This window comes from Mesorhizobium sp. M0174, from assembly GCF_040322275.1.
In the GTDB taxonomy this organism is placed as follows: Bacteria; Pseudomonadota; Alphaproteobacteria; order Rhizobiales; family Rhizobiaceae; genus Mesorhizobium.
Window position 1 is genome coordinate 273082 of sequence record NZ_JAMYTB010000005.1, and the last position, 54319, is coordinate 327400.

The window sequence follows — 54319 nt, forward strand, 5'->3', positions numbered from 1 at the left end:
TACCAGCCGTTGCGCAGGATGACGGCGGGTAGGCCGGAGGCCGCGATGACCTCCTCCGTCTGCCGATGTTCGACCGCGAGCCTCGCGGGAGACGTGTCCGCATGCAGCATGCTCGTGTAAGCGATCAGCGAAACCCCCACCCGTTGGGCGGCCTTGATCACTGACCGATGCTGCGGCAAGCGGCCGCTGACTTCGGTCGAGGAAATCAGCAGCAGTCTATCGACGCCGGCCAGCGCCATCGGGAGCGTGTCGGGACGATCATAGTCCGCCTCCCGCACGACTACGCCGCGTTGGACAAGATCGCGGGCCTTTGCCGGATCACGAACCGCCGCAACGATCCGGCTGGCCGGAACTGTCTTCAGCAGTGCGTCGATCACGAGACGGCCAAGCTGTCCTGTTGCTCCAGTTATTGCGTACATCGTTCTGTCCATTTCGTGGTTGGATGGATTGAGAGCCTCAGATAACGGCTCTCGTTACCCGCGGAAACCACGTATCTTGTAGTTACCATCATTTTCCGGTAACCAACTGGAAACTCTCATGGAAGATGCGCGATGGTCCTCAGGATGCGAACGAAGGTGAAGGCGCTTCCCGGCTGCCCCATGTCGAGGTGCATGGCGCTGCTTGGCGGGTGCTGGACACCCGAGGTGCTCTGGTCCTTGAGCGACGGCCCGCGCCGGTTCTCCGAATTGCGCCGCGATATCCCAGCCATTTCGGCGAAGGTGCTGACCGGCAGGTTGCGCGATCTCGAGGAGCGTGGCGTCCTCGCACGCCACGTGATGCCGACATCGCCGCCGACCGTGGAGTATGAGCTGACGTCATTGGGGCAGGAGCTGCTCCCAGCGATCAGGTCTATCGTGGAGGTCGGATCGCGCCTGCTGCTGCGTGATTCTCCCCGCCTGATGATCGCGAGCCCGTCCCTTCGCGGTTAGTCTAGATGGCCGCCGGAGTAGAATTATGAAACGGTCTCTCAGCCGCGGGCGAAAGCCGTGTTGAGCAGCGTGATCTGGTCGGAGACCGGATTGAGGCGACGGCTCGACGGCGGCACCTCGGCAAGGCCGCCATAGATCTCCTCGTCCATCCGGCGCACCAACGCCTGCAGCCGCAGCGAACGGTTGACGAGGTCGATGAAATCCTTCGGCAGCTCGGCCCAGCCGGGCGCCTCGTCATGCGCCGAGGCAGTGTCGAGACGCACCTTGGATTTTTCTGAGGCCACCTGATCGCGGGTCATCTCGCCGGAATTCGCCGCCCGCTGCAAAAGCAGCCACGAGGCGACCTGCATCAGCCTGGTGGTCAGCCGCATCGATTCGGCCGCATAAAGCGTCGCCGCCAGCCTCGACAGCTTCTTGGCCTCGGCGCGGCCCTTGCCGTCGAGATATTCGGCCGCCTGCTCGACCAGGCCCATGCCTTCCTGATAGAGCGGCTTGAAGGATTGGGAGAAAACCCGGCGCTCCGCCAGCTTGATGGTTTTCGCGCTCGCCTTCGAAGGCTCGTTCATCGCTACGCCCCTGCACTTGCCTGACAGCCGGCCGATTCGGCTCTTGGCCGCCATATCCGGCAGCCTAAACGACTGAAGCTTGAAAATGCGCTTCGCTGCCAGCGAAGGCAAGCACATGTTTAACAAACGGTTAACGGCCGCATTTAGCCGGAAGGACGCCCATGCCGGCGGACAAAAAAAGAGCCGCGGATAAGGCGGCTCTCAGGAGTTTAACAGGGAGGCGTCAAACAAAGTGGCTCCAACCACTCGGTAAGAATCCAGATCACTGGATGGACATAGTAAACGCCTGTAAAGCTTAACGAAGCCTTAACGCAGGGCATATTTTTCGATCAAGCGCCCAGCATCTGTGCCGTAACAGCACAGCTGACTGGCCACGGCACCCGTTCCCACTACCGGCTGGAAAGTCGGGGCGACGCGCTTGCGCCATGTTTCCTCCAGATCGTGACCGACATATCGAAACAGATCCGCTCGCCGCGCGACATCGTTCCGAAACAGGCGCCGCGGTAAACGCCCGCTCCTCGCAACGAGGCGGAGCAAACCTTGCGCTCCGGCAAATCATCAAATCTCTCAAGGAGCGAATAATGGACTGGTACTCGGCCGTTAAATTTCTGCATATCGTCTCGGCGATCCTCTGGGTCGGCGGCGGCTTCACGCTGATGCTGCTCGCGGTACGCGCCGACCGCGCCGGGAACGTCGAAGGCATGCTGCAGGCGATGCGCGCCACCGGCGAGCTCGGCAACCGGTTCTTCGCGCCGATGTCGATGCTGACATTGCTTTTCGGCCTCATCATGTGCGGCTTCTGGGTCGGCTTTTCCGATCTGTGGGTGCTGATCGGCCTTGCCGGTTATGCGACGACCTTCTGCATCGGCATGTTCATCTTCAAGCCGACTGCCGACCGCATGGCAGGCATGATCGCCAAGGATGGCGTGACGCCGGCAGTGCTTGCCCAGGGCCAGCGCGTCCTCAGCGCCGCGCGCTTCGACTATTCGGTGATGCTGGTGATCATCGCGGACATGGTGCTGAAGCCGACGCTGCACGACATCACCATTCTGGGCTGCATGGCGCTCGTACTCGCAACCGGCATTGCCCTGGCGCTTGGCAGGACGCGGCAGCTGCTGCCGAGTGCCGCCTGAGGTGTAAGGATATCCGGCGGCGGCCGAATGGGGCCGCCGTCTTACAGGAGGCCGGCGATGCCGTCCCACAGAAGCTTGACCGCGACGACCGCCACGGTCGCATAGGTGAAGGGATAGAACAGCTCCGGCCGCATCCGCCGCACCAGCCAGGCGCCGGCGATGGTCGACAGCGGCGCCAGCGGCATCAGCACCGCCGACGCGGTCAAATTGGTGGTGTCGAACTGGCCGAGCGCGAAATAGGGGATGAGCTTCAGCGCATTGGTGACGGCGAAAAAGATCGCCGCGGTGCCCGACAGCACCTTCGGATCGAGCCTGATCGGCAGCGCATAGACCTGAAAAGGCGGGCCGCCGACATGGGCGACGAAGCTGGTGAACCCGGCAACAGTACCCCAGAAGCCGGCGGCGACGCGGTTGGGCTCCGCCGCGTGGCCGGCACCGTGGCGGAGTTGCAAATAGAGCCAGCGCAGCACGAAGATCAGGGCAACCGCGCCGACGATCAGCCGCACCATCTCTTCGGTTACAAGTGCCGCCGTCAGCCAGCCAAGGGCGATGCCGATCACGGCGCCCGGCATCATGTCGGCCAGCATCTTGCGGTCGAAGATGCCCCACCACGTCCATACCGAGACAATGTCCATCAGGCACAGAATTGGCAGAAGAATTGCGGCAGCCTGAACCGGCGGCATGGTCAGCGCCATCAACGGCACGCCGACAAAGCCGACGGCGCCGCCGAAGCCGCCTTTCGACAGGCCGACGAGGATGACGGCCGGAATGGCCGCGGCATAGAACCAGGGATCGACGAGCAGGCCTGACATGGGGAAGGGACGCTGGAGGGAAAGTTGAACTCTGGAATAGACCAGAAATGGCCAGACCGCGACCGCAAATATGTGGGCCACGCCACCGAAACCCGTCACATGTTTGGCATGTCGAGCGGCGGCGGGCGTCTCCGGATCGGCTGCGCCTTGATGATGGCGGTGCTGGTTTCGGCCTTGTCGGCAATGCGGTCGAGAATCCCGTCCAGCTCGCCGATCGAGCGGACGAACAGCCGGGCAACGAAGCAGTCATCGCCCGTCACCTTGTCGCATTCGCCGAATTCCGGGATTTCCTCGATCAGCTTCTGGACGATGTGCAGCTTGCCCGGCAATGGCCGGATGCGAACGATCGCCTGCAAGGCGTAGCCGAGCGCCTGCGGATCGATGTCAATGGTGAACGCGCGGATGACGCCGCGATCCTCAAGCCGCCGAAGCCGCTCCGAAACGCTTGGCGACGACAACCCGACCTGCAGCGCCAGTTCCTTCAGCGAGGTCCGTGAATCCTTGACCAGGATATCGAGGAGCTTTCTGTCGAGTTCGTCCAGCATTTTACAATTCCAAGAAAAAGCCGATGTCTACCTAATTAAATGAGGTTCGTCCTGCATATCACCAGCTGCAAGTCATGGAAATACCCGATCCGCCGTGGGATTATAAAATCTCAACGGGTTTCAGGAGCATCCATGGACAACACGGTACGCGGCACGATCGAAATGACGGCGGCGATGGCGATCCTCGGCACGATCGGCTGGTTCGTCGTGCTTTCCGGCCAGCCCATCATGGACGTGGTGTTCTGGCGCTGTGCTTTCGGGGCGGTAACGCTGCTGATCATCTGCGCGGCGCTGGGACTGCTGCGTGGCAGGCTGTCGCTTCGCATCGTCGCGATCGCGGCTCTCGGCGGTGCTGCCATCGTTATCAACTGGCTGTTGCTGTTCAGCGCGTTTTCCCGCGCGTCGATCTCGATCGCCACGGCCGTTTACAACACGCAGCCCTTCATGCTGGTAGGTTTTGGCGCGCTCTTCTTCTCCGAACGGCTGACGGTGACCAAGCTGACCTGGCTCGGCATCGCCTTTGCCGGCATGCTGCTGATCGTGCAGGCCGCGCCCGATGCAGGCGATCATGGTACGGATTACTTTACCGGCATTGCGATGGCGCTGGCCGCGGCTTTCTTCTGGGCCGTTGCGGCTATCGTCACCAAGAAGCTCAAAGGCACGCCGCCGCACCTGATCGCCCTGATCCAGGTCTGCGTCGGCGTTCTCATGCTGGCACCTTTCGCCAATCTCACCCACCTTCCCGCCGATGCGCGGAGCTGGGTCATGCTGGCGACGCTCGGCATCGTCCATACCGGCCTGATGTACATCCTCATGTACGGCGCCATCCAGAAGCTGCCGACGCATCTGCAGGGATCGCTGTCCTTCATCTATCCCGTCGTCGCCATCCTCGTCGATGTCGTCGCCTTCGGCCATCGGCTGCATCCGGCGCAGATCGTCGGCGCCGCCGCCATCCTGGTCGCCGCGGCCGGCATGAATCTCGGCTGGTCGCTGTGGAAATCGAAGGTGCCTGCGTAGGGCCGCAGGCGACCAGGCGAGGAGAATTTCGGCCAACGGCAGTCATGCGCCGAGCCCTATGGAATCGTTGACGGCAATCGTGATCCCCCTGCCGCCTGTTCAATCCCCGCACTTTGCTCTATGCCGCAATGCAACCATCTTCGCCCGGCATAGGCGATAACCGGGATCGAACACCAATGAATGACGCAACGCCGCCCAACCGCTGCCGTATCGTGCTGATCGCGCCGCCGAACGTGCCGGCCGAGCGCATCGCCGCGGCCTTCGAGGGCGGTGACGTCGCCTCGCTTATCCTGCCGGAAAACGGTATGGACGAGGCCTCTTTCCAAGCCTTTGCCGAGCAGATCGTGCCGGTGGCGCAAGCGGCCGGCATTGCCGTCATCATTGCCGGCGACACCCGCATCGCCGGCCGCGTCCAGGCCGACGGCATTCATGTCGAGGTCGGCAAGGACGAGCTCGCCGAAACGATCCAACACTTCCAGGCCAGGATGATGGTCGGCACCGGCGGCGCCAAGACCCGCGACGATGCGCTGGAACTCGGCGAAGTCAGGCCTGATTACATTTTCTTCGGCCGTTTCGGCTACGACAACAAGCCTGAGCCGCACCCGCGCAACCTGTCGCTCGGGCAATGGTGGGCGGACGTCATCCAGATCCCCTGCATCGTCATGGCCGGATCCGATCTTGCCTCGGTGGAAGCGGTCGCCGCCACCGGCGCTGAATTCGTGGCGCTGTCCAGCGCCGTCTTCGCCGACGACGTCGATCCGAAGATGGCGGTCGCCGCCGCTAACGCGCTGCTCGACGAAACCGCGCCGCGCTTCGAGGACTGACGTGCTCTCGCGGAAAATCCTTTTCAGCGCCTTTCTTGCAACGGCCGTGACGCAGGCGATAGCGGCGGAACCCGTTCCGCTGCCGCAGCCCAGGCCGGATTCCAGCGAACCTGCCGACAAGCCGATCGCCGCACAATTGCCGCAGCCCGCCACCACCACCCCGTTGCCGTCGGCCGACACCATCAACCCCGACCGCTTCGGCGCAAAGCCGTCCGATGCTGCCTACGGCGCCTTTCAGCGCGGGCTCTACAAGACGGCCTACAACCTTGCGCTTTCGCGCGCTCAAAACGGCGATCCGGCGGCACAGACGCTGGTGGCCGAGATATTGTCGCGCGGCCTCGGCGTGCCGGTCGACGCGGCAGGGGCGGCGAAGTGGTATGCGCTTGCCGCCGAGCAGGGCGTCCCGGAATCGCAATTCCAGTATGCACTGATGCTGCTCGACGGCCGCTACGTCAAAAAGGACGAGAAGGAGGCCTATGCGCTGATGCAGGCCGCCGCCGAGGCCGGCAACCGCCTGGCGCAGTTCAATTTTGCGCAGCTGATGGTCGAACAAGAGCCCGGCGATGCCGGTATTGCCAAAGCCGTATCCTATTACGAGCGCGCTGCCGCGACCGGGCTTGCCGACGCACAATATGCGATGGCACAGGTCTACGCCAATGGCGCCGGCGGCAAGCCGCGCGACGATGTCCGCGCCCGCAGCCTGCTGGCACAGGCCGCGCGGCAGAACTACGACACGGCACAGATCGATCTCGCAACCTGGATGATCGAGGGGCGCGGCGGCGCCCGCGACCTGAAATCCGGCTTCAACTGGATGAAGCAGGCCGCCGAGGGCGGCAATGTCGCCGCCCAGAACCGTCTCGCCAAGCTCTACATGAACGGCATCGGCACCGACCCGGATCTGATCCTCGCCGGCGCCTGGTATGTTGTCGCCCGCCGCGCCGGGCTCATCGACCAAGAGATGGACGATTTCCTGCAGGGCCTGACCGACGACCAGACGCAGCAGGCGCTGCAACGGGCCAACCGCCTGCCCTGACCGCGGTCTCGAGACTCATCGCACCGGGCTCGTCAGGCGGGCTCATTGGGTATGATCGAGCACGACCTTGCCGAAGGGCGAGCCGTGTTCAAGGTACCGAAAGGCTTCGGCGGCCCGGCTCCATGGCACGACCCGGTCGATCACCGGTCTCAACCGGTTGACGACAATGGCTCGGTTCATCGCCTCGAAGGATTCGCGTGAGCCCACCGGTATGCCTCGCGCCCGGACCTGCCGGCGGAAGATGTCGAGCGGGTTGATGGCGCCGTCACTGCCGCCGAGATAGCCGATGACGTTGATCTGGGCGCCGCGCGCCGTTGCCCTCAGCGATTGTGCAAAACTCTGCGGTCCGCCAACCTCGATGATATGGTCGGCGCCGCGGCCATCCGTCAATCCCAGCACGGCCGATGCCCAATCGGGGACGCTGCGATAGTTCACGCCATCCTGCGCGCCAAGTTGCTTTGCCCGCGCAAGCTTCTCATCGCTGCTCGACGTCACGATGACGCGCGCCCCGGCAGCGGCGGCGAACTGCACCGCAAACAGCGAAACGCCGCCGGTGCCGAGGCAAAGCACGGTGTCGCCGGGTTTGACGCTGCCTTCCGTAAACAGCGCGTGCCATGCCGTCACGCCGGCGCATGGCAGCGTCGCCGCCTCGAGGTCGCTCAGATTGGCCGGCGCCAGCACCGCCGCCTGTTCGTCGAGCCGGGCAAATTCGCTGAGCAGCCCGTCGATCGGGCCGCCACGTTGATAGGAGGGCTCGGCCATCGCGAAACTGCCGCCGACCCAGCGTTGCCAGAACGTGCCGCAGACCCGGTCGCCGATCTTGAACCGGCTGACCTCGGCGCCGATGGCAACGACTTCGCCGACGCCGTCCGACAGCGGCACCAGCGGCAATGCAAACTTCGTGTGATAGCCGCCGCGGACGATCTCGGCATCGCGGTAGTTCAGCGCCGTCGCCTTGACCTTCACAATCATCTCCTGGCGCCCCGGTTCAGGCATCGGCCGCTCGACCATTCTGAGGCTCTTGAGGCCGCCCGGGCTCTGCAATTCGATCGCTTTCATCGTCGTTCCTTTTCAGCTGGGTCCTGCCAGAGGAAAATCGCTTGCCATCCATCGGATTTCAAATTCATAATGTTCAGGATAATTATGCTTATCTGACATGTTCGGGTGTGTCGTGCTTGAAGAACTGAAAACACTGGCGCTCTTTGCCGAGGAGGGTTCGATTCAGAAGGTGGCGCAACGCCTGCCATTGACGCAGCCGGCCGTCACCCGCCAGATCCAGCGGCTGGAGGAGATGCTCGGCACGGAATTGCTCGACCGCCGGCTAAAGCCGTCGCGACTGACCCCGGCCGGCGTAGAGGTGCTGGCACGCGGCAAGGACATTCTCGCCGCCGTCGACGCGCTGAGATCATTCGCCAAGGGCGACGAGCCGGGGGGCCTGCTGCGGCTCGGCCTCGCGCATGGACTTTGCGACAAAGCCGTGGCCGCCGCCATTGGTGATGCCGTGGCGCGGTTTCCGAAGGTCTCGCTGCGTCTGAAGAGCGGCTGGAGCCTTGAGCTGGCCGACCAGCACAAGCGCGGACAGCTCGACCTCGCCTTCATCCTGGACGGCAGCAATTCCAAAACTGGAGACGGCGTTGTCGGAACCGAGCCCCTCGGCATCATCGCTGCCGAAAACACCAGCCGGCAAGCCGACGTCAAGACCACGCCCTGGGTCCTCAGCCCTGAACCCTGCGACGCGCGCCGGCGGCTGGCGGCTGCCCTGGCCGAGGACGGCCACAGGTTGATGGTCGGCGCCGAGATTCAGGACAGCGCGCTGCAGATCGACTGGGTTCGTCGAGGCCAAGGCCTTGGCCTGCTGCCCAGGCGGCTGCTGCGGGAAAAGCTGCCGCAGGGCATTGCCCTGGTCGACGCTCCCGGCCTCGAGCTGTCGCTGCGAATTGTCGTCCTGCGTTCGCCGCACCTGCATCTTTTGAGAGAGGTCGCCGACGCAGTGACCGAGGCCGTCACCGCGACTGTCAGGACGGACTGAGGCCGCCACGCCGCGCTGCCGGGCCAGCTTCGTTCCCGCTTCATCGGAAGGCGCTCCTTGCCTCTGCTGGCGATTTGTGGTCTTGGAGGCGCCAAATTGCCCTTTGCGGCGATCATCTCATTTCCGGATCACCTCACCATGGCCAAGATCAATGGCAACGAAATCCGTCCCGGCAACGTCATCGAGCACGATGGCGGCCTTTGGGTGGCGGTCAGGACCAACACCGTCAAGCCCGGCAAGGGCGGCGCCTACAACCAGGTCGAACTCAAGAACCTGATCAACGGCACCAAGCTCAACGAGCGCTTCCGTTCGGCCGAGACGGTCGAGCAGATCCGGCTCGATCTGAAGGATTTTTCTTTCCTCTACGAGCAGGGCGACGCGCTGGTGTTCATGGACACCGAAAGCTACGAGCAGCTCGAATTGCAAAAGGAGTTCGTCGGCGATCGCGCCGCCTTCCTGCAGGACGGCATGATGGTGACGGTCCAGCTCTATGACGAAAGGCCGATCGGTATTTCGCTGCCCGACCAGGTGACGCTGACCATCACCGAGGCCGACCCGGTGGTGAGGGGCCAGACGGCAGCCTCGTCCTACAAGCCGGCGATACTCGAAAACGGCATCCGCGTGCTGGTGCCGCCGTTCATCGGCTCGGGCGAGCGCATCATCGTCGATACCAACGAAATCACTTACGTGCGCCGCGCCGACTAAAGCGCGGGCAGCAGGAAGAAACACAATGGCGCGTTCCGCGATCCTCAATGTCATGGTCCAGGCCGCAATGAAGGCCGGCCGCTCCCTGTCGCGTGACTTCGGCGAAGTGCAGAACCTGCAGGTCTCGATGAAGGGGCCAGGCGACTATGTCAGCCAGGCCGACCGCAAGGCCGAAGACATCGTCTTTGCCGAACTGTCGAAGGCGCGGCCCGGCTACGCCTTCCTGATGGAGGAACGCGGCGTGATCGAGGGCGACGACGGCCAGCACCGCTGGATCGTCGACCCGCTCGACGGCACCACCAATTTCCTGCACGGCATTCCGCTCTTTGCCGTTTCGATCGCGCTGGAGCGCCAGGGCCAGATCGTCGCCGGGGTCGTCTACAATCCGGCCATGGATGAACTCTATACCGCCGAGCGCGGCGGCGGCGCTTTCATGAACGACCGCCGGCTGCGCGTCGCCGGCCGCACCAAGCTGGTCGATGCGGTGATCGGCTGCGGCATGCCACATCTCGGGCGTGGCCAGCACGGCAATTTCCTCATCGAGCTCCGCAATGTCATGGCCGAGGTTTCTGGCGTCCGCCGTCTCGGCTCCGCCTCGCTCGATCTCGCCTACGTCGCCGCCGGCCGCATGGACGGGTTCTGGGAAACCGGCCTGTCGGCCTGGGATGTCGCCGCCGGCATCTTGCTGATCCGCGAGGCGGGCGGTTTCGTCTCCGATTTCGCCGGGGGACAGGACGTGCTGAACGCCGGTTCGCTGGTTGCCGGCAACGAACTCATCCAGCGCGCGCTGTTGAAGACCATCAAAAGGCCACTCTCAGCCAACTGATAGAGGCGCGCCGCGCTGAAGCGCCGCAGTCGCAAAACCGCAACCAAAGCTTGAAATACTCGCCCGCGGCCGCCCAGATAAGGCGACGCAGGATCATCGATGACGAACAGCCGGCCCAAATCCCAGAGCGAATTCTCCCAGCTCGACATTCCTTTTATGGGGCGCTGGCATTACTCGCGCGCCGAGATCATCGCCGACGGCGTTGTCCACGCCGTGGGCATCGTGCTGGCGATCGCTGCCGGCTCGACGCTGCTGGCACTGGCCGCCTATCGAACCGGCCCCGGCGAATATGTCGCCGCCGCATTCTATGTGGTCTCGCTGCTCACCGTGCTGTCGATTTCGCTGGCCTATAATGTCTGGCCGGTGTCGTCGCCGGCAAAATGGATATTGCGGCGCTTCGACCATGCCGCGATCTACCTGCTGATCGCTGCCACCTACACGCCTTTCCTGGCCCAGCTCGGCGGCTCGCCGCTGGCCGTTTCGATGATCGTCCTGGTCTGGACCGCCGCGGCGGTCGGCATCGCCATCAAGGTCTTTCTTCCCGGCCGTTTCGACCGGCTGGCGATCGTCTTCTATCTAGCCATCGGCTGGAGCGGTCTCGTTCTGGTGGAGCCGCTCGTGCGGACGCTGCCGGCGACATCGATCGCGCTCATCGTTGCCGGCGGCATCGTCTACTCCTGCGGCGTGATCTTCTTCGCCTGGAGGGGCCTGCGCTTCCACAATGCGCTGTGGCATGGCTTTGTCGTCACCGGCGCCGGCCTGCATCTGGCCGCCATGGTCGACTGCCTGGTCATCAACCGGCTTTGACCTCCGGTCGCGGACAGTGGCAATATTGCCAAGCGCCATTCAATTTCGTCACAATTCCGTTTAGAGTCGCAAACACAAATTGATCGGCGGCGACGGCATCGGAAACGGGGCACGGATGACTCTTCTCAGATCCTTCGGCATGGGCAGGCGCTCCGACGTTCTGATCTACGATCCGCACAAATTGTCGAGCCCGCAGGTGTTTCTGCTGACCATGGTGATCTTTCTGTTCATCGTGGCCTTTATCGCCGCCATCCTGACGCGCCAGATCTCGACCGCCTTCGTCACCAATCCCGGTCTCAACGGCCTGATCATCGGCGTGCTTGCGGTCGGCATCCTGCTAGCCTTCGTCCAGGTCGGCCGGCTGTTCCGCGAGGTGCGCTGGGTCAACTCGTTCCGCGCCGGTTCCGAGACCACCGAACCGGTGCTGCTGGCGCCGATGAAGGCGATGATCGGCCGCTCCTCGACGATTGCCTTCTCGACCAGTTCGATGCGCACCATGCTGGATTCGATCGCCACCCGCCTCGACGAAAGCCGCGACACGTCGCGCTACCTTGTCGGACTGCTGGTGTTCCTCGGCCTGCTCGGCACCTTCTGGGGCCTGCTCAACACGATCGGCTCGATCCGCGAAACCATCGAGTCGCTCGATCCCGGCACCGGCGATGCCGCCGCCGTGCTCGAATCCCTGAAGCAGGGGCTTTCCGCGCCGTTGGCCGGCATGGGCACCGCCTTCTCGTCCTCGCTGTTTGGCCTCTCCGGCTCGCTGGTGCTCGGCTTCCTCGACCTGCAGGCCGGCCGCGCCCAGACGCGCTTCTATACCGAACTCGAAAACTGGCTGTCCTCGGTCACCGACCTGTCCTCCGACATCGTCGTTGCCGACGCGGCGAGGACCGAACCCTCCGAGGAAATCCGGCTGTTGTCGGAAAAACTGCGCACTCTGCAGGAAAATGGCGGCGGCTCCAATCCGCGCGTGGCCACTGCCATGGCCAATCTCGCCGACGGCATTTCCGGCCTGGTCAAGAACATGCGCTCGGAACAGCAGATCATGCGCGACTGGGTCGAGGCCCAGTCCGACGAGCAGAAGGCGATGCGCAACACCCTGGAGAAGATCGCCGACGCCTTGAAGAAGCCCGGAGTGCATTGACGTGGCGTTGGCGCGAGGCCGGCGCTCCGACCGCCGCATCGATTACTGGCCGGGCTTCGTCGATGCGCTGTCGACGCTGCTGTTGGCGATCATGTTCCTGCTCACGGTTTTCGTTTTGGCGCAATTCCTGCTCGGCCGCGAGATCTCCGGCAAGGACACGGTGCTCAACCGCCTCAACTCGCAGATCAATGAGTTGACCCAGCTTCTGGCGCTGGAGCGCTCGACGACACAGGACAAGGAAGACACCCTTGCCAATTTGCAGGCATCGCTATCCGCATCGGAGGCCGAAAAAAGCCGGCTCGAGCAATTGCTGGCGCAAGGCGCCGGTGCCGGCGATGCCGCCAACCAGCGCGCAACGGCCCTTTCCGGCGAACTCGACAGCCAGCGCCAGATCAGCCAGCAGGCGCTAAGCCAGGTCGAGATCCTCAACCAGCAGATTTCGGCGCTGCGCAAGCAGATCGCAGCGCTCGAACAAGCGCTCGACGTGTCCGAAACGCGCGACCGCGAATCCAACACCAAGATCGCCGATCTCGGCCGCCGCCTCAACGTCGCACTGGCGCAACGCGTGCAGGAGCTGAACCGCTACCGGTCCGATTTCTTCGGCCGCTTGCGTGAAATTCTCGCCGATCGCGAGAACATCCGTATCGTCGGCGACCGCTTCGTCTTCCAGTCGGAAGTGCTTTTCCCGACCGGCTCTGAAGTGATCAACGATGCTGGCAAGGTCGAGATGAAGAAGCTTGCCGATGCCATCATCGAATTGCAAAAGGAAATCCCGCCGGAGATCAACTGGGTGCTGCGCGTCGATGGCCACACCGACAACAAGCCGCTCTCCGGCACCGGCCGCTACCGCGACAATTGGGAATTGTCGACGGCGCGCTCGACCTCGGTGGTCAAGTTCCTGATCGAGAACGGCGTGCCGGCCAACCGGCTGGTCGCGGCCGGCTTCGGCGAATTCCAGCCGCTCGACCCCGCCGATACCGAAGAGGCGCGCAACAAGAACCGCCGTATCGAGTTGAAGCTGACCGAGCGGTGATCTGCAAGCCTTTGGCTTATATCATGCGCCAGGGCGAGCCGGCTCAAGTCGGCGGCATTTAGGGCACTGGTGCGGCAGCGGCAAGAGCTGAAAAAATTACCTTTTTTTAATTACATTTTGCCGCCGTGACCTTTTTGGCCTTGGTCATGGGCCTAGAGCCGCCGGCGTGGAACCGCTGATCGCGACGCGACGGAACCTGACGGCCCGCGGCCGGAAGGCAGCGCCCCCTCCCAACCACCGCCTTCCCCAGTAAAGGAGATGCAACCATGCGCTTCTTCGCTCCCAGGAATCTTAGGACCGCTGCGCTCGCCACACTTCTCCTCGTTCCGTTTGCCGGCGCTTACGCCGGCCCACGCGAGACGGCCTTGATCAATCAGATCCAGAGCGTGGAGACAGCTATCCAGGGCGCCATCCAGGCGAACAAGCTCGAGCCGGGCGAGGCGCGTGACTTGCGCACGCAGGTCGCTCAACTCGACCAGGCCGCCGAGAGGGCCGCACGCGAGGGAACGATGCCGAGCACGCAAGATCAGCAGTTGCTGGCGCAGCTCGACGATGTCAGCCAAAAGCTGCGCGCTGATACCGGCAGTGCCTTCCTCATCGGCAACGGCGCCGATGGCGGATACTATCCGAACGGCTATGGCCCAATCTATCCAGGCGGCTGAAACCGGCCGCAATGCCCGGCGCTGTGGCAATTGATTTTGCGCATGATCCTTGTCCAGCTTTCGGTTCAGGGATCATGCGCTAGCCCAACGCCTGCGCAATCAGCGCCAGCACTGCCGGCACTGTTCGGATGAACAGGATTTTACGGCCCGCCGTTGCCGCGCCGTAAAGGCCGGCGACGGCGACGCAGACCAGGACGAAGGCTTTGAACTGAAAACCGGCCGTTGCGGCCGGCATTCAATGCGTCGGTCGCGGGCGGCTTTCGGGGTTGCCAACAGTTTTGCATTGATATCTTTTCTCGCCGTCAAATCAGCGGAACCCACAATGTCCTTTCAAAAACTCGACGACCTCGGCCACAAACTCGAAGCACTGGAACACGCCCTCGCCATCCTCGGCGCCGATGAAGCGACCCATATGGCGGTCGGCGGCGGCGAGAAGCGCGCGGAGGCAATGTCGGCGCTTGCCGGCATGCACCATGCCCGGGCGACTGCGCCGGAGATTGCCGACTGGATCGCGGCGGCCGAGCAGGAAGCGCTGAACGAAGAGCAGCAGGCCGCGGTCAGGGAATTTCGCCGGCAATACACCAACCTGACCTGCCTGCCGGTCGAATTCGTCGAGCGCCAGACGACAGCGCGCATGCGCTCCGAGCAGCTCTGGCGCGACCTGCGCGCCAAGAACGACTGGGCCGGCTTCCTGCCGGCGCTGGAAGGCGTCGTGGCGCTGGTCCGCGAGGAGGCGGCACTTCGCGCCGCGGTGCTCGGGCTCGAGCCTTACGACGCGCTGATGGAGCAATATGACCCGGGCAATCGCACCGCCGACATCACGCCTGTGTTTGCCGAGTTGAAGGCCTTCCTGAAAGGCTTCGTACCGGAGGCACTGGCCGTGCAGGAAGAGCGGCTGGCGAAACATCCGCTGAAGCCACTTTCCGGCAGCTACCCCTTGGACAAGCAGCGCGAGCTCGGCCTCGCCATGATGACGGCAGTCGGCTTCGACCTCACCCACGGCTCGCTGTCGGTTTCGCACCATCCGTTTTGCGGCGGCGTGCCGAGCGACGTGCGCATCACCACCCGCTACAAGACCTCGGATTTCCTGTCGGCGCTGATGGGCGTGCTGCACGAGACCGGCCATGCGCTGTACGAGCAGAACCTGCCGAAGGCATGGGCGCACTGGCCGCTCGGCAAAGCGCGCGGCATGGCGGTGCATGAAAGCCAGAGCCTGTTCGTCGAAAAGCAGATCGGCCGCAATCCAGAATTCTGGCGCTGGGCGCTGCCGGTGGTCGAAAGACACCTTGGCGAGAGCTGGACGATCGACGACATCCTGCCGCATGTGCACCGGGTCGAGCGCGGCCTGATCCGTGTCGATGCCGACGAGGTCACCTATCCGCTGCACGTCATCCTGCGCTACGAGCTGGAGCAGGAGCTTGTCTCGGGACGGCTGGAAGCAGCCGACCTGCCCGAGGCCTGGGATGCCAAGATGCGCGATTATCTCGGGCTGTCGACATCAGACAATCCGGCTGATGGTCCGATGCAGGACGTCCACTGGCCGGGTGCCGCCTTTGGCTATTTCCCCTCCTACACGCTCGGCGCCATGATGGCGGCGCAGCAATGGGCGGCGCTGACAAGGGATCATCCTTCAGCCGACGAAGACCTCGCCAAGGGAGATTTCGCCGCGATCAACGACTGGCGCCGCAAAAGGATCTGGTCGCAAGGCTCGCGCTGGTCGACGCCGGAACTGCTCGAACGCGCCACCGGCGAAAAGCTCAATGCCGTACATTTCACCGATCACTTGAAGAAGCGGTACGGGAAGTGAGCCGTTCCGTCTATTCCCGGCTCTTGCCGCGGTGACCGCAGAAATCCGCGAAACTGGCCTTTACTTTGGTGGGAAAGCCTCTGAAAAAGGAGTTCTTCCAAGTTGGGCGAGCGTAGATGTCTGCCTGTTACAGTTTTCATAGGATGAAGTCTTTCTGGCCCTGCTTGGTAATTTTCATCTTATTGGTCGGTCTGAGTTCTCCGGCCATGTCCGACGACATGGTTTTCAAGGGTCCGGCAGAAAGCTGGGTAGAGCAGCTTGAAATTCCGGCTGCCGATCCCGCCCGATCGGATCAAATCAAGAATGGCGTTTCATGGCTGCTCTCGGACGACCAGATCAAGCATTGCGCCGGCGGCTATGTCGAGTACTCGCGCACCGTCTATAAGATCGTCGACCGTCCCGGCCTGGATCGTGGCGCGAGTATCGATCTGCAGTTCGATCCGTCCCGGCACAAGGTCACGCTCAACCATCTTCACATCATCCGCGATGGCGCCGTTCTGGACCGGCTGGAAGGCGTCGAATTCGACATCTTCCGCAGGGAAAGAGACGCCGAGAAAGGCGTCTTCGACGGCTGGCTGACTGCACATGTCAACATCGATGACGTGCGTGCCGGCGACATCGTCGATTACGGGTCGACCTACGAAGTAACACCGCTGGTCGGCAAGGACCTTTTCTTCAAGAATTTCGCCACCGAATGGGAAGAGCCGGTAGCGCTTATCCGCACAAGCATCATTTGGCCTTCGGGCCAGCTGCTCCAGATCAAGACAAGGGGAACCCGACTTAAGCCCTCAATCTCCCCGACTGGGCCGGACACCACTTATCTATGGGAAATTCCAAACCCGAAACCGGTCAATGTCGAGGATAACCTGCCCGTAACCTATCCAGGCTGGGGCTCCATCGATGTCGCGTCTACCGCGATTTGGCAAAGTGTGGTCGATGCCGTTGCGCCCTATTACAAGCCAGCGACCGTTTTCCCCCCGGCTTTTGCCGCAAAGCTCGACGACATCGCTCTGCGACATCCGGTGCCGGAGGACCGAATGGTCGAGGCAATGCGGTTGGTGCAGGACCAGATCCGCTATGTAAGCCTGTCGATGGGTGCCGGTTCCTACGTTCCGCGTGATCCCGCGACGGTCATCTTGAGCGGGTTCGGTGACTGCAAGGACAAGGCCCTGCTGCTGGTCTCGTCGCTTGTGCGGCTTGGCATTGCTGCCGAGGTCGCCTTGGCCGATCTCGACGAGGGACGAGCCCTGGACCAGCATCTGCCGGCGCTCCGCGATTTCGACCATGCCATAGTCAAGGCAAGGATCGGAGCAAAGACATATTGGCTGGACGCCACGAACTATCTTCAGGGCGGCACGGCGCACAATCTCGCACAGCCGGACTACGGCTTCGCGCTGCCGCTTTCCAGCACCGGCGGGTTGGAGAAGATGCCGAGCCCTGTGCTCACCAGCCCATCGATCCAGATCGCCGAGGAATTCGACTTTCCGCGCAAACCGGGCGATCCTCTGGTACTGACGGTCTTCTCGACATATGAGGACGCCGATGCCGATTGGATGCGCGGCAATTTCGCCAGCCGGTCGCTGAGCGAGGTGTCGGACGCCTACCTGAAATACTACAACAAGCAATATCCAGGCATCCAAACTATCGCCAAGCCGGAAATCGTGGATCGCCGCGACGGCAACATAGTGAGCGTGAAGGAAAGTTATCGCTTGCCGGCGGAGGCGCTGGCGGCCAACGATCTGGCAAAGAATTTCCCGATCCGCGCGGCCGATCTCGGCAACAACTCTCTTCCAACCCCGACAATCGTCGACCGAACCGGGCCCGTCTCCCTCGGCTCCCAGTTCTACCGCCGCCACAAGGTGACCGTGCGCAACCTCAAGGCGAGATTTTCCGGCGAATCGATGAAAAACGTCGTGACGCCCTATCTGTCTCTCAAGGCGTCCTGGTCCAACACGCCCACCGAATTTCAAGTTGAATGGAACTTTCAGACGCTGGCAAGCGAAGTGCCGGCCAAGGCGATTGCCGACTATCTGAAAACCGTCGATGACGTCGCAGACCAAATTCGCTGGCAGTACGATTTTACCTATGAAGAGCCGCCCGCCGATGTGCAGCTCAGCGATCCGGCAAAGGAGCAGCGACAGACCGTCGCCAGCATGCTTTTGTTGTCGTTGCTTGTCGGCGTTCCCCTGTTCATCGCCTATCGACGCGGCAAACGCCGAGCTTTCGGTAGCTGAAGAATCCCGGCCGTCGCGGGCAGACCTACTCGGCCGCGCCCCTGAAAGCATTCGCACCGGTATCGAACTGCAGCTTGGCCAGCCGCGCATAGATGCCGCCCTTGGCGACCAGGCTCTGATGCGTGCCTTCCTCGACGATGCGGCCGCCGTCCATGACCAGGATGCGATCGGCCTTCAGCACGGTTGCCAGCCGATGGGCGATGACGATCGTGGTGCGGCCCTGCATCAGCCGGTCCAGCGCCGTCTGCACCAGCGTCTCGCTTTCGGCATCGAGTGCCGAGGTCGCCTCGTCGAGCAGAAGGATCGGCGCATCGCGCAGAATGGCGCGGGCGATCGCCACGCGCTGGCGCTGGCCGCCCGACAGCGTCACGCCGCGCTCGCCGACCTGGCTGTCATAGCCTTTTTCGAGCTTCAGGATGAACTCGTCGGCAAGCGCGTCCTTCGCCGCCGCCTCGATCTCGGCCTGGCTAGCACCGGGCCGGCCAAAGCCGATATTGTCGCGCGCGCTCGCCGCAAAAATGGTGACGTCCTGCGGCACGATGGCGATGCGCGCGCGGATCGCGGCCGGATCGGCCTCGCGCAGATCGACCCCGTCGATGACGATCCTGCCGGCCTCCGGATCGTAGAAGCGCAGAAGCAGCGAAAACACCGTGCTCTTGCCGGCGCCGGATGGCCCGACGATCGCCACCGTCTCACCGGGTTTGACCTGAAAGCTCAGGCCATGGACGGCGGCGCGGTCGGGCCGGGCCGGATAGGAGAAGGAGACATCGTCGAAGCTGACCGCGCCTCTCGCCTTTGCCGGCAGCGGCTTCGGATCGGCGGGCGCCTGGATCGCGGGTTTCTCGGCCAGGATCTCGGTCAGCCGTTCGGCGGCGCCCGCTGCCTGGGACAGTTCGCCCCAGACTTCCGACAGGGCGCCGAGCGCGCCGGCGGCGAACACCGAATAGAGCAGGAATTGGCCAAGCGTGCCCGGCGACAGCGTGCCGTCGAGCACGTCGCGCGAACCGAACCACAGCACCGCCACGACCGACGAAAAGATCATGAAGATGGCGAAGAAGGTGAGAAAGGAGCGGGCAAAGATCGAGGCCCGCGCCGCTTCGAACGCTGCTTCCACGGCGGATGAAAAATACCCGGTTACAAGCTTCTCGTTGGTGAAGGCCTGCAGGGTGCGCACCGCGCCGATCTGCTCGCTGGCGTAGGCGGTGGCATTGGCCAGAGTATCCTGCGCCAGCCGTGACTTGCGCCGCACCGAGCGGCCGAAGGCGACCAGCGGCAGCACGATTAGCGGAATGGCCGCGATAACCAGGCCGGACAGTTTTGGGCTGGTGAAGACCATCATCGCCACGGCGCCGAGGCCAAGGATGACGTTGCGCAAAGCCACCGAGGCGGTGGCACCGACGGCCGATTTGACCTGCGTCGTGTCGGCGGCGAGCCGCGAGACGATCTCGCCCGACTGGGCCGTATCGAAGAAGGAGGGCGACAACGTGGTGACATGGGCAAAGACATCGCGGCGGATATCGGCAACGACGCGCTCGCCGAGCGTGATGACGAAATAGTAGCGGCTGGCAGACGCCGCCGCCAGCACGGCGGCCATCACCACCAGCATGGCGAAATATTCGGCAATGAAGCTGGAATCGGAAGCGGAAAAGCCGTGATCTATCATCCGCCGCACGGCCAGCGGCAGCGCCAGTGTCGTCGCCGCCGCGACGGCCAGCGAGGCGATCGCGCCGATGACCATTTTGCGGTAATGCATGATATAGGGAAACAGGCGCTGCAGCGGCCTCAGCGAGCGCCTGCGCTCGTCTGCATCGCCACTGATGTTCGCCATGACCCGTTTCCTTTGGCCCTTTGAGGTTTGCGCCATCAATATGCGCTTGCCGCGGCCTTGTGATTCAATTCCGGCTGATGTATAGGCTCGCCGACCGTTTTAGAAGCCGTGGCTCCTCAATAGCTGCGGCTTCGAGTTTTAAAAAGGGGCGCATCGACGCAGGCTTCAGCCCGTCGGCAGCACCCGGCAGCCAGGAACAGAACCATGAAGACCGACATCCATCCCGACTATCACACCATCAAGGTCGTCATGACCGACGGTACCGAATACATGACCCGTTCGACCTGGGGCAAGGAAGGCGATACGATGAACCTCGATATCGACCCGACCACTCATCCGGCCTGGACCGGCGGCCAGCAGACCCTGCTCGACCGCGGTGGCCGCCTGTCGAAGTTCAAGAAGCGTTTCGAAGGTTTCGGCCTCTAAGCACTGGCGTTTCGCTGATCGAGAAACCCGCCCTCGTGGCGGGTTTTTTATTGATTGGGCCTCAGCGGCAATCATCTCAGGTTTGGCGCTGCCCCTCACCCTTACCCTCTCCTCGTGAAGAACGGGGCGAGGGGTCGCCGGCGCTGGAGTTCCCCCTTCTTCCCGTCTCTAACGAGGAGAAGGTGCCGGCAGGCAGATGAGGGCCAGCGCCCCGCTTCCGCAGTTGATCGCCACCACCTAACGGCCTGTCCCTACGAGCACGGCGGCCTACCCGTCCACCAGCTCGCGCAGCGCCATTCGCTTGTAAGCGGCAACCAGCCTGTCGCCTTCTTCTCGCCCGACCGAGATCGCCAGCCGCATGGCGGCTTCGCCCAGCTGCCAGATGAGAAATGCCGTCGCTTCCAGCGCCGCCGGATCGGCAGACGGCCGCAGCCTTTTCAGCACCGCAGTGAGGAATTCGGCGTTGGCCCGGCTGTCGGCAAGCTCAAGCTCGCGCAGCGCCTTGTCGGCCTGCGTGCCCGACCAGATATCGCGCATCACCGGCTCCGCCAGGAACATTCCGTAGTAGGTATCCACCAGTTCCGAAAACGCCTTCCACAGGCCTTCGGCGTCACTGACCTCCGCCAATGCCGTGGCAATGCAGGCCTGGCTTTCCGCGGTGTAGCGCTCGGCCAGCGCCCAGATGATTGCCCGCTTGTCCGGGAAGAACTGGTAGAGCGAGCCGATCGACACGCCAGCCCTCTCGGCCACCACTCCCATGCGCATGGCGTCGCTGCCTTGCTCGGCGATCAGCGCCGAGGCGGCGGCCAGCATGCGCTCGACCCGCTCGCGGCTGCGCTGCTGGCTCGGTGCCCGGCGCGGCGATGCGATCTGGCCGTCCTGTGAATCCGATACGGCAGAGCCTTCCATCACTGTCTCCCGACGAACAATCAACAAATTGGCTTGACTCGCAAAATACGAGGGTTTATCACGTTTTGCAAATGTGAGGATTACTCACATTTCAAACTGAGGAAAATCGACATGAACCCTACTGTAACGAGACCAACTTTGATCCTCGGCGGCACCGGCAAGACCGGCCGTCGCCTCGCCGAGCGGCTGACGGCGCGGGGCCTACCGGTACGGATAGGCTCGCGCTCGGGCACGCCACCCTTCGACTGGGAAAACAAAGCCACTTGGGAACCCGCCCTTGATGGTGTCGGCGCCGTCTACATCAGCTACTATCCTGATCTTGCGGTGCCCGGCGCGGCCGACACGGTCGGCGTCTTCTCTCGCCTTGCCGTGCAGTGTGGTGTGCGCCGGCTGGTGCTGCTGTCGGGGCGCGGCGAAACGGAAGCGCAACGTGCCGAAGAGATGCTGAAAGCCTCAGGCGCCGATTGGACGATCCTGCGCTGCGCCTGGTTTTCCCAGAACTTCAGTGAGGGGTTTCTCGTGGATGCCCTGCGCGAGGGCGAGGTGGCGTTGCCGGTCGGCAATGTCGGTGAGCCATTCGTCGATGCCGACGATATCGCGGACGCCGCCTTTGCCGTACTAACCCGGCAGGGCCATATCGGCCAGCTCTACGAGTTGGCCGGGCCGCGGCTGCTGAGCTTCGCCGACGCGGTCGCCGAAATCGGCAGGGCCGTCGGCCGCGACATTCGTTTCAAGCGGATTTCACACGCCGAGTTCACCGCCGCCATCGCCGAGCATGAGTTGCCGGCCGAGTTCGCGTGGCTGCTCAACGAGCTGTTCACCGAAGTCCTCGACGGCCGCAACGAGTCGCTGACAGACGGCGTCGAGCGCGTGCTCGGCCGCGCCCCAAAGGACTTTTCCGCCTACGCAACCGAAACCGCCTCAACCGGCATCTGGAGCAACTGACATGATCATGAAACTGCTTCCCACCCTCACTTTCGTCGCTGCCATTGGCTCAGGCGTTGTCGGCGGCGTTTTCTTCGCCTTCTCCAACTTTATCATGCCGGCGCTCGGCCGCTTGCCTGCCGGAGGCGGCATCGCCGCCATGAATTCGATCAACATCACCGTGATTACGCCGGCATTCATGACCGCGCTTTTCGGCACCGGGCTGGTCTGTCTTGTCCTTGCCGCCGGCGCTCTTATCGGCTGGAGCCAACCGGGTGCATTCTGGCTCCTCGCCGGCGCCCTGATCTACCTCGTCGGCAACCCGATCGTGACGATGATGTTCAACGTGCCGCTCAACAACGCCCTGGCCGCCGTCGATCCGACAAGCGCCAACGGCGCTGCAGTATGGGCCACTTATCTCAGGGACTGGGTGATGTGGAACCATGTCCGCACCATCACCGCCATCGTGGCGCTGGGCTGCTTCATCTTCGCCTGGCGGTGAATGCAGGACGGAAGTGTAAAAGGCCTCAGGCAGGGTCTTTTGACTTATCGCCCTTGCGGTCGGCATGGCCCAGATCGCGATCCGGATCGATGACGTCGCGAACCAGTTGCTTGAGCTTTGCGGCGTCGGGGAAACCGCCGTCCCGCTTGCGGTCCCAGACCAGCGTGTCATTGCAGGAAATGGTGAAGATGCCGCCGGTGCCGGGCACCAGCGTCACTTCGCCCAGATCGGTGCCGAAGGTCGACAGCAGCTCCTGCGCCATCCAGCTGGCCCTGAGCAGCCACAGGCACTGGGTGCAATAGGTGATGCGGACGCGGGCTTTGTCTGACACGTTCATGTCTCGGTCTCATCTGCGCGAACTGTGGTTACGGCAAATCGATCGTGTATCGGGTCGTTGCCAAGAGCTATGGATATTGCGATCCAGATCGGCCAGACCATAACCAAGACCAACGCGGCGTATGCACCGACAATCTCCAGCCGGGAGAAGTCCTGCGCGACCCCAGGAGCGCTGCCCCAAGCCTGAACAGTGTACCACCCTCCCATGAACATTATGGGCAAAGCGCCGAGAAATTTCATTCCCTGCCGCCGAACAGCCTTTCGTACGGGTAGTCCGATTCTATTTTTGTCATCCTGGTCATGCACTATGAGCGCCGCGAACCGCTTGCCGATTGGCTGGCCAGAGGTCAACTCCATGACAAGGAGATAAGACGCGAGAACGACCAGTTCGAGGAAACCCAGATCCAATGCTGCCGGTCGGATATTGCCCTGCGAATCCAAATCAAATGAGATGGAGGGATTTCCTTCAGACTGTGAGCCCGAAGCCGTTCCCAGGGCCCATTCGGCGACCGTCAAACCGAACAGCGACGTTCTGCATATCTGCCAATCGTAACGGGCAAATGATGGATCACTTGCTCCGTTTAACGTAGCCGCCTGACATAGTCTCCAGTTCAACCAAAAGCTGCCTTTGACTCCGCCGTCAGTTAGCAGAAACAAACCCGCTACAAGTCCGTAAAGAGGTATCAGGACGATAAGATAGTCGATGATCGAAGCGAACAGCCGGCGCCATATGCCACCCCGGCGAGGCCAGGACATCGCGTCAGAAAAACGAGCCTCGTCAGTGTCAGTCATCCGTCCCCCATCAGTAACTGACAGCTCTAGAAGAAAGATACGTGGTCGATGCGCGGCGTTCTCAACTTACGCCGCGCTGAGCTTCGCCAAGGTCTCCTCGTCGACCTCGAAATTGGCGTAGACGCTCTGCACGTCGTCGTCGTCTTCGAGCGTCGCGACCAGCTTCATCAGCGATTGTGCCCGCTCCTCGTCGACCGCGATATTGGTCTGCGGCCTCCAGATCGGCTTCACTGATTCAGCCTCGCCGAGTGCGCCTTCCAGCGCCTTCGACACTTCGCCGAGATTCTCGAAGGCGCAATAGATCGTGTGGCCTTCCTCGTCCGACTGGACATCGTCGGCGCCGGCCTCGATCGCTGCGTCCATCACCTTCTCGGCGCTGCCGGCCGATGCCGGATAGTAGATCTCGCCGACGCGGTCCCACATGAACGAAACCGAGCCGGTCTCGCCCATCGCCCCGCCGGCTTTGGTGAAGGCAGCGCGCACATTCGACGCCGAGCGGTTGCGGTTGTCGGTCAGCACCTCGACGATCAGCGCGACGCCGCCTGGCCCGTAACCCTCGTAGCGAACGGCTTCGTAGGTCTCGGCATCGCCCATCGACGCCTTGTTGATGGCGCGCTGGATGTTGTCCTTCGGCATCGACACCGCCTTGGCGTTCTGCACCGCAAGGCGCAGGCGCGGGTTCATCGATGGATCAGGCGTGCCGCTCTTGGCGGCGACGGTGATTTCGCGCGCCAGCTTGGAAAACATTTTCGATCGCACCGCATCCTGGCGGCCCTTTCGATGCATGATGTTCTTGAACTGTGAATGGCCAGCCATGGCACCCCTGTCGTTTTCTCGGCTAGAGCATCTGCGGCCTGGTGAACCACCCGGCGCCTTGCAAAATGCTCGAATTCAAAACTTCAGAACGTCCTGCTGCGTCCGGACGGACGTACGGCGCTCTCTGTCGGAATGGCCGGCTTATAGATAAATCGGCTCAATTCGTCCAGCCGCGCCATTGCGTCGGACACGCAAGGGTCTCAAGGCCCGAAAGTGGCAGGCTTCGGCAACCTTTCATCCCTCAAGATCGGATTTCAGCCGGTCGAGGATGCTGATCGCGTGCGTGGCATATTGACTGATCCAGCGGTCGTGGATGTGCTTGATCGGCAGCGCGTTGAGATGGTTCCAGCGTTCGCGCCCCTCGCGGCGCACCACGACCAGGTCGGCCTCCTCCAGCACCTTCAGATGCAGCATGACCGTGCAGCGGTCCATGTCTGGGAAGGCATCGCACAGCATGCCGGTGGTCTGCGGCGCATCCTTCAGCCGGTCCAGCAACGCACGCCGGCGCGGATGCGCCAGCGCCTTGAAAACATCGTCGTCCTGCGCCGTGCTTGACATGTTATGTTTTTATAACATAATGCCGTTGCATTTCAAGGAAGGAGCTGTGGATATGTCTCTTGGATTCAGGGTTTCTGGCCGCATCGGCAAACCCGTCGCCGAAGTCTTCGATGCGGTCGTCAATCCGAAGAAGCTCAGCGGCTACTTCACCACGATCGGCGGCGCCAGCGCACCGCTGCTGGCGGGCGCCACCGTCATCTGGTGGGGCAAGGTTCCCGTGGAGGTCGACCAGGTGGAGAAAGACAGCCGCATCGTGCTGCGCTGGGATGCGACCGACGCCGACGGCGAGCCCGCCTACAAGACCCGCATCGAGATGAATTTCGAGCCGCTCGACGACGGCGGCACCTTCGTCACCATCGCCGAAACCGGCTGGCAAGAGGACGCGGTCGGCCTGAAGAAATCTTACCTCAATTGCGAGGGCTGGTCGCAGATGCTGGCCTGCATGAAGGCCTATGTCGAATACGGCATCAATCTGCGCGACGGCTATTACCGCAGCGAGATGAAGGGCGAGCCGGCCAACGAGAACAACATCTGAGAGCAAATGGAGTAAGAATGACCGCGAAGATCACCGGCGGCATCAACATCGCGATGAAAGTCCCGCCGCATCAATACCAGGCAACGATCGCCTTCTATCGCGACGTCATCGGCCTGAAGCCATTCACGGCCAAACCGCCGGCCGTCGGCTTCGAACTCGGTCCCAATCGACTGTGGATCGACGAGGCGCCGATGATGAACCAGGCCGAGATATGGCTGGAACTGTTCACCGATGATTTTCCGGCCGCAGCGGAGCATCTCGCCAAGGCCGGTGTCGTGCGCTGCGACGCCATCGAGGCACTGGGTGAAGGCTTTCGCGGCGGCTGGATCACCAACCCGGCCGACATCATTCACCTGGTGCGCGAACCCGATGCCTGGTGAACAGGCGGCACCGTGGAAAGGAGGACGATATGGAAATCCGCGAAACACCGACCGCCGAAGCCGGCATGCTGATAAGGCGGCCGGTCGCCGACGTATTCGAGGCCTTCGTCGATCCGGCGATCACGACGAAGTTCTGGTTCACCCATGGCAGCGACAGGTTGGACAGCGGCAAGGAAATCCATTGGGAATGGCGCATGTATGGCGTCTCGACGACGGTCAATATCCGTGAGATCGTCGAAAACAAGAAGATCGTCATGCAATGGAGCGATCCGCCGACCACGGTGGTGTGGACCTTTACCGCGATGCCGGGCGCCACGACCTTTGTCGAGGTCCGCAATTTTGGCTTTGTCGGCAGCCGCGATGAGCAGGTCACGCAGGCGATCGACTCGACCGGCGGTTTTGCGCTGGTGCTCGCCGGCGCCAAGGCGTGGCTGGAGCAAGGCGTGACGCTCAACCTGATCGGCGACCGCCATCCGAAAGGCGTGCCGGGGCATTAGGTCAGCCGCGGTGGGTCATCTTCAGTGCCCGCCGCCCTTTGCCTTCTTCCGCCGCCGCGCCAGCATGTTGAGCCCTTCGACCAGGGCCGAAAAACCCATGGCGGCGTAGATATAGCCTTTCGGCACATGGTAACCCATGCCGTCGGCGATCAGGGTCATGCCGATCATCAGCAGGAAACCCAGCGCCAGCATGACGATGCTGGGGTTCTTGGCGATGAAATCGGCCAGCGGCCCGGCCGCCAGCATCATCACGCTCACCGCCACGATCACCGCGATGTACATGATCGCGATTTCGTCGGTCATGCCGACGGCGGTGATGATCGAGTCGATCGAGAAGACGAGGTCGAGCAGCAATATCTGGAAAATCGCGCCGGCCAGCGAAAGCTGCAGCGTCTCGCCCATCATGGTGTCCTGGTGATCATCGAGATCGACCGTGTGGTGGATCTCCTTGGTCGCCTTCCAGACGAGAAACAGGCCGCCGGCGATCAGGATCAGGTCGCGCCATGAAAACCCGTGGCCGAAGGCGGTGAATATAGGCGTCGTCAGTTGGACGATGATCGAGATGGTGGCCAGCAGGATCAGCCGCATCACCAGCGCGGCGGAGATGCCGAGCCGCCGGGCGCGGGCCCGCTGCGCTACCGGCAATTTGTTGGTCAGGATCGAGATGAAGATCAGATTGTCGATGCCGAGCACGACCTCCAGCACGATCAGTGTCAGCAGCGCGACCCACGCAGTCGGGTCGGAGACAAAAGCGAAATGCGGCGCCAGGAATTCGACTAGCTGCATGGAGGTCGTCCCCTCTACGATCTAGAGCAGTTTCGCCGGCAATTGGGTATTGCAAGCGTCTATATCAATGTCACGACCAGAAGGATGGAGCCGTTTCCTCGAGCCGCGGGCCGCGGCGAAACGGCGCGATCCGTTCTGTCAGGCCGCTACGGTCGGAAATGTCGACGCCGACGCCGCACAATGTCGCCGGTCCGGTCGACGCCTCGAAGCGGCCTTTCGGCACCTTGGACAAGAACCGGTTGAGCGGCTCCTCCTTGTCCATGCCGAGCGAGGAATCGTAATCGCCGCACATGCCGGCATCGGAAATATAACCGGTGCCGCCATTGAGAATCTGGTGATCGCCGGTCGGCTGATGGGTGTGGGTGCCGACAACAAGACTGGCACGGCCGTCGACGAAATGAGCGAAGCACATTTTTTCCGAGGTCGCCTCGGCATGGAAATCGATGACGATTGCATCGGCCTGCTCGCCAAGCGGACAAGCGGCAAGTTCGCGCTCGCCGGCCTGGAACGGATCGTCTAGCTCCGGATGCATGAACACCCGACCCATGATGTTGGCGACCAGCACGCGCGCGCCGTTCCTGGCGATATAGACGCCTGAGCCGCGCCCCGGCGTACCCTTGGGGAAATTGGACGGACGCAGGAAGCGTTCTTCGCGCGGCGCGAAAATCAGCGCATCGCGCTGGTCCCAGACATGGTTGCCGGTGGTGACGACATCGGCGCCGGCCGAGATCGTCTCGCGAAAAATCTCCTCGGTGATGCCGAAGCCTCCGGCGGCGTTCTCGCCATTGACGATGACGAAGTCGAGTTTGAAATCCGAGATCAGGCCGGGCAGTTGTTCCCACACCGCCGTACGTCCTGTCTTGCCGACCATGTCGCCGAGGAAGAGAAGTCTCATATAAGCGCGATCCCGAACCGAAGGTCAGCGAAGCAAAAGCTGCATGACTTTCGGAAAAGACCATGCGTCCAGGAACTTATCTACAATTTCGGCGCGAACCGGCGCAACCCGCTCTCGGTGAGTATTTCGGGAATGATCACGTCATGCGGCTCGTCCGGCACCAGGGCCACCTCCTGGCAGTCGAAGGCAATGCCGATCAGCCGCGGCTGCTGGCCCTTGTCGGCCAGCCGCCCGATCGCCCGATCGTAATAGCCTGCGCCGTACCCGATTCGGTGCCCGCGCGCATCGAAGGCGGCAAGCGGCACCAGCATAAGCTGCGGATCGAGCACCTCGGCTTCCTCATGCGGCCCGACTGTGCCGAAACCCATGTCGATCATCGGCGCGCCGCGCACCAGTTCGCGAAAAACGATGGTGGTCTTGTCGAGGATGGCCGGTAGGCAGAGCCTTGCCCCCTTCTCGCGCAGGGCAAACATCAGCGGCCGGACGTCGACTTCCGAGCGCATCGGCCAGAAACCGGAGACGATCTGGCCCGGCTCGACCGTGATCCGATCGCGCGCCGTCTCGGCCATTTCGAGTGCTGCCTCCACACGCCAGAAAGGATCGAGCGCATCGCGGCGCCCGAGGGCTTGGTTGCGGAGATTTTTTTTCAGGTCTTTTGGGGATGCCATGCGCCGACGGTAGAAAGGGTCAGATTTGGATGGAGTGTTACGAGCGACGTTTTGGAGGAGCGGGGCGAACTTTTCGTTCGAGAGCACCGCACAAAGCGGCGCGACGACAATATCCGCCAGATGGCCTTTTCGATAGGTGACGATCCACACAACCGGTGGAGAGAGCGATCCCGGGAACCTACAAAGTAGGTGGGCGCCGTATGAGAAAACCCACGGGTCTTCCCAGGGACAGCTCCCTAGGGATCATTAAGGCCCCGGGGAAAATGTTCTCCTGCCGGGAAGCGCAGACCGTCATGCCCAATATAGGCTGACGCCAGACCAAGCGCCAGAGAGGCGACATGTTTCGACGCGTAATTCGACGCAGAACCCCTCGGCGAGGGCCGCGCCGGCAAGATCCCCGCTTCGCCAGCGACGCCTTGCACAGCGAAGGCCGCGTCCTTAGGGTCGCGCGATGAACTCGGGAGCAAAAATGCGTTTCGAAGGCACGGCGGCCTATGTTGCCGACAAGGATCTGATGGTGGCGGTCAACGCGGCGATCGCGCTTGAGCGGCCATTGCTGGTCAAGGGCGAGCCCGGCACCGGCAAGACCGAACTTGCCCGTCAGGTGGCGGCAGCGCTCGGCCTGGATCTGATCGAATGGCACGTCAAATCGACCACGCGGGCGCAGCAGGGCCTCTATGAATATGATGCCGTCTCGCGGCTGCGCGACAGTCAGCTCGGCGACGAGCGCTTCAACGACATCCGCAATTACATCAAGCGCGGCAAGCTGTGGGACGCCTTCGCCGCCGGCAAGAAGGTGGTGCTTCTGATCGACGAGATCGACAAGGCCGATATCGAATTCCCCAACGATCTGTTGCAGGAACTGGATAGGATGGAGTTCTTTGTCTACGAGACCGGCGAGACCATCCGCGCCACCGTCCGGCCGATCGTCATCATCACATCCAACAACGAAAAAGAGCTGCCGGACGCCTTCCTGCGCCGCTGCTTCTTCCACTACATCCGCTTTCCCGACGTCGAGACGCTGCACAAAATTGTCGACGTGCACTATCCCGGCATCAAGCAGAACCTGGTGCGCGCCGCACTCACGCAATTCTATGAAATCCGCGATGTGCCGGGCCTCAAGAAGAAGCCGTCGACCTCCGAGGCACTCGACTGGATCCGCCTGCTGGTTGCCGACGACATCGCGCCCGAGGATCTGCGCGCCGACGCGAGGAACGCGCTGCCCAAGCTGCACGGTGCGCTTTTGAAGAACGAACAGGACGTGCATCTGTTCGAGCGCCTGGCCTTCATGGCGAGACGGCAAGGGTGAAGGGCCGGTCAGTCGGAAGCCGACGAAAGCCCCCGGACAGTGCTTTCCCGTCGCTGGACCGTTGCCCTTGGCCAGGCACGGAGGCAGCTTCGGGTTGCCGACCTCAGAGGGAAACGAAATGACCGAGATCACCGTCCGCCCATTGGCGCAATCCGACCATACCGACTGGCGACGTCTGTGGACCGCCTATCTCACCTTCTACGAAACCAAGCTGCCGGAAGAGGTTTACGCCGTCACCTGGAAGCGGCTGTTCACGGCGGGCGAGTTCGAGCCGAAAGGTTTCATCGCCACCCTCGACGGCAAGGCCGTCGGCCTGACGCACTATCTCTACCATCGCTCCTGCTGGTCGGAGATAAACAACTGTTATCTGCAGGACCTGTTCGCCGACCCCGATGTGCGCGGCAAGGGCGTCGGCGCCGCCCTGATCGAAGCGGTCAAGCAGGAAGCCGGCAAGATCGGTGTCAAGAACGTCTACTGGATGACCCACGAGACCAACACCACCGCACGCAAGCTCTACGACCACGTGGCGCGCAGGACCGGCTTCATCGAATATGATTTGATGTGATGGCTGCTGACGATTGAAATGGCCACTGTTGCGCAATATATTGCGCATGATCAGGACTGCCCGTGCCGCTGATCGAGACCAACACGCGCAAGATTGTCACGAGGCTTTTACGTGACGGCTGGGTGAACGTAGGCGGCGGCAAACACGAGAAATACGAGCATCCGGAAAGGCCGGAGATCATGATCATTGTGCCGCGGCATCGCGAACAATCTCTGGGTGTTGCGCGGTCGATCGCCCGGCTTGCTGGATGGATTTAAGGACGAATCATGACGCACTATGTCGGAATTCTTGACGGCGCAGATGAAGTCTGGGGAGTGCGGGTGCCTGATCTTCCCGGATGTCACGGCGGTGGCGCAAGTCCCGAAGAGGCGATAGCCGATGCGACTTCTGCCGTTCGCGAATGGGCAGAGACACGAATGGCGAAGAACTTGCCCTTGCCCGCCGCGCGCACTGTGGCAGATCTGCTCCGACTGGGCGAAGTCGATAGCGCTGCCGGTGAATCCGCCGTGATGATCCCTGTGCTGATCGATTCCGGACGGCCTGTCCGGGCCAATCTGTCGCTCGACGCAGGTCTTTTGGCGGCAATCGACGAAGAAGCGGGTCGGCGTGGTCTGACGCGTTCCGCCTTTATCGCCAGCGCCGCACGGGAGAAGATCGAGGGACACAGATAAAATCGGACCATGTTCATCCCCTTCTTCCTCGAACTGAAGGCAGCGCGGGTTCCGGTCTCGCTCCGCGAATATCTGTCGCTGCTGGAGGGGTTGGAAGCCGGGCTGGTCGACTATGACGTCGAGGGCTTTTACTACCTCGCCCGCGCCGCGCTGGTGAAGGACGAGCGCCACATCGACCGCTTCGACCAGGTCTTTTCGCACATCTTCAAAGGTGTCGAGACGCTGGCTGGCGAAAAGCCGGTCGATGTCGCAAACATCCCGGAAGGCTCGCCGAAAAGCACCTGACCGATGAGGAGAAGAAGCTGGTCGAGGCGCTGGGCGGCTTCGAAAAGCTGATGGAGACACTGAAGAAACGACTGGAGGAACAAAAGGGCCGGCATCAGGGCGGTTCGAAATGGATCGGCACCGGCGGCACCTCGCCCTTCGGCGCCTATAGCTACAATCCCGAAGGCGTGCGCATCGGCCAGCATGAAAGTCGCAACCGCCGTGCGGCAAAAGTCTGGGACAAACGCGAGTTCAGGAATTTCGATGACGCCGTCGAACTCGGCACCCGCAACATCAAGGTCGCGCTGAAGCGCTTGCGCCGCTGGGTGCGCGAAGGCGCCGAAGAGGAGTTCGACCTACCCGGCACCATCCACGCCACCGCCGAGCGCGGCTATCTTGACATCAAGACACAACCCGAACGTCGCAATGCCGTGAAGCTGCTGATGTTCTTCGATGTCGGCGGCTCGATGGACGACCATGTCAGCAGTGTCGAGGAGCTATTCTCGGCCGCCCGCGCCGAATTCCGCCAGCTCGAATATTTCTACTTCCACAACTGCCTCTACGAAGGGGTATGGAGGGACAATCGCCGCCGCCATGCCGAGGTGATTCCGACCTTCGACCTCATCCATAAATATGGCCCCGACTACAAGGTGATCGTCGTCGGCGACGCCTCGATGAGCCCCTATGAGATCGGCCAACCCGGCGGCTCGGTCGAGCACTGGAACCAGGAGGCCGGTGCCGTGTGGCTCGGCAGGCTGCTGCAGCAATGGCCGAACGCCATTTGGCTCAATCCGGAAGACGCGAAGAACTGGGGCTATACCCATTCTATTGCCATGATCCGCGATATCTTTGGCGGCCGCATGTTTCCGCTGACGCTCGCCGGCCTCGAAGCCGCGACGAAGCAACTTTCAAGGAAGCACTGAATGGACCCACGCAAAACAGGACGGTCGACCTGTTTCCTTTGCCTGCAATGCGGTGTCCAGTTCGCGGCGACAGCGACGCCGCGGCAACATTGCCCGATCTGCGAAGACGAGCGGCAATATGTGCGCTGGGAGGGCCAGGCCTGGACCACGCCGGAAGAGCTCGCAGGCGGGCACCGGGTCGTGATCAAGGATGATGCCGGCGTGCTCGCCTTCGGCATAGAGCCGCGCTTCGGCATCGGCCAGCGGGCGTTGCTGGCGCAAACGCCGCACGGCAATGTGCTGTGGGACTGCATCTCGATGGTCAGCGACGACGCGGTGGCCGAGATCAACCGCCGGGGCGGCCTGGCCGCCATCGCCATTTCGCACTGCCATTATTATTCGGCAATGGTCGAGTGGAGCGAGGCGTTTGGCGGCGTGCCGATTTATCTGCACGCCGATGATCGTCAGTGGATCATGCGGCCGCATCCGGCGATCATCAGCTGGGAAGGCGAAACGCGCGCCATTAACCCGTCGCTGACGCTCATCCGCTGCGGCGGCCACTTTGCCGGTGGCCAGGTGCTGCACTGGAAGCGCGACAGCGGCAATGCCATGCTGGCCGGCGACATCCTGCAGGTGACGCCTACGCGCCGTCATGTCAGCTTCATGTACAGCTACCCGAACTATATCCCGCTCAACGCGACGAAAGTGCTCGGCATCAAGGCCGCGCTGGAGCCTTTCACGTTCGACCATATCTACGGCGCATGGTGGAACCAGAATGTCATCGGAGACGCAAAGGCGGCATTTTCAGCATCGGTTGCGCGCTATCTCGCGGCCCTCGCCTGAGGAATTCGTCGCAGCAGGATAGGAAATACGAGCAAACGCCGTAACAAATGCCTATTTCAAGCGAAGTTGGGAAGGCAACCCAAATAGCGACATAAGCTAAGAGGAAAAAATGGACAGCCACACCTACCCCGTTACCCGCACCGATGCCGAATGGCGCGCCCGGCTGACGCCCGAGCAATATGCGGTGATGCGCAACCATGGCACCGAGCGGCCGGGAAGCTGCGCCCTGCTGCACGAGAAGCGCGCCGGCACCTTCTCCTGTGTCGGCTGCGACCAGCCCTTGTTTGAATCCAACCTGAAATTCGAGAGCGGCACCGGCTGGCCGAGCTTCAACGATCCCGTGCCGGGCTCGGTCGAGACCACCGTCGACCGCAGCTACGGCATGGTCCGTACCGAGTGCCATTGCGCCCGCTGCGGCAGCCATCTCGGCCATGTCTTCGAGGACGGCCCGCCGCCGACCGGCCTGCGCTATTGCATCAACGGCGTGGCGCTCAAATTCGAGCCGGCCGCCTGATCGTCAGGCCACGACCACCAGGATCAGCCACAACGTCGCGCCAAGCGTCATCAGCGAGGCCTTGGCGCCACTCGATTTTCCGGCAGTTCGCCAAACGGCAAAGGTCAGGAAGATATTATAGGGCACCGGCGCGAAATGCACCGCCAGGACTAGCGCAAGCGGCAGCTTCAGCCCAAGCAGAATGAGTGCCGCCACCGACAACGCGACGTTGATCGCTGTGCCGACAACGACCATGTCGCGCCAGAACAGCCGATCGAGCGGCACGCCGCCCAGCCAGCGTGAGCGGAAGAAGGCGGCAACGCGCGACATGATCGTCATCGATCGACCGGCTCCCTCGCTCTGCTCACCAGAGCGGTTCTAAGGATTGCGTCTGGAAATCCTGCTTTATTCCTGACCCAGAACTTCGGCAATCGCGCGCTCGAAACGTGAGGCTTCCGTAACCAGCCAGTCGGTCATCGCCGGCCAATTGTCTTCGGCAAAACAATTCACCCGCCACATCGAATTGATGCCGAGGCCGTCGCAACTTTGTTCTGGCCTGAGCTTCAGCCTGTCTTCGATGGCCGGCTGGAACGGCTTCAACCGTGACCAGGCTTGCGTGGCACCGAGTTTCTCGTTGCGGCCGAAGAAGACGCCGACATGATTGTGCGCAGGCGCGACATACATGGAAATGACCAATGCGAAGTCGGGCAGCCCACGCTGCCAGAACCACGGTCCGCGCCTCGCCAGCAGAGCCCTTTCATCCGGATGCCGTTCCGCGAACAGCGTCCAGAAGCTGCGTTGGCGGAATTCAGAGGCGCGGCGGGCGCCAAAATCGAATTCGCTCATGGTTCGATGCCCGCTCCAGCATCAGGCCAAGACTGTTTCGAAATTCGCTCTGGCGAGTCATATGGTGGTGGTTTCGAGAACCGGAGCGCAGCGGACTTTTAGGTCCGTGAGCATCGGAAGCGCCGAAACACCATCGGATCGCCGCCGGAGTAGAATTTCCAGACAGTCTCTACACCATTCCAAGCGCGGCCTTGTAGAGGTCGAGAATGGATTCCTCTTCCTGCCGCTCGGCCTGGTCCTTCTTGCGCAGCCGGATGATCGACCGCATCGCCTTGGTATCGAAGCCGGTGCCCTTGGCCTCTGCGAACACTTCCTTGATGTCGTCGGCAATCGTCTTCTTCTCTTCCTCGAGCCGCTCGATGCGTTCGATGAAGGCGCGCAACTGGCCGGCGGCAACAGTCTGGCTGGTCTCGGTGATGTCGTCGGCCATATTCTTCTCTCCGCGTCGTTTCTCGCCGCGACTCGGGGAGACCCGAGCGGCGAATTGCAGCGGTTCGATGCCCGACCGGGCGCGGCGGGTCAAGGTGCTATCGATGCGGCATGAAGGGGTTGGGCACGCCTTAAGGTGTGTTGAGATTCAGGTCAGGCCGAGCCGAAAACGATGGCTGCCGAGAACCGGAGCGGAGCGTACCTGAGTACGTGAGCACCGGAAGCGCAGGAAGCCGGCGTTTACAGGCCGGCATCACCTGAATATCAGCACACCTTACCCGAATGCGATCAGCAGATCCTTTGCATCGATCTGGTCGCCGGCCTTGACCAGCACCTCGGCTATGGTGCCGTCGCGTTCGGCATGCAACGCCGTTTCCATTTTCATCGCTTCGATCGACAGCAGCACGTCGCCGGCCTTTACCGCCTGGCCGGCAACGACCGCAAGCGCCGAGACGACGCCAGGCATCGGCGCGCCGACATGCGCCTCATTGCCCGGCTCCGCCTTGCGCCGTACCTTGGCAGCGGAGGCGCCATGCGCCCGGTCCGGCACCTTCACCCGGCGCGGCTGCCCGTTGAGCTCGAAGAACACGGTGACCATGCCCTTTTCGTCGACATCGCCCATGGCAAGGCAGCGCACCACCAGCGTCTTGCCTTTTTCAATATCGACGAAAATCTCGTCTTCCGGCTTCATGCCGTAGAAATAGGTCGGGGTCGGCAGCACGCTGACCGGCCCGTAGGTCTCCTGCGCGGTTGCAAAATCGGAAAACACCTTCGGATACATCAGCCACGACGCGAACTCGAACTCACTAAGCTTGCGCTCGAGTTTTTGCTCGACCTCCGTGCGACTGGCCTTGAGGTCCGCCGGTTTGAGCAGCGAACCCGGCCGCACCGTGATCGGCTTTTCGCCCTTCAGCACCTTCTTCTGCAATGGCTTTGGCCAGCCGCCCGGCGACTGGCCGAGATCGCCGCGCAACATCGACACCACCGAATCCGGGAAGGCGATGTCCCGCGCCGGATTCTCGACGTCGGCGACGGTCAGGTCCTGGCTGACCATCATCAGCGCCATGTCGCCGACGACCTTGGACGACGGCGTCACCTTGACGATGTCGCCGAACATCAGATTGACGTCGTGATAGGTCTGCGCCACTTCGTGCCAACGTGTCTCCAGCCCGAGCGAGCGCGCCTGTTCCTTGAGGTTGGTGAACTGCCCGCCCGGCATTTCATGCAGATAGACCTCCGATGCCGGCCCCTTCAGGTCGCTTTCGAAGGCGGCGTACTGGTTGCGCACCGCCTCCCAGTAGAACGAGATGTTCCTGATCCATTGCGGGTCGAGGCCCGGATCGCGCTCGGTGCCTTTCAGCGCCTCGACGATCGAACCCAGGCACGGCTGCGAGGTGTTGCCCGATAGCGAATCCATCGCCGCGTCGATGGCGTCGACGCCGCTCTCCACCGCCGCCAGCACGGTTGCCGCCGACAGGCCGGATGTATCGTGGGTGTGGAAGTGGATCGGCAGGTCCGTCGTCTCGCGCAGCGCCTTGAACAGCACGCGGGCCGCCGCCGGTTTCAAAAGCCCGGCCATATCCTTGACGGCGATGATATGGGCGCCTGCCGACTGCAATTCCCTGGCCAGGCCGACATAATATTTCAGATCGTATTTGGCCCGCGCCGGATCGAGTATGTCGCCGGTATAACAGATCGCCGCTTCGATCAGCTTGCCCTCGGCGCCGACCGCATCCATGGCGACCCGCATGTTCTCGACCCAGTTCAGGCAGTCGAAGACGCGGAACAGGTCAATGCCGCCGACAGCGGCCTGGCGGACGAAATGCTGGACGACGTTGTCGGGATAGTTGGTATAGCCAACGCCATTGGCGCCGCGCAGAAGCATCTGCAGAAGAAGGTTGGGTGCCGCCTCGCGCACTTTGCTCAGCCGCTCCCATGGGTCTTCGGTGAGAAAGCGCATGGCGACGTCGAATGTGGCGCCGCCCCAGCATTCGAGCGACAAAAGCTGCGGCAGAGCACGCGCATAGGTGCCGGCAATTCCGGCAATGTCATAGGTGCGCACACGCGTCGCGAGCAAGGATTGATGCCCGTCGCGCATTGTCGTGTCGGTGACCAGCACCTCTTTTTGCTCGCGCATCCACGCGGCGAATTTCTCCGGCCCGAGCACGTCGAGCTTCTGCTTGCTGCCTTGAGGCACATTGCCGTCGAGATATGGCACCACTGGTGGCGCCGCATCGGCCTTTGGCTGCGGCCGGCCGCGCGTCTCGGGATGGCCATTGACCGAAACATCGGCAAGATAGTTGAGCAGCTTGGTCGCGCGGTCCTGCCGCTTCACACTGGCGAACAGTTCCGGCGTCGTGTCGATGAACTTGGTGGTGTAGGAATTGTCGGCGAAGCTCGGGTGATTGATGATCGCCTCGAGGAAGGTGAGATTGGTCGCCACGCCGCGGATACGGAATTCGCGCAGCGCCCGGTTCATGCGGGCAATGGTCTCGGCCGGCGTCGGCGCCCACGCCGTCACCTTTTCCAGCAGCGGATCGTAGAAGCGGGTGATCACCGCGCCCGAATAGGCGGTGCCCCCATCAAGGCGGATGCCGAAGCCGGTGGCACCGCGATAGGCGGTGATGCGGCCATAATCGGGGATGAAATTATGTTCGGGATCTTCCGTGGTGATGCGGCACTGCAGGGCGTGACCGTTGAGCCTGATGTCCTTTTGCGCCGGCACGCCCGATTCCGCCGTGCCGATGGCAAAGCCGTCGAGGATATGGATCTGCGCCTTGACGATGTCGATGCCGGTCACCTGTTCGGTGACGGTGTGCTCGACCTGGATGCGCGGATTGACCTCGATGAAATAGAATTTTCCGGTGTCGGCATCCTGCAGGAACTCGACCGTGCCGGCGCCGATATAGCTGGTTTGGCGCGCAATTCTCAGCGCGTAGCCGCAAAGCTCTTCGCGTTGTGACATTTCGAGATACGGCGCCGGCGCCCGCTCAACCACTTTCTGGTTGCGGCGCTGGATCGAACAATCGCGTTCGAAGAGGTGCACGGCGTTGCCTTGGCAGTCGCCCAGCACCTGCACCTCGACATGGCGGGCGCGCTCGATCAGCTTTTCGAGATAGACCTCGTCCTTGCCGAAAGCCGCCTTCGCCTCACGCTTGCCTTCCATGACCTCGCGGGCGAGATCGGCCTCGGAGCGGATGGCGCGCATGCCGCGGCCGCCGCCGCCCCAGGATGCCTTGAGCATCACCGGGTAGCCGATCGTCGTGGCGAGTTCCCTTACCGCCGCCATGTCGTCCGGCAAGGGATCGGTAGCGGGAATTACCGGCACGCCGACTTCGATCGCGAGATTGCGCGCGGCGACCTTGTTGCCCAGCCTGCGCATCGTATCGGGCTTTGGCCCGATGAAGATGATGCCGGCCCTGGCGCAGGCCTCGGCGAATTCCGGGCTCTCCGACAGCAGCCCGTACCCCGGATGGATGGCGTCGGCACCCGAAAGCCTGGCGACGCGGATAACCTCCTCGATCGACAGATAGCTTTCGATCGGCCCCATATCCCTGGCCAGATGCGGCCCGCGCCCGACCTGGTAACTTTCGTCGGCCTTGAAGCGATGCAGGGAGTATTTGTCCTCCTCTGCCCAGATCGCCACGGTTTTAAGGCCGAGCTCATTGGCCGCGCGGAAGACGCGGATGGCTATTTCGGAGCGGTTGGCGACAAGGATCTTCGAGATTGCCAAGGACAGGGCTCCGGATGCGGGGAAGGGAACTGCCGGACATGATTAGCGCGAAAATGCTGCAGTGCAAACAAAATCGAAAAGAGCATTAAACCGATTTAGTTTGATCTAATCGCGTTGACGCATTGCGTGTCGATCCGGACAACGCCTGGGCAGTTCCGATCAGGCTTTCGGGAACTCTCATAAAAAATGCCCGGCGCGAGGCGCCGGGCATTCTCATGTAGCAACGTCCGGTTATTTGCCGGGTTCGTTCTCGACATAGGTGTACTTGCCGTCGTCACCCTTCTTCCAGGTGTACATGACGTAGTCCGGACGGGTGATATCGCCCTTTGCGTCGTAGCCGATCTCGCCGATCGCAGTCTTCCAGGGGCCGGCCGACTTGATGGTCTCGGCTACCTTCTGAGCGTCATCGGCTGAGCCGGTCTTGGTGATGGCGGCCGCGATGATTTCCATCGCTGCGTAGGAGTAGAGGGTATAGGCCTCAGGCTCGAAGCCGGCCGCACGGAACTTCTCGACGAGTTCCTTGGCGTTCGGATTCTTGCGCGGATCCGGAGCGAATGTCATCAGCGTGCCCTCGACGGCGTCGCCGGCGATCGAGGCCAATTCGTTCGAGACGATGCCGTCGCCGGACATGAAGGTTGCCTTGAGGCCCTGGTCGGCGAGCTGGCGTATGATCAGGCCGGCTTCGGTGTGCAGGCCGCCATAGTAGACGACCGAGACGCCCGCATCCTTCATCTTGGCGATGAGGGCCGAGAAATCCTTGTCGCCGACATTGATGCCTTCATACATGGCCTCAGTCACGCCGTTGGCTGCGAGCGCCTTCTTGGTTTCGTCGGCGAGGCCCTGGCCATAAGGCGTCTTGTCATGGATGACAGCGATCTTGGCATCCTTGAAGTTCGCCGCGAGATAGTCGCCAGCGACCTTGCCCTGCTGATCGTCGCGTCCGCAGGTGCGGAAGGTGTTCCACATGCCACGTTCGGTGAACTTCGGATTGGTCGCGGCCGGCGTGATCTCGAGGATGCCGTTCTCGGCGTAGACTTCCGACGCCGGGATCGAGACGCCGGAGTTGAAGTGGCCATCGACGTACTTGACGCCGTCGGCGACGAACTTGTTGGCGACCGAGATGCCTTGCTTGGGATCGGAGACGTCGTCGCCGACTTCAAGCTTGAGCTGCTGGCCAAGAACGCCGCCCGCCGCATTGATATCGGCGACTGCCTGTTCGGCGCCCTTCTGAAGCTGGGCACCGAACGCTGCGTTCGGACCGGTGATCGGACCGGCAACGCCGATCAGGATGTCAGCCCACGCGTTGCCGCTGAACGCGACAAGCGCGGTCAGGGCGACGGCGGACAAAAGTGACTTTTTCATTGAAACGCTCCCATTTACCGAGTGGGCGTGGATGTTGCTTTCATGCGATGCCCACCCTTGCTCGCAGAAAGAGTACTTTGCCGATTTTCAGGCACTTGTCACGCCGATTCATCCCTGAAACGCCGTTAATGATAAATGTCAACCTTTCGGTTTCCAGCTCAAAAGAGAGGCTCTTTCGTAAAGCCAATTATACTGCGTTACCATCTGGTTCGTGCGCGTGTATTGGTAGCCAATGAAGCCCAATATCATCAGCACGATGGTATCGACCACGTAGTAATGCAGCGAAAACATCGTTCCGCCGAACAGCGCATGATGGATGAATCTTACGCCGATGGCGAGCCCCAGCATATAGGCGAATAGCTGGGCGAAGCTGCGCCATGTCTGGGCACACGCCTTGCCCGTCATCCAGGCCGCCCAGCCGCCGAGCAGGCAGGTGACGAAAAAGAACTGCCAAATCGAGGGTTCCTCATAAAGAATGCCCTGCATGATGAAGACTCCTGAAACTCAGTGATGGCCGCCCTCGAGATAGGCGGCGCGCACTTCCGGATTGGCGAGCAGTTCCTTGCCGGTGCCGCTCATCGTCACATTGCCGTTGACCATAACATAGCCACGCGTGGCGAGCTTCAGTGCGCCGAAGGCGTTCTGCTCGACCAGGAACACGGTCAGTCCCTGCGTGCGGTTCAGCTCGCGAATGGCGTCGAATATCTGCTTGACGATCAGCGGCGCCAGGCCTAGCGACGGCTCATCCAGCAAGAGCAGCTTCGGCCTTGCCATCAGCGCGCGGCCGATCGATAGCATCTGCTGCTCGCCGCCCGAAAGCGTGCCGCCACGTTGGCTGACGCGTTCCTTGAGCCGCGGGAACAGCGTAAAGACCCTTTCGACATCCTCGTCGTAATGCTTGAGACCGTCGAGGCTGGCGCCCATCTGCAGGTTTTCCATCACCGTCATGCGCGGAAAGATGCGCCGGCCCTCCGGCGACTGCGCGATACGCATGCGTGCGATCTCGTGGGTTGGCATCTGGGTGATATCGGTGCCGGCGAAGGTGATGGTGCCGGCACGAGCGCGCGGAGCACCGAAGATAGTCATCATCAGTGTCGATTTGCCGGCGCCGTTGGCGCCGATCAGCGCCACGATCTCGCCCTGTTTGACGGTGACGTCGACGCCGTTCAGCGCCCTGATGTTGCCGTAGTAGGTCTGGACGCCCTTGATATCGAGCAGCGTTGTGCCGGCCATTATTTCCGCCCCCCACGCCGATTAGAGGTGCCGGGAGTTTTCGACTTCGCCGGAGCCTTGCCCGGCTTTGCCGTGGAAGATTTCGCGGCCGATTTGGCTTTGGCCGGCGATCCGGACTTTGCAGCAGCAGCGCTCGACCTTGCATCGATCTGCCCGGCCTTCGAAGCGCCCTTTGACACTGTGACGCGTTCGCCCTCGCTATGGCCGACGGTATCGGCCACCGGTCCGGCGAGATAGGAAGACGATGTGCCCGGTCCATGCGCGGCATCCGGACCGGTATCCAGTTGCTCGATGACGTCCTCGTCGCCGACTTCGGTCAGTACCGTCTCGACGTCCTCGTCTTCGACGCCGAGATAGGCGGCGATGACGCGCGGGTCGGTTCGCACCGATTGCGGGTTGCCGTCGGAGATCTTGCGCCCGTATTCGAGGACGACGACATGGTCTGAAATCTGCATGACCACCGCCATGTCGTGCTCGATCAAAAGGATCGAGGTGCCGGTGTTGTCCTTGATGTCCATCAGCAGCGCATTGAGCGCCGCCGATTCCTTCGGATTAAGGCCGGCGGCCGGCTCGTCGAGGCACAAAAGCTCAGGGCCGGTGCACATGGCGCGAGCAATTTCGAGCCGTCGCTGCGCGCCATATGGCAGATCGCCGGCAGGATCGTCGGCGCGGTCGACGAGATCGGCCTTCTCCAGCCAGTGCTCGGCGAGTTCAACCGATTCCGCCGAAGCCTGTCTGTATCCGCTATAACCGAACAGGCCGAGAACGGTATAGCCGGACGCCTTCATCAGCTTGTTGTGCTGGGCCACCAGCAGGTTCTCCAGCAGCGTCATGCCCGAGAACAGGCGGATGTTCTGGAAGGTGCGCGCCACTTTGGCCCGCGCCGGGATCTCATGGTTCGGCAGGCGTTCGAGCAGGAAGGTCGAGCCGTCGCGCCGGTTGAGCGTGATCATGCCTTCCGACGGCTTGTAGAAACCGGTGATGCAATTGAACACGGTGGTCTTTCCGGCGCCGTTGGGGCCGATCAGCGCGGTGATCTCGCCACGTTTGGCCTGGAATGACAAATCGCCGATGGCGATGAGACCGCCGAACTTCATCGACAGATGCTCGACCTGCAGGATGGCATCGTTCACGGAGGGGCTCGCGTTCATCAGCCGTGTCCCTCCTTGGTGAAGGACCCGGACACCGCCCTGCGCACCTTGAGGAAGGCTGTCGGCTCGCGGCTGCCGACGAAGCCACGCGGCTTCCACAGCATGACGATGACCATGGCCATGCCGAACAACAGCATGCGATAAAGCTCCGGCGTGAAGTCGGGGCCGAACCCGGGTATGACCTTGATGTTGCCCCAACTCAGGCCGGTCTTGAGGAAATCCAGTTCGCGCAGGATTTCGGTGCCGCCGATCATCACCATGGCGGCGACGGCAATGCCGACCAGCGAGCCCATGCCGCCAAGCACGACGATGGCAAGGATGATCGCCGATTCCAGGAAGACGAAGGATTCCGGGCTGACGAAGCCTTGCCGCGCGGCGAAGAACGAGCCGGCAAAGCCGCCGAACATCGCGCCCGTGGCAAAGGCCGTGAGCTTGGTGGTGGTGGTGTTGATGCCGAGCGAGCGGCAGGCGATCTCGTCCTCGCGCAGCGCTTCCCAGGCGCGGCCGACCGGCAGGCGCCTGAGCCTCACCGTGACGAAGGCGGTCAGCAGGCAGAGTCCAAGGATCAGGTAGTAGAGGAAGATCTTGTAGTAGGCACCGGACTGCGCGATGCCGAGCACCTTGGAGATGTAGTTCGGGTCGGAGACGTTGAACGACATCAGGCCGAAGAACGAGACCTTCGGGATGCCGGAAATCCCGGCCGAGCCGTTGGTCACTTCGCGCCAGTTGATAATCACCAGCCTTATGATCTCGCCGAAAGCGAGCGTCACGATCGCCAGATAGTCACCGCGCAGGCGCAACACAGGGAAGCCTAGCATCACGCCCCAGAACGCAGCCATCAGGCCGGCGGCGGGCAGTAGGATCCAGAAGGAAAGGCCGTAATGCGTGCCGAGCAACGCATAGGCATAGGCACCGACGGCGTAGAAGGCGACATAGCCTAGGTCCAGCAGGCCGGCCAAGCCAATAACGATATTCAACCCCCAGGCCAGCATCACGTAGATCAGGATCTGGATGCCGAAATTGTCGACATACTTCAGCGAACCCTGGAAACCGGCCGCCATGGACCCGGCATATAGCGCCAGCACCAACACCACGATAATCGGGTAGAGCGCCAGTGCGGTTATGCCCAATGCCGAGAAATGAGAATGAATGAAGGTCCGGAACCGATATATCAGCCAGGCTAGCGCATAGATGATTGCAAGTGCCCGCAGGAACCGCACAAAATCGGAAAGTTCCGGCCCTAAAGCCTCGGTCAGGAAGCCCCTGAGCGCGAGCAGAATAACGGCGACGGCGAGCGCCACGATGAACGCGGGAAGGCGGAAGAATCGCGAAGCCAGGCTGACCGGCAGCAGGCCGGTAGCGACGTCGACGATCTTCTGGTTCGCCAGGAAGGGCTGGCCATAGGCGACATAAAGGAAGCGTCCGGCCATGGTGGCGATCACGACGCCGGCGAGCAAGCCCCAGCGCTGCACCAGGATCAGTTCGTTGGAGATGTTCTGGTCGGTCTTCAGGCCGATGAACAGCACGAACAGGCCAAGCGAGATGGCGCCGGCATAGAGCGCTTCGCGAAAAGCGCGCTGGACCGGGGTGGCGACGACGGTGCTTTCCGGAGACACGGTAACCGCCATGATCTCAGACCTTTTCGACTTCTGGCCGGCCGAGAATGCCGGAAGGCAGGAAGATCAGCACGATCGCCAGGATGGAGAAGGCGGCGACGTCCTTGTAGTCGATCGAGAAATAAGCCGACCACATGCTTTCGATGAAGCCAATCATCAGGCCGCCGAGCACGGCGCCGGGCAGTGAGCCGATACCGCCGAGCACCGCGGCAGTAAACGCCTTCACACCCGGCGTAAAACCGTCGGAAAACACCACCACGCCGTAATACATCAGGAACAACGTGCCGGCGACGGCGGCGAGGGCGGCGCCCATGATGAAGGTGATCGAGATGGTGCGATCGACGTCGACGCCGAGCAGTGCGGCCATCTTGCGATCCTGCTCGCAGGCGCGCTGCGCCCGGCCGAGCGAGGTCTTGTTGACCAGGTACCAGAACACCGCGAGCAGGACTATGGTGACCAGGACGATGATGATCTGCTTCAGCGAGACGCTGATGCCTTCGATGTTGTAGACCGTGGACACCATTGGCGGGACCGGCTTGTTGCGCGGCCCTTGCGTCACCTGGACGAAATTGGACAGCGCAATCGACATGCCGATCGCAGTGATCAGCGGCGCCAGCCGGAATGAACCACGCAAAGGCCGGTAGGCCACCTTCTCGATCGTCCAATTATACAGGCTGGTCAGCAGCATCGCGACGATCATCATGATCAGCAGCGCAACGACGATCGGCAGCGAATAGAACAACGCACCGAGGATAAGGAAAACGATGAGTGCGGTGAAAGCGCCGATCATGAAAATGTCGCCATGGGCGAAATTGATCATGCCGATGATGCCGTAGACCATCGTATAGCCGATCGCTATCAGCCCATAGATCGATCCCAGCGTCAGCCCGTTGATAAGCTGCTGGACAAAATACTGCATGCTGTCGTGGCTCCCCTGGAATGTCGCCCATGCAGACGCATTCCTTTTCGTATTTTCCCTAGTCGTAAAGTTTCGAGCCCGGATTGCAACGTGATTTTTCGATCATTACGCGTGTTTTCGCCGCACGCCGTCCGATTGCCCGTTTTGTTCCCGTCCGCCCCCTGGACCATCGCGGACCCTACCATTGGCCTAACGCAATGTCTTTGACGATTCAATCGCTCTATGCGCCCCATGTCGAAGAAATCGCCGTCAAAATAAGTTGATGGGCGGGATCGTTGCGCCGTCAAAGGCAATCCGTTTGCGCTCTCTGTCTTTCCCTAACGTCAGCGTTTTCTCTATTTGACGACGAAGCCGTCTGCAAACGGGTCGCGGTCGTCGATGAAGATCGTGTTCAATCCAGTCATCCGCGCCCACCCGCCGATCGACGGAATGATTGCCGGCTTGCCGGCGACGGTGACCTCTTTCTCCACCCTGCCCTTGAACAGCGACCCGATGATCGATTCATGGACGAAGTCGTCGCCGACCCCAAGCTTGCCCTTGGCGTGAAGCTGCGCCATCCGCGCCGAGGTGCCGGTGCCGCAGGGCGAGCGGTCGATTGCCTTGTCGCCGTAGAAGACGGCGTTGCGGGCATCGGCTTGCGGGTTGGCCGGCGCGCCGGTCCACAATATGTGCGACAGCTTGTCGATGCCGGGATTCTCCGGGTGGACGAAGGAATATTTCTCGTTGAGCCGCTGCCGCACCACCGGGCTCCAGGCGATCAGCTCGCCGGCCGAATGGTCGGCCATGTCGCGATAGTTCTTTTGCGGTTCGACGATGGCGTAGAAATTGCCGCCGTAGGCGACATCGACGCTGACCTCGCCGAGCCCGGGGCATTCGACCGTCAGTCCCTCGGCATAGAGGAAGGAAGGCACATTGGTGATGCGCACCTCCTCGACATAATCGCCGACTTGGCTGTACTCGGCGACGACCACGCCCGCCGGCGTATCCAGCCTGAGCACGCCCGGCGTCTTCGGCTTGATCAATCCATTTTCGACGGCAAAGGTCACCGTGCCGATGGTGCCGTGGCCGCACATCGGCAGGCAGCCCGAGGTTTCGATGAACAGGATGGCGATGTCGCAATCCTCGCGCGTCGGTGGATAGAGGATCGAGCCGGACATCACGTCATGGCCGCGCGGCTCGAACATCAGGCCGGTGCGGATCCAGTCGTATTCGGCCAGGAAATGCGCTCGCCGCTCCATCATCGTCGAGCCGTTGAGCAGCGGTCCGCCGCCGGCAACCAGCCGCACCGGATTGCCGCAGGTGTGGCCGTCTATGCAGAAGAAGGAATGCTTGGCCATGCCGGCTCCCAACTGAATGTCTTCGATCTCAAAATCGTTGCGGGCTGAACGGACCGAGATCAAGCGATGGACTCTGCCCGAGAACGAGCTCGCGGATCAAGCGTCCGGTCGCCGCGGCCTGGGTCAGGCCGAGGTGACCATGGCCGAAACCGTACACCACCGACGGCGTTTTTTGCGATTGCCCGATCACCGGCAGCGAATCCGGCAGCGACGGCCGGAACCCTATCCATTCGCGCCCATTGGCCGGATCCAGTCCCGGCAGGAATTTCTGGGCCTTTTCGAGCAGCGCTTTCGAGCGCGCATAATTGGGCGGCCTCTCAAGGCCGCCGAGTTCGACCGCACCACCGACGCGCAGGCCCGTCTCGAGCGGCGTGATGACGAAGCCATGCCCGGAAAAGATCAATTGCCGCCTTACGTCGAAGGCAGTCTTCGGCAGCGTCGTGTTGTAGCCACGCTCGGTCTCCAGCGGGATTCTGTCGCCGAGATGTCTCGCCAACAGGTGCGACCAGGCCCCGGCAGCGATGACGAGATGCTTCGCCCGTCGCCTCGTGCCGTCGGCCATGGTCAGGATCGCGCCGTCCTGTCCTGCCTCGACACGCTCGATCCGGGCCCTTTCGAACCCGGCGCCCAACCTCTCGGCATAGGCCCATAACGCCTTTCCAAGCCGCTTGGGGTCGGCGACGGTTTTCCACCCCGGAACGAAAGTTCCCTTGACGAAGCGCGGCGACAGACCGGGCTGCAAGGCGGCGAGAGCGCTCCCCTCGACATGGCTGAAGCCGATGCCGAAGCGCTGCCTTGCCGCCCAGCCGGGCAGTGAGGCCTTGAACTCGGCTTCGCTTTCGTAGAGTTCGAGCGAGCCGTCCTCGTGCAGCATCGGCCGTGTGCCGGAACGGTCGAGCAAACCCATCCATTCCGCCTCGGCGAGCTTCATCATCCCGGCCTGTGCGGCAAGGCCGGCTTCATAGCGGTCGCTTCGGCCGGCGCGCCAGAAGCGGACCAGCCAGGGCAGCAGCTTCAGCAGATAGGCTGGTGGGATGCTGAGCGGGCCGAGCGGGTCGGCGAGCCATTTCGGCAGCTGCCTGATCATGCCCTTGTGGGCGAGCGGCAGCACGTCGGAGAAGGCAAAGGCGGCGGCATTGCCGGAACTGGTCTCCTCGCAGATCCCCGTCCGATCGAAGATCGTGACGTTTCGCCCCGCCTCGGCCAGAAATGCGGCAGCGCAGATGCCGATAATGCCGCCACCAATGATGGCGACATCGAGCGTAGCATTGTCATTCATTGGCATGCGCCGCGCTGCACATCTGCAAACACCCTCGAAGGCACTGGATCAGAATGCCGGCAGTTGCGGCCGCACGGCCAGCGCATCCCTGACGACCTTTTCGACTGCCTTGCGCCGCTCGCCCGACAATGGCTGGCGCGGCATGCGCACGCGGTCGTTGGTGTTGATCGCCAAAACTTCGGCGAGCTTGATGTTCTGCACCAGATAGGTCGAGACGTCGAGGTCGAGCAGCGGCCGGAACCAGCGGTAGATCTTCAACGCCTCCTCGCGGCGGCCCTGTCTCATCAGCTGGTAGATGGCGACGGTCTCGCGCGGGAACGCGGTGACCAAGCCCGCCACCCAGCCGATGGCGCCGACCGACAGCGCCTCAAAGGCGAGATTGTCGACGCCAGTGAACAGGTCGTAGCGGTCGCCGAGGCGGTTGATAATCTCGGTCGAGCGGCGGATGTCGTCCGAGGACTCTTTTATGGCGACGAAGCGCTGGTCCTTGGCCAACTCCTCCATCTGGTCGACGGTGACGTCGACGCGATAGGCAAGCCGGTTGGAGTAGATCATCACCGGCAGGTCGCCGGCCGCGGCGACGGCGCTGAGTGCCGCGACCGTCTCCTCGGCATTGGTATGGTAGATCGGGCTCGGCACCACCATCAAACCGTTGGCGCCTTCCTTGGCGGCGCGGCGTGCGATCGCCGCCGCCTCGCGTGTACCGGCCTCGTTGACCGTCAACAGCACCGGTTTTTTGCCGGCGATCTTCTGGGCGGTCTTCAGCACCGCGATCTTCTCGTCATGCGACAGCATCGGGCCTTCGCCGAGCGACCCGCAGACGATGATGCCGTCACAGCCGGCCTCCATCTGCAGCGCAAAGCAGCGCTCCATCTCGGCATGGTCGAGGCCGTCGTCCTCGGTGAATTTGGTCGTAACGGCGGGGAAGACTCCGGCCCACATATCGATCGCTCCATCTGATATATCAGTCGTATATTTCTTAAGAAGCCGACTGTCAACGTTGAATCTGATATGATATATCAACAATATGGAGAAGCCGCATTGGTATATGACAGGCCGGGCTCCGAGCCGGCAACTGCGAAGGCCTACCGCAGGCTCGAGCACATGATCGTAACTCTCGAGCTGGCGCCGGCGAGCTTCATCACCGAGGGGGCGCTGATCGACAGGCTCGGCCTCGGCCGCACCCCGGTTCGCGAAGCGATCCAGCGGCTGGCTTGGGAGGGGCTGCTCGAGGTCCGGCCGCGCGCCGGCATTGCCATTGCCCCGCTGCACCCCGGCGACTGGCTGCGTGTCCTCGACGCCCGCCGTGGCGTCGAGGTGGTGCTTGCCCGCTCGGCCGCTCGCTTCGTCACCCGCGAGGCCGCCGACCTGTTCCATGACGCTGCCCTTGCCATGCAAAAGGCGGTGATTTCGGAAAATGTGTTTTACTTCATCCAGGCCGACAAGGCGCTCGACGAGGCGCTGGCGCTGGCTGCCGACAACCCGTTCGCCGCGCGCCTGGCGGCGCCCTTGCAAACCCACAGCCGCCGTTTCTGGTTCCGCTACAAGGCCGATACCGGCTTGGCCGAATCCGCCGAGCATCATGTCGCGCTGATCCGCTCGATCCTAGCAGGCGACGAGGAGGCCGCGGCCAAGGACGCCAAGCGCCTGATGGCACTTTTGCGCGGCCATGCCGAGGCAGCTGCCACACGCTGAGCCTGTCATTTCGTCATGCGCCCTGGCCGGGCAGGGCCATCACGTTTTCCCAATTGTCGCCGGCCGCGACGATGCAGCTTCTGCCGGCGATATCGGTGACGACGATACTCCAGGTTCCGGTCTCGGCGACAAAGACTTCCATGACCGCCTCATGACCGATCAGCCCTAAAGCAAACTGCCTTTCCTGGAACTTCTCGCTCAAATGGGCGACGAGCTCGCCATGTTCAACGCAGTATTGATATTGCGCGCTTGCAGTGTTCGTACCCACCGCCAATGCGCCAGCAAGAACCAGGGTTTTCACCCATCCCAACAGTGCTTTGTGTGCCATAGGGCACCTCCTTTGCCATCACGTTCCGGCAAAGGAGGGGTTTGACAGCCTCACTTTGCCGGAGCGATCCAGGCCGGTTCCGACGTCATCATCATCGCGTCGTTCCTTTCTGTGTTCCGGTCTGCCATCGGTGGGAACGATTCTAGATGTTCCCATTATGTTCCCGATATATGGTATCGGCAACGGAAAAGCGCAAGCAGGCGCCCAAGCGGGCGCCTACAGATCCGTTTTACGGTTGTCGCCGAAAGAATGGGCCACCAGGCTGCGCGGCCATGCGAGGCCGCTGCTACGCGCGAGCGTGGAACCTCATCAGGTGCCTGGCAGCGCCGCTGTCGTCATCGCGCTCTCCCAGCCTTCGCCGACTGAAATCACGCAGCTTTGGCCTTTTGTGTCGCTGGCGAGGATGGTCCATGTGCCCTTGTCGGAAACGAAGACTTCAAGCACCACATTCGGATTGACGACGCCGACCGCGCTCGGGTTTTCATGAAACTTCTCGCCGAGCGCCTTCACCATATCGGCGCGTGCCGCACATTGCTCGGCAGCCATTGCCGGGACGGCGGAAAGGGCCATCGCAGCGCAAGCTGCAGTCGCCATGAGACGTGTCATCTGACACCTCCTTTGCGCCGGACGATATCCCCGGAGCCGTCACCAGCGCCGTTGGTTGATCTGCCAGCGTCTGCTTCGCGGCAGGACTGCAACCTAAGAAGATTGCTGCCTTCTTGGTTCCATCACATTAGTGTTCATGCCGATGAAGACCGCGACGAAAAAAAGGCCCGGGTCGAGCCCAGGCCTTCTTTTTCCGCGATCTGGATCAGTTCATCGTCGGAATGATGAACTCGGCGCCATCCTTCACGCCGGCCGGCGCGCCCGAAACCGAAGGCGAGGACGCGCAGACAGAAAACCGTCCGGCTAATTCATCGTCGGAATGACGAACTCGGCGCCATCCTTCACGCCGGCCCGCGCCCCCGAAGCCGAAGGCGAGGACGCGCAGACAGAAAACCGTCCGGCTAATTCATCGTCGGAATGACGAATTCGGCGCCGTTCTTCACGCCGGCCCGCGCGCCCGAAGCCGAAGGCGAGGACGCGCAGACAGAAAACCGTCCGGCTAATTCATCGTCGGAATGACGAATTCGGCGCCATCCTTCACGCCGGACGGCCAGCGCGACGTCACCGTCTTGGTCTTGGTGTAGAAGCGGAACGCGTCCGGCCCGTGCTGGTTGAGGTCGCCAAAGGAGGACGCCTTCCAGCCGCCAAACGTATAGTAGGCGATCGGCACCGGGATCGGCACGTTGATGCCGACCATGCCGACCTGGACTCGCGAGGCGAAGTCGCGCGCCGCGTCGCCGTCGCGGGTGAAGATAGCGACGCCATTGCCCATCTCGTGCTCGTTGGCGAGCCTGATCGCGTTCTCGTAGGTCGGTGCGCGCACCACCGACAGCACCGGCCCGAAGATTTCTTCCTTGTAGATGCGCATGTCGGCGGTCACATTGTCGAACAGGCAGCCGCCCATATAGTAGCCGTTCTCGTAACCCTGCATGGAAAAGCCGCGTCCGTCGACGACCAGCTTGGCGCCTTCCTTGACGCCGGTGTCGACATAGGACTTGACCCGCTCCAGCGCCTGCGCCGTGACCAGCGGGCCGAAATCGGCGGAAGAATCTGTCGACGGACCGACCTTCAGGCTCTCGACGCGCGGCACCAGTTTTTCCATCAGCCGGTTGGCGGTGTCGTTGCCGACCGGAACGGCCACCGAGATCGCCATGCAGCGCTCGCCGGCCGAGCCGTAGCCGGCGCCGATCAGCGCGTCGACGGTCTGGTCCATGTCGGCATCCGGCATGATGATCATGTGATTCTTGGCACCGCCGAAGCACTGCACGCGCTTGCCGGCCGCGCAGCCGCGCGAGTAGATGTACTGGGCGATCGGTGTCGAGCCGACGAAACCGATGGCCTTGATGTCGGGATCGTCGAGGATGGCGTCGACCACTTCCTTGTCGCCGTTGACGACATTGAGGATGCCCGCCGGCAGGCCGGCCTCGATGAACAGTTCGGCAATGCGCATCGGCACGCCCGGGTCGCGCTCGGACGGCTTGAGGATGAAGGCATTGCCGCAGGCGATGGCCGGCGCGATCTTCCACAGCGGGATCATCGCCGGAAAATTGAACGGCGTGATGCCGGCGACGACGCCGAGCGGCTGGCGCATCGAATAGACGTCGATGCCGGGGCCTGCGCCATCGGTGAACTCGCCCTTCATCATGTGCGGCGCACCGATGCAGACCTCGACCACTTCGAGGCCGCGCTGGATGTCGCCCTTGGCGTCGGCGATGGTCTTGCCGTGTTCGCGCGCCAATATCTCGGCCAGCGCGTCATACTCCTTGGCGATCAGCTCGAGGAACCGCATCAGGACGCGCACGCGCCGCTGCGGGTTGGTCGCCGCCCAGCCGGGCTGTGCCGCCTTGGCGTTTTCGACCGCCGCGCGCAATTCCGCCTGCGAAGCCAGCGCCACCGTGCCGCGCACCGTGCCGTCCATCGGCTGCATGACGTCCTGCTTGCGGCCGCTGGTTCCGGCGACGCGCTTGCCGCCGATGAAATGACCGTATTCGATCATGGTCTCTCTCCCTGGTTCGTGATTAGGCATTGTCCGCCTTTGCGAGAGCGATGGCAACGCGAGCGAAAACGCAACCGTTGTGCAGAAAATAGATAGCAGTGGGTGTCTGTGCATCAAATCGCGCAAATGATAGAGATGTGTGGTGTACGCCATGGGATAGAGAAATTGAGTTTCTTCGCCGTCGAGCGCTGCCGTAATCGTCATCATCCGGACCATCCCGATGAACTGGGATGATGCCCGCATCTTCCTTGCCGTGGCGCGGGCCGGTCAGATCCTCGGCGCCGCCAGGCGGCTGGAGCTTAATCACGCGACCGTCTCGCGCCGCATCGCCGCCCTCGAGGATGCGCTCAGGACAAAACTGTTTCGCCGGCTTACCACCGGCAGTGAGCTGACGCCGGCGGGCGAGCGTTTCCTCGAGATCGCCGAACGCATGGAGGGCGACATGATCGCCGCGCGCTCGACTGTTTCAGGCGAAGGCGACGACGTGTCGGGCACCGTGCGGATCGGCGCGCCAGACGGTTTTGGCGTCGCCTTCCTGGCCAGGCGCCTCGGCGCGCTGACCGCTCTGCACCGTGAACTCACCATCCAGCTGGTGCCGGTGCCACGCTCCTTCTCTTTGTCACGGCGCGAGGCCGACATTGCCATCACCGTCGAGCGGCCGACGGAAGGCCGCCTGGTGGCGGGAAAGCTGGTCGACTACACGCTCGGCCTGTTCGCGTCGCGTGCCTACGCCGACACGCATGGCCTGCCCGGAACCGCCGCCGAGCTAGCGCAGCATACGCTGATCGGCTACGTGCCGGATCTGATCGTCAGTCCCTCGCTCGACTACGCGGCCGAATTCAGCGCCGACTGGCGCACCAGCTTCGCCATTTCCTCCGCGCTCGGCCAGGCCGAAGCGGTGCGTTCCGGCGCCGGGATCGGCATACTGCACACCTTCGTTGCCCGCTCGATGCCGGAGCTGGTGCCTCTCGATATCGTCGCACCCATACGCCGCGCCTACTGGCTGGTCTATCATGAATCGGTCAGGCCGCTGCGCCGCGTCCAGGTCGTCGCGAGCTTCATTACCAAGGCCGTCGAACGGGACAGGGGTTTGTTCGCATGAGCCTGCCGGCCGCTGGCTGTCTTAGCTGGTGGGCGTCTTACTTGGCGTATCGTCCGGGCCCGAGATCGCCGACGTCGATGTCGGGCACCCGGCTGGAGATGATGTCGGCCAGAACCTTAGCCGAGCCGCAGGCCATGGTCCAGCCGAGTGTGCCATGGCCGGTGTTGAGATAGAGATTGGAGAAATCGGTGCGGCCGATCAGCGGCGGCCCGTCCGGTGTCATCGGCCGCAGCCCGCACCAGAAGGTCGCCGATCGCATGTCGCCGCTGCCCGGAAACAGGTCGCCGACCGAATGTTCGAGCGTGCGGCGCCGCGATTCGTGCAGCCGCAGGTCGAAGCCGGAAATCTCCGCCGTGCCGCCGACCCGGATACGATCGCCGAGCCGGGTGATCGCTACTTTGTAGCTCTCGTCCATCACGGTCGAGACCGGTGCGGCGGCGGCGTCCTTGATCGGCAGGGTGATCGAATAGCCCTTGACCGGGTAGACCGGGATGGGCCGCTTCAGCATGCGCATGAACCGCGCCGAATAGCTGCCCATCGTCATCACATAGGCATCAGCGATCATCCAGCCCTTGCTGGTGCTGATGTTGGTGATGCGATCGCGCTTCTTGACGACGCGCCGTATCTCCGTGTCGTATTCGAAGGTGACGCCGCGTGCCGCGCAAAGCTCGGCAAGCCTGTCGGT

59 protein-coding genes, 1 other RNA gene and 2 pseudogenes (2 of these 62 running past the window's edge) are annotated in these 54319 nt (G+C 62.4%); 29 read left to right on the forward strand and 33 right to left on the reverse strand.

Annotated elements, in window-relative coordinates; all coding sequences use genetic code 11:
- Positions 1 to 419 carry the 5' end (the start) of an SDR family oxidoreductase gene (locus tag NKJ13_RS13490; RefSeq protein WP_352737792.1) on the reverse strand. Its footprint begins 436 nt before the window's first position, so 419 of the gene's 855 nt are visible here — the first part of the coding sequence; its start codon is at positions 417 to 419; the stop codon falls past the left edge of the window.
- Between the two features lie 192 nt (positions 420 to 611).
- On the opposite strand from NKJ13_RS13490, the gene NKJ13_RS13495 reads away from it, so the two are divergent.
- Positions 612 to 929 (forward strand): winged helix-turn-helix transcriptional regulator, encoded by a 318-nt coding sequence (locus tag NKJ13_RS13495; RefSeq protein WP_245274745.1) that lies wholly within the window; start codon positions 612 to 614, stop codon positions 927 to 929.
- A gap of 38 nt (positions 930 to 967) precedes the next feature.
- On the opposite strand, the gene rcdA is transcribed toward NKJ13_RS13495, so the two are convergent.
- Positions 968 to 1495: a protease adaptor protein RcdA gene (gene rcdA / locus NKJ13_RS13500; protein WP_352450833.1), complete on the reverse strand. Its 528-nt coding sequence runs from the start codon at positions 1493 to 1495 to the stop codon at positions 968 to 970.
- A gap of 581 nt (positions 1496 to 2076) precedes the next feature.
- On the opposite strand from rcdA, the gene NKJ13_RS13505 reads away from it, so the two are divergent.
- Positions 2077 to 2628, forward strand: coding sequence for a DUF2269 family protein (locus NKJ13_RS13505; protein WP_352454903.1), 552 nt, complete (start codon positions 2077 to 2079; stop codon positions 2626 to 2628).
- Between the two features lie 41 nt (positions 2629 to 2669).
- Here the strand turns inward: NKJ13_RS13505 and NKJ13_RS13510 are convergent, their stop codons facing one another.
- Positions 2670 to 3440 carry a sulfite exporter TauE/SafE family protein gene (locus NKJ13_RS13510; RefSeq protein ID WP_352450835.1) on the reverse strand — a complete coding sequence of 257 codons (771 nt, stop codon included), beginning with the start codon at positions 3438 to 3440 and terminating at the stop codon, positions 2670 to 2672.
- Between the two features lie 95 nt (positions 3441 to 3535).
- The gene (locus tag NKJ13_RS13515; RefSeq protein ID WP_023678010.1) at positions 3536 to 3985 is read right to left on the reverse strand and encodes an Lrp/AsnC family transcriptional regulator; all 450 of its coding nucleotides are present in this window, start codon (positions 3983 to 3985) and stop codon (positions 3536 to 3538) included.
- 132 nt (positions 3986 to 4117) lie between these two features.
- On the opposite strand from NKJ13_RS13515, the gene NKJ13_RS13520 reads away from it, so the two are divergent.
- From NKJ13_RS13520 to NKJ13_RS13530, 3 genes are all read left to right on the forward strand, one after another.
- Entirely contained in the window at positions 4118 to 5002 is an 885-nt protein-coding gene (locus NKJ13_RS13520; protein ID WP_352540309.1) for a DMT family transporter, read from the forward strand.
- A gap of 176 nt (positions 5003 to 5178) precedes the next feature.
- Entirely contained in the window at positions 5179 to 5826 is a 648-nt protein-coding gene (locus tag NKJ13_RS13525) for a thiamine phosphate synthase (protein WP_352737793.1), read from the forward strand.
- Between the two features lies 1 nt (position 5827).
- Positions 5828 to 6859, forward strand: a complete 1032-nt coding sequence (locus NKJ13_RS13530; RefSeq protein WP_352683356.1) for a tetratricopeptide repeat protein — start codon at positions 5828 to 5830, stop codon at positions 6857 to 6859.
- 42 nt (positions 6860 to 6901) lie between these two features.
- Here NKJ13_RS13530 and NKJ13_RS13535 read toward each other — a convergent pair whose 3' ends face one another.
- Positions 6902 to 7918, reverse strand: a complete 1017-nt coding sequence (locus tag NKJ13_RS13535; protein WP_352737794.1) for a zinc-dependent alcohol dehydrogenase family protein — start codon at positions 7916 to 7918, stop codon at positions 6902 to 6904.
- 112 nt (positions 7919 to 8030) lie between these two features.
- On the opposite strand from NKJ13_RS13535, the gene NKJ13_RS13540 reads away from it, so the two are divergent.
- The 7 genes from NKJ13_RS13540 to NKJ13_RS13570 all read left to right on the forward strand — a co-directional run bounded on the left by NKJ13_RS13540 (position 8031) and on the right by NKJ13_RS13570 (position 14062).
- Complete coding sequence (locus NKJ13_RS13540; protein ID WP_352737795.1) at positions 8031 to 8888, forward strand: LysR family transcriptional regulator; 858 nt, start codon at positions 8031 to 8033, stop codon at positions 8886 to 8888.
- 138 nt (positions 8889 to 9026) lie between these two features.
- Positions 9027 to 9593, forward strand: coding sequence for an elongation factor P (gene efp / locus NKJ13_RS13545; protein ID WP_023678016.1), 567 nt, complete (start codon positions 9027 to 9029; stop codon positions 9591 to 9593).
- 25 nt (positions 9594 to 9618) lie between these two features.
- Entirely contained in the window at positions 9619 to 10419 is an 801-nt protein-coding gene (locus NKJ13_RS13550) for an inositol monophosphatase family protein (RefSeq protein ID WP_352737796.1), read from the forward strand.
- Positions 10420 to 10518: 99 nt separating this feature from the next.
- Positions 10519 to 11226 (forward strand): PAQR family membrane homeostasis protein TrhA, encoded by a 708-nt coding sequence (gene trhA, locus NKJ13_RS13555; protein ID WP_352737797.1) that lies wholly within the window; start codon positions 10519 to 10521, stop codon positions 11224 to 11226.
- Between the two features lie 115 nt (positions 11227 to 11341).
- Positions 11342 to 12367 (forward strand): MotA/TolQ/ExbB proton channel family protein, encoded by a 1026-nt coding sequence (locus NKJ13_RS13560; protein WP_352476085.1) that lies wholly within the window; start codon positions 11342 to 11344, stop codon positions 12365 to 12367.
- A 1-nt stretch (position 12368) separates the two neighbouring features.
- On the forward strand, positions 12369 to 13400 hold the full coding sequence (locus tag NKJ13_RS13565; RefSeq protein ID WP_352465687.1) for a peptidoglycan -binding protein: 1032 nt from the start codon (positions 12369 to 12371) through the stop codon (positions 13398 to 13400).
- Between the two features lie 266 nt (positions 13401 to 13666).
- Positions 13667 to 14062: a hypothetical protein gene (locus NKJ13_RS13570; protein WP_352737798.1), complete on the forward strand. Its 396-nt coding sequence runs from the start codon at positions 13667 to 13669 to the stop codon at positions 14060 to 14062.
- Positions 14063 to 14141: 79 nt separating this feature from the next.
- Here the strand turns inward: NKJ13_RS13570 and NKJ13_RS13575 are convergent.
- Positions 14142 to 14282 (reverse strand): annotated as a pseudogene (locus NKJ13_RS13575) (DUF1304 family protein); the annotation flags it as partial.
- Positions 14283 to 14384: 102 nt separating this feature from the next.
- Between NKJ13_RS13575 and NKJ13_RS13580 the strand changes: the two are divergent.
- Entirely contained in the window at positions 14385 to 15869 is a 1485-nt protein-coding gene (locus NKJ13_RS13580) for a carboxypeptidase M32 (RefSeq protein ID WP_352737799.1), read from the forward strand.
- A 206-nt stretch (positions 15870 to 16075) separates the two neighbouring features.
- Entirely contained in the window at positions 16076 to 18103 is a 2028-nt protein-coding gene (locus NKJ13_RS13585; protein ID WP_352777839.1) for a DUF3857 domain-containing protein, read from the forward strand.
- 25 nt (positions 18104 to 18128) lie between these two features.
- Here NKJ13_RS13585 and NKJ13_RS13590 read toward each other — a convergent pair whose 3' ends face one another.
- A complete protein-coding gene (locus NKJ13_RS13590; protein ID WP_352737802.1) occupies positions 18129 to 19931 on the reverse strand; it encodes an ABC transporter transmembrane domain-containing protein in 1803 nt (600 codons plus the stop codon).
- A 204-nt stretch (positions 19932 to 20135) separates the two neighbouring features.
- On the opposite strand from NKJ13_RS13590, the gene rpmE reads away from it, so the two are divergent.
- On the forward strand, positions 20136 to 20357 hold the full coding sequence (gene rpmE / locus NKJ13_RS13595) for a 50S ribosomal protein L31 (protein ID WP_006327661.1): 222 nt from the start codon (positions 20136 to 20138) through the stop codon (positions 20355 to 20357).
- 267 nt (positions 20358 to 20624) lie between these two features.
- Here the strand turns inward: rpmE and NKJ13_RS13600 are convergent, their stop codons facing one another.
- Entirely contained in the window at positions 20625 to 21266 is a 642-nt protein-coding gene (locus NKJ13_RS13600; protein WP_352687181.1) for a TetR/AcrR family transcriptional regulator, read from the reverse strand.
- 111 nt (positions 21267 to 21377) lie between these two features.
- On the opposite strand from NKJ13_RS13600, the gene NKJ13_RS13605 reads away from it, so the two are divergent.
- Together NKJ13_RS13605 and NKJ13_RS13610 are read left to right on the forward strand one after the other, a co-directional pair.
- Positions 21378 to 22211, forward strand: a complete 834-nt coding sequence (locus NKJ13_RS13605) for an NAD(P)H-binding protein (protein ID WP_352504929.1) — start codon at positions 21378 to 21380, stop codon at positions 22209 to 22211.
- A gap of 1 nt (position 22212) precedes the next feature.
- Positions 22213 to 22692, forward strand: a complete 480-nt coding sequence (locus NKJ13_RS13610) for an anthrone oxygenase family protein (RefSeq protein ID WP_254816440.1) — start codon at positions 22213 to 22215, stop codon at positions 22690 to 22692.
- A 25-nt stretch (positions 22693 to 22717) separates the two neighbouring features.
- Here the strand turns inward: NKJ13_RS13610 and NKJ13_RS13615 are convergent, their stop codons facing one another.
- From NKJ13_RS13615 to NKJ13_RS13630, 4 genes are all read right to left on the reverse strand, one after another.
- Positions 22718 to 23029, reverse strand: a complete 312-nt coding sequence (locus tag NKJ13_RS13615; protein WP_352737804.1) for an Rdx family protein — start codon at positions 23027 to 23029, stop codon at positions 22718 to 22720.
- Positions 23026 to 23820 (reverse strand): RDD family protein, encoded by a 795-nt coding sequence (locus NKJ13_RS13620; RefSeq protein WP_352504928.1) that lies wholly within the window; start codon positions 23818 to 23820, stop codon positions 23026 to 23028. The genes NKJ13_RS13615 and NKJ13_RS13620 overlap by 4 nt, the downstream gene beginning before the upstream one ends.
- 66 nt (positions 23821 to 23886) lie before the next feature.
- Entirely contained in the window at positions 23887 to 24636 is a 750-nt protein-coding gene (locus NKJ13_RS13625) for a YebC/PmpR family DNA-binding transcriptional regulator (RefSeq protein ID WP_352737805.1), read from the reverse strand.
- 234 nt (positions 24637 to 24870) lie between these two features.
- Positions 24871 to 25194 carry an ArsR/SmtB family transcription factor gene (locus NKJ13_RS13630; RefSeq protein WP_352737806.1) on the reverse strand — a complete coding sequence of 108 codons (324 nt, stop codon included), beginning with the start codon at positions 25192 to 25194 and terminating at the stop codon, positions 24871 to 24873.
- Positions 25195 to 25246: 52 nt separating this feature from the next.
- On the opposite strand from NKJ13_RS13630, the gene NKJ13_RS13635 reads away from it, so the two are divergent.
- The 3 genes from NKJ13_RS13635 to NKJ13_RS13645 are packed head-to-tail and all read left to right on the forward strand — an operon-like array spanning position 25247 to position 26606.
- Positions 25247 to 25729, forward strand: coding sequence for an SRPBCC domain-containing protein (locus NKJ13_RS13635; RefSeq protein WP_352737807.1), 483 nt, complete (start codon positions 25247 to 25249; stop codon positions 25727 to 25729).
- A gap of 17 nt (positions 25730 to 25746) precedes the next feature.
- Positions 25747 to 26109: a VOC family protein gene (locus NKJ13_RS13640; protein ID WP_352737808.1), complete on the forward strand. Its 363-nt coding sequence runs from the start codon at positions 25747 to 25749 to the stop codon at positions 26107 to 26109.
- 29 nt (positions 26110 to 26138) lie between these two features.
- Positions 26139 to 26606 carry an SRPBCC family protein gene (locus tag NKJ13_RS13645; RefSeq protein WP_352737809.1) on the forward strand — a complete coding sequence of 156 codons (468 nt, stop codon included), beginning with the start codon at positions 26139 to 26141 and terminating at the stop codon, positions 26604 to 26606.
- A gap of 21 nt (positions 26607 to 26627) precedes the next feature.
- Here the strand turns inward: NKJ13_RS13645 and NKJ13_RS13650 are convergent, their stop codons facing one another.
- The 4 genes from NKJ13_RS13650 to ssrS form a co-directional block, all read right to left on the reverse strand.
- Positions 26628 to 27392 carry a TerC family protein gene (locus tag NKJ13_RS13650; RefSeq protein WP_254816433.1) on the reverse strand — a complete coding sequence of 255 codons (765 nt, stop codon included), beginning with the start codon at positions 27390 to 27392 and terminating at the stop codon, positions 26628 to 26630.
- Positions 27393 to 27462: 70 nt separating this feature from the next.
- On the reverse strand, positions 27463 to 28287 hold the full coding sequence (locus NKJ13_RS13655; protein ID WP_023678036.1) for a TIGR00282 family metallophosphoesterase: 825 nt from the start codon (positions 28285 to 28287) through the stop codon (positions 27463 to 27465).
- 80 nt (positions 28288 to 28367) lie between these two features.
- Entirely contained in the window at positions 28368 to 28955 is a 588-nt protein-coding gene (locus tag NKJ13_RS13660; RefSeq protein WP_254816432.1) for a 5-formyltetrahydrofolate cyclo-ligase, read from the reverse strand.
- Between the two features lie 137 nt (positions 28956 to 29092).
- Positions 29093 to 29248: non-coding RNA, 6S RNA (ssrS, locus tag NKJ13_RS13665), on the reverse strand.
- A gap of 176 nt (positions 29249 to 29424) precedes the next feature.
- On the opposite strand from ssrS, the gene NKJ13_RS13670 reads away from it, so the two are divergent.
- The 7 genes and pseudogenes from NKJ13_RS13670 to msrB all read left to right on the forward strand — a co-directional run bounded on the left by NKJ13_RS13670 (position 29425) and on the right by msrB (position 34023).
- The gene (locus NKJ13_RS13670) at positions 29425 to 30264 is read left to right on the forward strand and encodes an AAA family ATPase (RefSeq protein WP_352737810.1); all 840 of its coding nucleotides are present in this window, start codon (positions 29425 to 29427) and stop codon (positions 30262 to 30264) included.
- A 118-nt stretch (positions 30265 to 30382) separates the two neighbouring features.
- Positions 30383 to 30829: a GNAT family N-acetyltransferase gene (locus NKJ13_RS13675; protein WP_352737811.1), complete on the forward strand. Its 447-nt coding sequence runs from the start codon at positions 30383 to 30385 to the stop codon at positions 30827 to 30829.
- Between the two features lie 62 nt (positions 30830 to 30891).
- Entirely contained in the window at positions 30892 to 31086 is a 195-nt protein-coding gene (locus NKJ13_RS13680; protein WP_126104508.1) for a type II toxin-antitoxin system HicA family toxin, read from the forward strand.
- A 9-nt stretch (positions 31087 to 31095) separates the two neighbouring features.
- Complete coding sequence (locus NKJ13_RS13685; protein ID WP_254816428.1) at positions 31096 to 31500, forward strand: type II toxin-antitoxin system HicB family antitoxin; 405 nt, start codon at positions 31096 to 31098, stop codon at positions 31498 to 31500.
- A gap of 9 nt (positions 31501 to 31509) precedes the next feature.
- Positions 31510 to 32687 (forward strand): annotated as a pseudogene (locus NKJ13_RS13690) (vWA domain-containing protein).
- A complete protein-coding gene (locus NKJ13_RS13695) occupies positions 32688 to 33509 on the forward strand; it encodes an MBL fold metallo-hydrolase (protein ID WP_352737812.1) in 822 nt (273 codons plus the stop codon).
- A 109-nt stretch (positions 33510 to 33618) separates the two neighbouring features.
- Positions 33619 to 34023, forward strand: a complete 405-nt coding sequence (msrB, locus tag NKJ13_RS13700) for a peptide-methionine (R)-S-oxide reductase MsrB (protein ID WP_352737813.1) — start codon at positions 33619 to 33621, stop codon at positions 34021 to 34023.
- A 3-nt stretch (positions 34024 to 34026) separates the two neighbouring features.
- Here the strand turns inward: msrB and NKJ13_RS13705 are convergent, their stop codons facing one another.
- The 13 genes from NKJ13_RS13705 to NKJ13_RS13765 all read right to left on the reverse strand — a co-directional run bounded on the left by NKJ13_RS13705 (position 34027) and on the right by NKJ13_RS13765 (position 48849).
- Positions 34027 to 34341, reverse strand: a complete 315-nt coding sequence (locus NKJ13_RS13705) for a hypothetical protein (protein ID WP_254816425.1) — start codon at positions 34339 to 34341, stop codon at positions 34027 to 34029.
- A 66-nt stretch (positions 34342 to 34407) separates the two neighbouring features.
- Complete coding sequence (locus tag NKJ13_RS13710; protein ID WP_254816424.1) at positions 34408 to 34848, reverse strand: DUF4268 domain-containing protein; 441 nt, start codon at positions 34846 to 34848, stop codon at positions 34408 to 34410.
- 169 nt (positions 34849 to 35017) lie between these two features.
- A complete protein-coding gene (locus NKJ13_RS13715; RefSeq protein ID WP_023719653.1) occupies positions 35018 to 35278 on the reverse strand; it encodes a DUF2312 domain-containing protein in 261 nt (86 codons plus the stop codon).
- A 273-nt stretch (positions 35279 to 35551) separates the two neighbouring features.
- On the reverse strand, positions 35552 to 39010 hold the full coding sequence (pyc, locus tag NKJ13_RS13720; RefSeq protein ID WP_352737814.1) for a pyruvate carboxylase: 3459 nt from the start codon (positions 39008 to 39010) through the stop codon (positions 35552 to 35554).
- Between the two features lie 231 nt (positions 39011 to 39241).
- Positions 39242 to 40372, reverse strand: a complete 1131-nt coding sequence (locus NKJ13_RS13725; RefSeq protein WP_254816422.1) for a branched-chain amino acid ABC transporter substrate-binding protein — start codon at positions 40370 to 40372, stop codon at positions 39242 to 39244.
- A gap of 138 nt (positions 40373 to 40510) precedes the next feature.
- A complete protein-coding gene (locus NKJ13_RS13730; RefSeq protein ID WP_352737815.1) occupies positions 40511 to 40858 on the reverse strand; it encodes a DUF6867 family protein in 348 nt (115 codons plus the stop codon).
- A gap of 18 nt (positions 40859 to 40876) precedes the next feature.
- A complete protein-coding gene (locus NKJ13_RS13735) occupies positions 40877 to 41605 on the reverse strand; it encodes an ABC transporter ATP-binding protein (protein WP_352504920.1) in 729 nt (242 codons plus the stop codon).
- The gene (locus NKJ13_RS13740; RefSeq protein WP_352504919.1) at positions 41605 to 42756 is read right to left on the reverse strand and encodes an ABC transporter ATP-binding protein; all 1152 of its coding nucleotides are present in this window, start codon (positions 42754 to 42756) and stop codon (positions 41605 to 41607) included. The genes NKJ13_RS13735 and NKJ13_RS13740 overlap by 1 nt, the downstream gene beginning before the upstream one ends.
- Positions 42756 to 44384 (reverse strand): high-affinity branched-chain amino acid ABC transporter permease LivM, encoded by a 1629-nt coding sequence (gene livM / locus NKJ13_RS13745; protein ID WP_352737816.1) that lies wholly within the window; start codon positions 44382 to 44384, stop codon positions 42756 to 42758. Before livM ends, NKJ13_RS13740 begins: the two co-directional genes overlap by 1 nt.
- 4 nt (positions 44385 to 44388) lie before the next feature.
- Positions 44389 to 45291, reverse strand: a complete 903-nt coding sequence (locus tag NKJ13_RS13750; protein WP_254816418.1) for a branched-chain amino acid ABC transporter permease — start codon at positions 45289 to 45291, stop codon at positions 44389 to 44391.
- Positions 45292 to 45626: 335 nt separating this feature from the next.
- The gene (locus NKJ13_RS13755) at positions 45627 to 46628 is read right to left on the reverse strand and encodes a 4-hydroxyproline epimerase (RefSeq protein WP_352701348.1); all 1002 of its coding nucleotides are present in this window, start codon (positions 46626 to 46628) and stop codon (positions 45627 to 45629) included.
- A gap of 28 nt (positions 46629 to 46656) precedes the next feature.
- Positions 46657 to 47907, reverse strand: coding sequence for an NAD(P)/FAD-dependent oxidoreductase (locus tag NKJ13_RS13760; protein WP_352687137.1), 1251 nt, complete (start codon positions 47905 to 47907; stop codon positions 46657 to 46659).
- Positions 47908 to 47955: 48 nt separating this feature from the next.
- Positions 47956 to 48849: a dihydrodipicolinate synthase family protein gene (locus NKJ13_RS13765; RefSeq protein WP_352504915.1), complete on the reverse strand. Its 894-nt coding sequence runs from the start codon at positions 48847 to 48849 to the stop codon at positions 47956 to 47958.
- A 69-nt stretch (positions 48850 to 48918) separates the two neighbouring features.
- Between NKJ13_RS13765 and NKJ13_RS13770 the strand changes: the two genes are divergently transcribed.
- Positions 48919 to 49602 (forward strand): GntR family transcriptional regulator, encoded by a 684-nt coding sequence (locus NKJ13_RS13770; RefSeq protein ID WP_352737817.1) that lies wholly within the window; start codon positions 48919 to 48921, stop codon positions 49600 to 49602.
- Between the two features lie 13 nt (positions 49603 to 49615).
- Here the strand turns inward: NKJ13_RS13770 and NKJ13_RS13775 are convergent, their stop codons facing one another.
- The 3 genes from NKJ13_RS13775 to NKJ13_RS13785 all read right to left on the reverse strand — a co-directional run bounded on the left by NKJ13_RS13775 (position 49616) and on the right by NKJ13_RS13785 (position 52532).
- Complete coding sequence (locus NKJ13_RS13775; RefSeq protein WP_352687134.1) at positions 49616 to 49930, reverse strand: hypothetical protein; 315 nt, start codon at positions 49928 to 49930, stop codon at positions 49616 to 49618.
- A 309-nt stretch (positions 49931 to 50239) separates the two neighbouring features.
- Positions 50240 to 50536, reverse strand: a complete 297-nt coding sequence (locus tag NKJ13_RS13780) for a hypothetical protein (RefSeq protein ID WP_352648973.1) — start codon at positions 50534 to 50536, stop codon at positions 50240 to 50242.
- A gap of 499 nt (positions 50537 to 51035) precedes the next feature.
- Positions 51036 to 52532 carry a CoA-acylating methylmalonate-semialdehyde dehydrogenase gene (locus tag NKJ13_RS13785; protein ID WP_352737818.1) on the reverse strand — a complete coding sequence of 499 codons (1497 nt, stop codon included), beginning with the start codon at positions 52530 to 52532 and terminating at the stop codon, positions 51036 to 51038.
- A gap of 220 nt (positions 52533 to 52752) precedes the next feature.
- On the opposite strand from NKJ13_RS13785, the gene NKJ13_RS13790 reads away from it, so the two are divergent.
- Positions 52753 to 53634, forward strand: coding sequence for a LysR family transcriptional regulator (locus NKJ13_RS13790; protein ID WP_352504913.1), 882 nt, complete (start codon positions 52753 to 52755; stop codon positions 53632 to 53634).
- Positions 53635 to 53671: 37 nt separating this feature from the next.
- On the opposite strand, the gene NKJ13_RS13795 is transcribed toward NKJ13_RS13790, so the two are convergent.
- A protein-coding gene (locus NKJ13_RS13795) for a D-amino acid dehydrogenase (protein WP_352505150.1) crosses the window boundary here: on the reverse strand, positions 53672 to 54319 show its 3' portion. The gene runs 681 nt beyond the window's last position; 648 of the gene's 1329 nt are visible here — the last part of the coding sequence; the start codon falls outside the window, past its right edge; it ends in the stop codon at positions 53672 to 53674.

What these genes read in the sequence shown, in the direction of transcription:
- NKJ13_RS13495 (WP_245274745.1), top strand. Translation starts at nt 612, where the DNA reads ATGGCGCTGCTTGGCGGGTGCTGGACACCCGAGGTGCTCTGGTCCTTG.
- rcdA (WP_352450833.1), bottom strand. Translation starts at nt 1,495, where the DNA reads ATGAACGAGCCTTCGAAGGCGAGCGCGAAAACCATCAAGCTGGCGGAG.
- NKJ13_RS13505 (WP_352454903.1), top strand. Translation starts at nt 2,077, where the DNA reads ATGGACTGGTACTCGGCCGTTAAATTTCTGCATATCGTCTCGGCGATC.
- NKJ13_RS13510 (WP_352450835.1), bottom strand. Translation starts at nt 3,440, where the DNA reads ATGTCAGGCCTGCTCGTCGATCCCTGGTTCTATGCCGCGGCCATTCCG.
- NKJ13_RS13515 (WP_023678010.1), bottom strand. Translation starts at nt 3,985, where the DNA reads ATGCTGGACGAACTCGACAGAAAGCTCCTCGATATCCTGGTCAAGGAT.
- NKJ13_RS13520 (WP_352540309.1), top strand. Translation starts at nt 4,118, where the DNA reads ATGGACAACACGGTACGCGGCACGATCGAAATGACGGCGGCGATGGCG.
- NKJ13_RS13525 (WP_352737793.1), top strand. Translation starts at nt 5,179, where the DNA reads ATGAATGACGCAACGCCGCCCAACCGCTGCCGTATCGTGCTGATCGCG.
- NKJ13_RS13535 (WP_352737794.1), bottom strand. Translation starts at nt 7,918, where the DNA reads ATGAAAGCGATCGAATTGCAGAGCCCGGGCGGCCTCAAGAGCCTCAGA.
- efp (WP_023678016.1), top strand. Translation starts at nt 9,027, where the DNA reads ATGGCCAAGATCAATGGCAACGAAATCCGTCCCGGCAACGTCATCGAG.
- NKJ13_RS13550 (WP_352737796.1), top strand. Translation starts at nt 9,619, where the DNA reads ATGGCGCGTTCCGCGATCCTCAATGTCATGGTCCAGGCCGCAATGAAG.
- trhA (WP_352737797.1), top strand. Translation starts at nt 10,519, where the DNA reads ATGACGAACAGCCGGCCCAAATCCCAGAGCGAATTCTCCCAGCTCGAC.
- NKJ13_RS13560 (WP_352476085.1), top strand. Translation starts at nt 11,342, where the DNA reads ATGACTCTTCTCAGATCCTTCGGCATGGGCAGGCGCTCCGACGTTCTG.
- NKJ13_RS13570 (WP_352737798.1), top strand. Translation starts at nt 13,667, where the DNA reads ATGCGCTTCTTCGCTCCCAGGAATCTTAGGACCGCTGCGCTCGCCACA.
- NKJ13_RS13580 (WP_352737799.1), top strand. Translation starts at nt 14,385, where the DNA reads ATGTCCTTTCAAAAACTCGACGACCTCGGCCACAAACTCGAAGCACTG.
- NKJ13_RS13585 (WP_352777839.1), top strand. Translation starts at nt 16,076, where the DNA reads ATGTCCGACGACATGGTTTTCAAGGGTCCGGCAGAAAGCTGGGTAGAG.
- NKJ13_RS13590 (WP_352737802.1), bottom strand. Translation starts at nt 19,931, where the DNA reads ATGGCGAACATCAGTGGCGATGCAGACGAGCGCAGGCGCTCGCTGAGG.
- rpmE (WP_006327661.1), top strand. Translation starts at nt 20,136, where the DNA reads ATGAAGACCGACATCCATCCCGACTATCACACCATCAAGGTCGTCATG.
- NKJ13_RS13600 (WP_352687181.1), bottom strand. Translation starts at nt 21,266, where the DNA reads ATGGAAGGCTCTGCCGTATCGGATTCACAGGACGGCCAGATCGCATCG.
- NKJ13_RS13605 (WP_352504929.1), top strand. Translation starts at nt 21,378, where the DNA reads ATGAACCCTACTGTAACGAGACCAACTTTGATCCTCGGCGGCACCGGC.
- NKJ13_RS13610 (WP_254816440.1), top strand. Translation starts at nt 22,213, where the DNA reads ATGATCATGAAACTGCTTCCCACCCTCACTTTCGTCGCTGCCATTGGC.
- NKJ13_RS13615 (WP_352737804.1), bottom strand. Translation starts at nt 23,029, where the DNA reads ATGAACGTGTCAGACAAAGCCCGCGTCCGCATCACCTATTGCACCCAG.
- NKJ13_RS13620 (WP_352504928.1), bottom strand. Translation starts at nt 23,820, where the DNA reads ATGACTGACACTGACGAGGCTCGTTTTTCTGACGCGATGTCCTGGCCT.
- NKJ13_RS13625 (WP_352737805.1), bottom strand. Translation starts at nt 24,636, where the DNA reads ATGGCTGGCCATTCACAGTTCAAGAACATCATGCATCGAAAGGGCCGC.
- NKJ13_RS13630 (WP_352737806.1), bottom strand. Translation starts at nt 25,194, where the DNA reads ATGTCAAGCACGGCGCAGGACGACGATGTTTTCAAGGCGCTGGCGCAT.
- NKJ13_RS13635 (WP_352737807.1), top strand. Translation starts at nt 25,247, where the DNA reads ATGTCTCTTGGATTCAGGGTTTCTGGCCGCATCGGCAAACCCGTCGCC.
- NKJ13_RS13640 (WP_352737808.1), top strand. Translation starts at nt 25,747, where the DNA reads ATGACCGCGAAGATCACCGGCGGCATCAACATCGCGATGAAAGTCCCG.
- NKJ13_RS13645 (WP_352737809.1), top strand. Translation starts at nt 26,139, where the DNA reads ATGGAAATCCGCGAAACACCGACCGCCGAAGCCGGCATGCTGATAAGG.
- NKJ13_RS13650 (WP_254816433.1), bottom strand. Translation starts at nt 27,392, where the DNA reads ATGCAGCTAGTCGAATTCCTGGCGCCGCATTTCGCTTTTGTCTCCGAC.
- NKJ13_RS13655 (WP_023678036.1), bottom strand. Translation starts at nt 28,287, where the DNA reads ATGAGACTTCTCTTCCTCGGCGACATGGTCGGCAAGACAGGACGTACG.
- NKJ13_RS13660 (WP_254816432.1), bottom strand. Translation starts at nt 28,955, where the DNA reads ATGGCATCCCCAAAAGACCTGAAAAAAAATCTCCGCAACCAAGCCCTC.
- NKJ13_RS13670 (WP_352737810.1), top strand. Translation starts at nt 29,425, where the DNA reads ATGCGTTTCGAAGGCACGGCGGCCTATGTTGCCGACAAGGATCTGATG.
- NKJ13_RS13675 (WP_352737811.1), top strand. Translation starts at nt 30,383, where the DNA reads ATGACCGAGATCACCGTCCGCCCATTGGCGCAATCCGACCATACCGAC.
- NKJ13_RS13685 (WP_254816428.1), top strand. Translation starts at nt 31,096, where the DNA reads ATGACGCACTATGTCGGAATTCTTGACGGCGCAGATGAAGTCTGGGGA.
- NKJ13_RS13695 (WP_352737812.1), top strand. Translation starts at nt 32,688, where the DNA reads ATGGACCCACGCAAAACAGGACGGTCGACCTGTTTCCTTTGCCTGCAA.
- msrB (WP_352737813.1), top strand. Translation starts at nt 33,619, where the DNA reads ATGGACAGCCACACCTACCCCGTTACCCGCACCGATGCCGAATGGCGC.
- NKJ13_RS13705 (WP_254816425.1), bottom strand. Translation starts at nt 34,341, where the DNA reads ATGACGATCATGTCGCGCGTTGCCGCCTTCTTCCGCTCACGCTGGCTG.
- NKJ13_RS13710 (WP_254816424.1), bottom strand. Translation starts at nt 34,848, where the DNA reads ATGAGCGAATTCGATTTTGGCGCCCGCCGCGCCTCTGAATTCCGCCAA.
- NKJ13_RS13715 (WP_023719653.1), bottom strand. Translation starts at nt 35,278, where the DNA reads ATGGCCGACGACATCACCGAGACCAGCCAGACTGTTGCCGCCGGCCAG.
- NKJ13_RS13725 (WP_254816422.1), bottom strand. Translation starts at nt 40,372, where the DNA reads ATGAAAAAGTCACTTTTGTCCGCCGTCGCCCTGACCGCGCTTGTCGCG.
- NKJ13_RS13730 (WP_352737815.1), bottom strand. Translation starts at nt 40,858, where the DNA reads ATGCAGGGCATTCTTTATGAGGAACCCTCGATTTGGCAGTTCTTTTTC.
- NKJ13_RS13735 (WP_352504920.1), bottom strand. Translation starts at nt 41,605, where the DNA reads ATGGCCGGCACAACGCTGCTCGATATCAAGGGCGTCCAGACCTACTAC.
- NKJ13_RS13740 (WP_352504919.1), bottom strand. Translation starts at nt 42,756, where the DNA reads ATGAACGCGAGCCCCTCCGTGAACGATGCCATCCTGCAGGTCGAGCAT.
- livM (WP_352737816.1), bottom strand. Translation starts at nt 44,384, where the DNA reads ATGGCGGTTACCGTGTCTCCGGAAAGCACCGTCGTCGCCACCCCGGTC.
- NKJ13_RS13750 (WP_254816418.1), bottom strand. Translation starts at nt 45,291, where the DNA reads ATGCAGTATTTTGTCCAGCAGCTTATCAACGGGCTGACGCTGGGATCG.
- NKJ13_RS13755 (WP_352701348.1), bottom strand. Translation starts at nt 46,628, where the DNA reads ATGGCCAAGCATTCCTTCTTCTGCATAGACGGCCACACCTGCGGCAAT.
- NKJ13_RS13760 (WP_352687137.1), bottom strand. Translation starts at nt 47,907, where the DNA reads ATGAATGACAATGCTACGCTCGATGTCGCCATCATTGGTGGCGGCATT.
- NKJ13_RS13765 (WP_352504915.1), bottom strand. Translation starts at nt 48,849, where the DNA reads ATGTGGGCCGGAGTCTTCCCCGCCGTTACGACCAAATTCACCGAGGAC.
- NKJ13_RS13770 (WP_352737817.1), top strand. Translation starts at nt 48,919, where the DNA reads ATGATATATCAACAATATGGAGAAGCCGCATTGGTATATGACAGGCCG.
- NKJ13_RS13775 (WP_352687134.1), bottom strand. Translation starts at nt 49,930, where the DNA reads ATGGCACACAAAGCACTGTTGGGATGGGTGAAAACCCTGGTTCTTGCT.
- NKJ13_RS13780 (WP_352648973.1), bottom strand. Translation starts at nt 50,536, where the DNA reads ATGACACGTCTCATGGCGACTGCAGCTTGCGCTGCGATGGCCCTTTCC.
- NKJ13_RS13785 (WP_352737818.1), bottom strand. Translation starts at nt 52,532, where the DNA reads ATGATCGAATACGGTCATTTCATCGGCGGCAAGCGCGTCGCCGGAACC.
- NKJ13_RS13790 (WP_352504913.1), top strand. Translation starts at nt 52,753, where the DNA reads ATGAACTGGGATGATGCCCGCATCTTCCTTGCCGTGGCGCGGGCCGGT.